The organism is Nostoc sp., assembly GCF_036916975.1.
GTDB lineage: Bacteria > Cyanobacteriota > Cyanobacteriia > Cyanobacteriales > Nostocaceae > Nostoc.
Genome location: NZ_JBALFF010000105.1, coordinates 1 through 57,671 on the forward strand (window position 1 = coordinate 1; position 57,671 = coordinate 57,671).

The window sequence follows — 57,671 nt, forward strand, 5'->3', positions numbered from 1 at the left end:
ACCTATGCCATCAAAGGAGACTGTATCACGGGCGTTGATATTTACACTACCTGCATCTCCTTTGCCATAAGTGCTAGCCTCTAGTCGAGCGCCATTCGTTAAAAAAAGCGATCCAGTTATAATATTGACACCCCCACTCTTACCCACAGCGTACAAATTTACTATGCTGGATGCGCTACTGGGATTTCCATCGTTACCTATGCCATCAAAGGAGACTGTATCACGGGCGTTGATATTTACACTACCTGCATCTCCTTTGCCATAAGTGCTAGCCTCTAGTCGAGCGCCATCGGTTACAGAAAGCGACTCGGCTGTAATATTGACGTTTCCACTTTTGCCTAGAGAATTTAATCCCACCGAATTGGAGATAAAGCTCCCCTCTGCAATGTTGATTCCCCCTGTCGCATTCAGCCTAATATCTCCTGCAACAGTTTCAGATGTCCCCAAACCTTGCCCAATACCAGCACTTAAAATACTTCCTCCTAAAATTTCTAGATTTCTGGCATTGACTGCAATATTACCGCCACCAGCCCCAGTTACATATATATCTGCTTGATTATTGAGAGATACCTCAGATCGCGTAACATTCTCAGGAAATCTCAAGCTGAGATTATCGCCATCTACACCCAGCGCTACACTACCAGGTTCGCCCAATCCTCCTAACTCAACTCGTCCACCACTAGCATTTAATTCTCCCCCATCCATGCTGACATTACCACCCACCAGCAGTAAACTTTTTCCATCTGGTACTCGTAAACCTAATGCCTTAAAGCCTGCTGGATCTTTTCCTGCGGGTGCGATTGAGTTATTTTGAATCGCTGCGTTTTGATTAATCTGATTAAATAGCAATGCTGAAGGATTAATAGTCAACAACGGGGAAGGGATATTTTTATCAGTAGCGCTAAAAAATCCGATATTTCCAAATTGCAGTGCATTCGCTGTACTCGCCACAAAGGAACCACCAACATTTAAGCTGGCATTTGCACCAAAAATAATCCCATTAGGATTAATTAGAAATAGGTTAGCTGTTCCATTAGCACGAATTAACCCATCAATATTAGAAACTGATCCACCCGTTACCCGACTGATGATATTTTGAATATTCGCAGCATTATTAAATATTGCAGTACCGCCAGTGGGGACAGAAAACTGCTGAAAACTATGGAACAAGTTTCTTCCAGCTTGGGTTCCCCCTTCAATGGTACTGATGTTATTCTGTGTTGTTACACGAGAATTATTGGGTAAAGTACTATCGGGGGTAATTTGGGCAAAAGCACAATTAAAAGAGAAAGCGAATGTCTGCAATACAGCTTCACCGATCGCACTACCCATTACCAACCAACTTCCCAGTGCGAATTTCCAGCACCAATGCTGCCTATCTCGCTTCATCCTAGACATTGCACCCCTTAAATAACTAGCAAGTAAACTACAACCTTTTATAAGGATAGATAGAAAACGCACGGTAGAATTGCGAGAAATAATTACGAATAGTTACGCTGCGATGCCTGCGGCGGGCTACGCGATCGCACTACAAATCTGCAATCAACCTCGCCTTCCTCAAAAAGAATTGCATCACAGTCTCTTCTTTAGAAATAATATCAACTGTACCCTCCATTCCCAATTGAATAGCACATTGGTGTTTTTCCCTACCTAGAGAAAGGCTTTCTGGCTCAATTGTTACCTGATAAAACGCACCAACGGCAGCCATCTTTTGGCTGACAGATGTTGTGGCGGTGGCATCAGCAGCATTGCCTTGAGGTGCGATTGTATCGGCGGAAATTGTCTTAACCTTGCCTTTGAGAGTACCATAATCTGGATAAGGACAAGCAGAAACCCGCATTTGTACCGTTTGGCCTTGTTTCAACTTATTTTTATCCTGAAGTGCTACTGCTGCCTTAATCTCCAAGGGGGCATCAGTGGGGATAATTTGGGCAATCTCCTGTCCAGCAGGCACTGTTTGACCGGAGTTTCGCAGGTTTAATTTAGAAATAATTCCGTCTGCTGTGGCAGTAATTCTAGTCTGACTGAGGTCGATATTTACCTGTTGGAGTTCGCTCTTGGCACTCTCTAGCTGTTTTTGGATTTCAATTCGTTGCTGGATTAAAGCAAGGCGTTCTTTATCTAAAGTAGCAATGTTGGCTTGACCGGTAGCTTTTTCTTGGGCAATGCGATTATAAGCGATCGCTACTTGTGCATTAGTTGGATTAAGAGCAGTTTGGACATTTTGCAATTTAGCTTTAGCCGCTAAGAGTCCTTGTTCTTGCTGGCGAACAGCTAGTTGTGCTTCCTCAAATTGATCTTGAGATAAGGCTCCAGCTTTGGCTACAGTCTGATAGCGATTTCGCTTTGACTGGGCAGCTTTGAGACTAGCATCTGCTGCATTTACATTTGCATCCGCTTCTTGGACATCAGTAGCGGTAGTAATAACTTTATCTTGATAGTTGCGGCTGCGATCGCTTAATTCAGCTTCAGCACCAGCAATAACCCGGTTGAGGCGCTCAGTTTCAGCTAAAACCTGGCTATTAATAGCGTTAATCTGGGCGTTGATTTGAAACAGTTGTAAACGACTTTGCCCAATGTTACTTTGCAGTTGGCTCTTTTTGGTTTGTAGCTTCGAGTTGTCAATAGTGGCGATGACATCCCCTTTTTTGACAACTTGATTCTCTGAAACAAAAACCCGCGTTACCTGACCTTCGGTAGCAGCTTGAACCAGCCGCAATTCCCCAGCAGGGCGGACAACAGCTTGTCCTTTAATTGTCACTTTATATTTGGTAACAGAAGCGAGTGGAACGCCTAACCCCACAGCACAGACAAGAACTAGTCCGCCCCAAGTAGTCCAACGACCAAGCGGGGGGAGAAACTCGTTATCTTGAATTGGGGGCAAGTAGTCTGAGTTAGAATGGCTAATCATGCTATTTTATTTACTGATTGTGCTGAATTTCCCATTAGAGTTAGAGGATTTAGGCACTAAACCATTTGTTAATGGCTCAACGCCGTCTAAAAAGTCTAAGTGTTCACCAGGTTGATGGCGTAGAGCCTCTGGAGTGCCTTGAATTTTTAAACGCCCTTCTTCCAGCAATACAATCCAATCAGCCCGCCCAATGACCTTGGGGCGATGGCTAATCATAATTGTGGTTTTGCCCAGTCGATGAGATAGCAGTCTATCTAGGAGTTTGGCTTCACTCACTGGGTCGAGAGCGCCAGTAGATTCATCTAAAATTAATACTGGCGGATCAGTAACTATAGCTCTAGCGATCGCTAATCTTTGTCGTTGTCCACCAGAAAGATTCGCGCCAAATTCGCCTAAAACAGTTTGATACTTATCGGGAAGTTTACTAATAAACTCATCTGCACCAGCAATAGAGCAAGCTTGCACAATTTGTTCAAAGGCTATTTGAGGATAGCTGAAGCGGAAGTTTTCAATAATTGAGCGACTCCAGAAGTGAGGTTCTTGAGGTACTAGCACCACCTGTTGACGCAGACATTCCATTGAGAGGTCTTGCTGATTATAGATGCCATAGCGGATATTGCCAGATTGGAGGAAATATAAACCAGCAAGCAGTTTGGCGAGGGTACTTTTACCACAACCGGATTTACCAATCAGCCCAATAACTTGGCCGCCAGGAATAATCAGCGAAAAATCTTCCAGCAAGTCAACTCTACCTGCGTGGTGGAAATTAAGGTTGGTGCAAGTAATATCTATATTGCCCTTAAGTTCTGCCCAAGGCTTTTTCTCGTCTTTGTCGTCTTCTGGCGTAGCATCAATTACCTCCGTCAGACGTTGGATGACAATCTGGGCAGTGATAAACTCATCAACTAAGCCGATGACTGAACTCAAAAAGCCGAGAAAGTTGCCACTCATCCCACTAAACGCTAGCAACTGACCGATGCTCAAAGTACGATTAATTACTAAATACGAGCCTAACCACAGTAAGGCAATATTAGTGCAAGTAGAAAAAATATTAGTAATTGTGCTGCTGTAAAGCCCCAGCTTCATCGTACTCCAGCCCAAGTTAGCAAGCCGACCATAATTTGCCTGATACTCTTGCCAAGCTTGGGGAGTGGCTTGAGTAGTTTTTAGCACCTGGACACCGTGAAAAGTTTCAACAAGAAAGCCTTGGTTTTCTGTACCCAATACGATCGCACTGCGGGTTTTCTGGCGCAAAGCAGGGAGAAAAAGCAGGTTAACAAGGGTGACAATTATAAAGGCAGCCAGGGAAGCTAAAGTCAGCCCCCAACTGTAAAAGAGCATGAAACCCAACGAAACCAAGGCGATAAAAAAATGGCTGGGTAAACCGAGGACAATTTGGGAAACTAGCTCATTGATGTGATTCACATCGGCAATCCGGCTGACTACTTCTCCACTGCGTCGTCCTTCAAAATACGAGAGGGGCAAACGCAACAGTTGTCGTCCGTATTCTAGAATCAGTCCTAATTGCAGTCGTTGACCGAAGTGACCAATTAGGTGAGATTGTACCAAACCGATCGCACTGCTAAATAGACTCATAGCGATCGCTCCAATTGCCACGACGGTTAGCAGCTGAGTATCTCCTCGCACGAGTACGTCATCGGTCAACAGTTGCATCATTAAGGGAGAGACAAGGGAAAGTAGCCCAATGACGATGTTAATTGCGATCGCTTGAATGAGAATACCGCGATAGGGTAAAACCCGCATCAGATAACGCCCAAAGCCGCCAATTTTATCATCTGATTGCTGATAAAAGCGGCTGTCGTCTGGCGTTAGCAGCAGCATGATGCCATTACCCCACCCTTCTAGCAACTCCTCGCGGGTGAGATAGCGGATGCCTACACCAGGGTCAGCAATTACATATTTTTTCCCCTTTTGACCGTATAAAACGACCCAGTGGTAGCCTTTCCAGTGAATGATGGCGGGTAGAGGGGCTTTATTTAATTGCTCAAGTAGTTGCACCGAGGCTTTGACTTGACGCGTATTAAATCCTAGAGTTTCTGCACCCCGGCTCAACCCCAGCAAGCTGGTTCCCCGCGATCCTGTACCAACTACTTCCCGCATTCGACTAATGGCAAAGGTGCGTCCGTAGTGTTTGGCAATAGTGGCTAGACTTGCGGCACCGCAGTCTTCTTCGCTGTGTTGAAGTACACTTTGGTATTTCATAACTTAAAACTTACGCATAGGAGAAAGTCAGTCGGGGCTTTCACCCCGACCAGAGCTAGTTTTCAAAATGTTAGAGGTGTTGACTCAACTTAAAAATGAGTAAGTTAGGTCAACCTAATTAAATTCGTTGGTGCAAAAGTCGGACAAGATTAACAGCGAAAACCTGACACCATCTTGCTAAAAGGTTGTTCGCCCTGCTATTTTAAACGTAGCAAAGGACGATGGAGAATAAAAGCCTAGCCGGAAAGAGGTTCCATCTTTCACATCCGCCGCCACAGTGATGACACCACGGTAGTTTGCAGGAATAAACCTGTCATAAGTGTTGACCTGACCACCGCTAGGGCGCGGGGCATAAACGTATAAGTCGTAAGGGTTCTTAGTCAGTCGAATTGAAATGTCGTTGAATTGGCGGGTAGTTTTATATACCGCTGGTAATATCCCAGATGCGTAATTAACTGTGCCACTGAAATTCCTTACGGCTCCTCCTGCTACAGAAGCAGACTTGTCATCTGAAATGTCTTCAATCAGAGAGTCTAAAGCAGCAGTATTATTATCAACTTGCTTAACGGCAAGAATTGCATCAATTTGTTTGAAGTATTCTTTGGTCTTTAACATTGTCACTTTCCTTTTCTAGATTGATGTTGATGTGGAATTAGTGATGTATTGTCTAACTGCATTTAAATATTCTGAGATTCATTTTATAAAGTCAAGAGTTTAAAAGTAATTTTATTTGCATAACTAAAGGACTTATGTTTTGATTATTCAAATCTTTTGTATAAAAAATACTTTGATTTTCCAACTTTGTTTTTAAATATAAAAAATTTCATGTAGGAGCGATCGTTTTACGCCCCAACAGGTGTCATGTATATGGTCTTGGCGAGTGTAATACCATTTCTTTGTGAGGCTGCGCTAAATTTTATTGACTTCTTATTTGTTTCTTTCTTTGTGTCCTTTGCGACCTTTGCGGTTCGTTCCTCATATATGGCGCATCTTCATACAGAATTGGTATAAGCAGATTGTTATGCTCAGATTAGAGCTAGTGCTTCATGTCATTAGTTTTGATGGCTTATGAAAGTTCGTATTAAGCGGATCTAGCCCTTGAAAATCAGCGATAAATCGCTCACTACAAACCTCTCAAATTTAATGACATGAACCACTAATGTTCAGCTTTTAACTTAGATTTCTAAGTGTCTGGCTATTCAAGAGGGCTGCCTATGCCGGCTTGATGTACCGCGTCGATACCCACACATTCAGAGAAGAAGCTAATTTACGGAATCCGTTCTTCAGGATAGCTGGTACTTGCAAGTTGTAGAACTGACCAGGATACCAGCGCCCAATACTGGGGTAGTTGGTGCCCGGTCCAGAACGAAAGTTTAGGTAAGTAGAGACATCCTTAGTCGTGTACGTTTTAAAAGAGACTCCTCCCTCCATAGTTTCTGCTTCTTCAGGTTTCAATTCAACAATTAGGTGTTCATTATGAAGATAGTTGAGCGTTTCCATCGTTTTATCCTTTAGTGTTGTTAGAGTTCCTTGTTCCTTGTGTCTGAGCACAAATCTCTAGAACTGTTGTCAGAAGACTAGAGCGTGGAATTAGTAATCAATTGTCTAACTCCATTTACATCTTCTGAGATTAAATCAATAAAATCAACGGTCAAAAACTGATTTTATTCGCATAACTCAAGTACTTATGTTTTCATTATTTAATTTTTTTAAATTTCAAATTGAAAGTATTTTTGTCTTGTAAATTAAAGTGTTTTCACGCTCTGAGATACTCCAAGTCACCCACCTTGATACTGAAGCTATATCTTTGATTTCATCGTCGCTTTTTTATCGCTGCTTTTGACCAGTCACAGCATCAACGCCTGAAAAGCCTAACTTCTGACCATTCATCCGATAATTATAAATTTTTGTAACAAGTTGCAGAATTCATAGACTTTTAATTCCGAGAAGTAAGCAGAGGTTCGCAAAGAAGCTAAACGAACTTCCAAAGAGTGCAAGTTCTACCAAGAGGAATCATTATGGAAAATCCAGGTCTTTGCTTAACACCCTTTCAGCGCAGATACCTACTGAAAAGCTTAGGAAGCGACTTACGTGCAGAATACCGCCGTCGCATTGAAATTATGCTGCTTTTCGATACAGGTGAATCTCAGGCTCAAATCTGTGAAGCTTTGGGATGTTCTCAAGAGACTGCACGCTACTGGATTACGATCGCCCAAACAGGACAAGCTCACAAATGGAGCGATCGCTTAATGGGACGGCCTAAAACTGTGAATGAGCAATACCTCGATCGCTTGAAAGAATTGGTAAGCCATAGTCCGCGCCTTGTTGGCTATTCATTTGAACGCTGGACAGCACAATGCTTAAGCAAACATTTGGCAAAAGAATTGGGAATTAAGGTTAGCAGTTGCCATATTAACCGTTTGCTCAAGGAGATGGGGCTTTCTACCCGACCAAAAGGCAATACAACTAAGCAAAAAACCTTACCCCAAAAGGATTTTGACATCGCCCGTCGAGCCTAGTGGTCTGTCTCATTAATTTTGCGGGGCTGCGAGATCCCCGACTTCTTCAAGAAGTCGGGGATCTGAACACCACGAACCTCTGAAAACTTTTGGCACAGACTACTAGGAGTAGTTCACCCATTTTCGGTAAACTCTGGATATAAGGTCATGCCACCATCTATAAACAGTGTTGTCCCGTTGACATAATCAGACTCATCAGAAGCCAACCAAACTGCTGCTTTGGCGATATCTTCTACATCACCTATTCGTTTTGATGGAATCAATTGTACTAACTTCGCCTCTGCTTCTGGAGTATCCCAAGCTGATTTATTAATTGGAGTTTTGATTGCACCAGGAGCAATGCTATTAATGCGAATTTTGTGGGGTGCAAGTTCTTGGGCAATACTTTTCATCATCATATTGATACCGCCTTTACTAGCAGCATAATTAACATGACCCGCCCAAGGAATTACTTCATGCACTGAACTTATGCAAATAATCTTACCTGCGGCAGATGAAATCTCCGGTTGTACACCTCGACGCAAGAATTCCTTTGCGGCTTCCCTAGCACACAAGAATTGTCCTGTCAGGTTTACCCCAATGACTGTATTCCATTGGTCAAGGCTCATATCTATAAAAGGTGAATCTTTTTGCAGACCAGCATTGTTCACCAAAATGTCAATCGTTCCGAATTGCTCAATTGTCTGGCTAAACATTGCCTTTACTTGGTCTTCTTTGCTGACATCAGCTTGTATGGCGAAAGCTTCACCATTTGCAGCCTTAATATCATCAACAATTTTTTGGGCTGATTCGGCTTCAGAATTATAGTTAATAGCTACTGCTGCACCTGACAAAGCCAAATTGCGAGCTATAGCTTCACCAATGCCAGAACTAGCACCCGTTACAAGTGCTTTTTGACCTTTGAGCAGGTAAGGAGAATAGCTCATAATATTTCCTCAGAATGTAGAGATGGAGTGTCTCTGATAGCAAAAACTTAAGTAAGTGGGCGCAAATAATCATCACTGGCTCGTAGTTGCGCTTTAGCGCTAAAGCGCAACTACGAGCAAAATACAGAAATTTTACTTTTCGTTACATAGTTTGGTTTTATCTTGCCTACCTACTTACAGCAGAATTCAGAAATCATGAGCGATCGCTGATTTTACAGCCTCAATCACAAAACTGCTTGCTAAATCAATTTATCACACGCCTGTATTAAATATTGCCTAACTAATGGTTAATTGTTACGCAAATTTATCAGGTTCTGGGATTACTTTAAGGGTTTGTAGTGGCGATCGCTTCTAACTATTGGAGTAATAGATATATCTAACTAAAGGCTTAGAAAAATTTTCATTATTGAATGAAATCCTTATAAGTAACTGGGTCAAATTAAATATAAAACCTCACCCTCTATCCGGCTTCCCTCTCCAAAATCTCGGAGAGGGATTGAGGGTGAGGTTTGATCTTATATTTAACTTGTTCCGTGGGTTTAAGTCCCCCGGTTCTAAAAACGGCAAGTAATGCGATTGGGGTTAAATCCCCATTACAAAACAAAATTTACGTACAGCCCAAAGGGCTATGAAAACCGCACAGCGTGCCGGAGGCTCTATTACGAATTACGAATTACGAATTACGAATTACGCCTACCTACTTAACATAAACTTAGCAGCACTTATCTTCTAAAAAAACAATAGATTTTATAAAAATTTAAGTTTTTGATATCGGCTTAATTTATACAACAATACGCTTCAGTTAAAGAGAATAGTAGGTTGGGGAGCCACTGCGAAAAAAGCAGTTTCCCGACGAGCCTTGCAAATGGCGTTTGAAGAACGAAACCCAACATTTTTTCACAGGTAATTTTTACAACCAATACGATCAATGTGCTTTTTTAGATAAATCATCCCTAAGATAGTATGTTTTTTTCTAGTTTTTAGATACACTGTTAAATTGTTATTTCCATAACATTTTTCTTAATAAAAATACTTAAAAATTTAACACTGAATTTTATTTTTACTCAGGACTTACGCAAAAAGGTAGTCAAAGCCTTGATTTATCGTAGGGGCAATTCATGAATTGCCCCTACATTTAGTACCTGATGCGTAAATCCTATCACTAACAGAAGTCATCATAGCCCGTAGATACCTTAAGGGAAAAACGATGCTTGGCCTGCCTCTCAATAGTCAAAATCTCCCATATCCAGACCCGATACATCCGATCCTCGTCCACTTTGTAATTGCGATGGTGTTATTTTCGTATATTTGTGACGCGATCGGGTATTTTTCCCACAACGTGCGGTTGTTTGAAGTAAGTTTCTGGAATATGTTTGTTGCTTCAGCAGCGATTTTCTTAGCAGTTATCTTTGGTCAATTTGAAGCAGGTCTAGCAAATAATTACGCATCTGTTGAGCCAACACTGAATTTTCACACAGTCATGGGTTGGTCGCTGGCGGCGCTTGTAGTTGCCATCACGGCTTGGCGCTTTGTAATTCGTAACCGCAACTCAAGGAAAGTACCACCTGCTTACCTTGGGGCAGCAACGTTTTTGATTTGTCTGGTATTCTTACAAGTATATTTAGGAAGCAAGCTGTTTTGGGTATACGGTTTGCATGTCGAGCCTGTGGTTGAAGCCATGAAGCAGGGAGTTTCACAATGAATTCGCAACTGATTGACTCTTTGAGGTTGCGTTTGGGTGCAAACGGACTTCCCTACGAAATTCCCATGCATCCCCAGTTGGTGCATCTGACATTGGGTTTGTTCATCATCGCCATCTTATTTGATATAGCAGGAGCTATTTTTCCTATAGAACGACCAATATTGAAATTTTTGGGTTTGACTGCCATCCGTTCTGGGTTCTTTGATGTTGGCTGGTACAACCTAGTAGGAGCGGCTATTGTGACATTTTTCACTGTCGCATTTGGTTTTTTTGAGCTACTGCTAGCAAACCCAGCAGTGAATCAAAAAAGTGATTGGGGGTTGAGTCCTGGTTGGACAATGCTATTGCATGGTTTAGGCGGTGTTTCGCTGTTGGGGATGATCGTTGCCATGACTGTATGGAGAGGTTTACAACGCTATCGTTGGCGTCAAGATGCTTCCAGACAAGTGCAGTGGAGTTACTTGTTAGCAGGTATTGCAATGATGGGGATATTTTTTGTCCACGGAACTTTAGGGGCGCATCTAGGAGAGCAGTTCGGGATTCATATTACTGCTGCTGAGTTACTCAAAAACGGCAAAGACCCGAATTTACTGCTTAAATAAACAAAATATAATATTATGGTTAGATTTTTAGAATATTTCCTAATAGCTGGTTGTATTGCAGTTTTGCTCGTCTTCAGTCATTGGATTGGGCAGCAAGCGTATTCTTGGATGCCTCTTGAAGCTACAGCAGAAGCACAAAAGGTAGATTATTTGTTTAGCTTTTTAGTCTCAGTGGGAGCATTCGTCTTCCTTGGGCTTGTTGGCATGATGGTGTATTCAATAATTTTTTTCCGGGCATCTCCAAAAGACTACAGTGAAGGACACCCGTCTAGAGGTGATGTCAGGCTAGAAATTTTGTGGACGGTAACCCCAACTCTACTAGTATTGTGGATTGCTTTCCAAGGCTTTAATATTTATCAGCAGTTAGATATCACAGGTTTGCAGCAAATTGTACATTTGCATAGACCTCTAGAAGAACCAGCCTACGCCGAATTAAATGACAACAAACCCAAACCAGCATCTGAAACTATTCGTGTTTTTGTCAAGCAATGGGATTGGTCTTTCCAATATCCAAATAATCTCACTAGTAATGAATTACACCTGCCTGTAAACCTTCCGACTCGTCTAAATATGCACGCCAAAGATGTGCTTCACAGTTTTTACGTCCCAGAATTCCGCTTACAGCAGTATATTGTCCCCGGACGCAATATTGATATTGTGCTAACGCCCATTCGCACAGGTAAATACCATTTAAAAGATTCTCTATTTAGCGGTACTTACTTTGCTTTGATGGATGCAAATGTATACGTTGAATCCCAAGAAGCATATAAGCAGTGGCTCACCCAGACTGCTGCTCAACAACCAACAGCAACAAATCAAGCAGTTGCCGAGCATACACAAACGACGAAGGCATGGTTTAAAACTAGCTGGTACACTGTCACACCAGCGCAACCATCAATAATTACAGGTGAAAGGAAAGTGAATAATGACACATGATTCTACTGCAAATATGGCTGAGGCTAACGAATCTCTAAATAACTGGCGACCCTATTTCAGCTTCAGCACCGATCATAAAGTTATCGGTGTTCAGTACATGGTGACGACCTTCATTTTCTTTCTGATTGGTGGGCTGTTAGCAATGCTCATCCGGGCTGAACTGATTACGCCGGCATTAAATGTAGTAGACCGTCCTCTCTACAACGGCTTGTTTACCATGCACGGGACAATCATGATTTTCCTATGGATTATCCCCTTTAATGCAGGTATTTCTAACTACCTAGTACCGTTGATGATTGGAGCGCGGGATATGGCTTTTCCCCTGCTCAATGCCATCTCTTTCTGGATAATTCCACCTGCTGGTATTTTGCTAGTGTCTAGCTTTTTGCTACCCAATGGCCCAGCACAGTCCGGTTGGTGGTCTTATCCACCAGTTAGTCTGCAAATTCCCCCCGGTCAAGCGATTAATGGTGAATTGATTTGGATTGTCAGTTTGGTACTGTTAGGCATTTCTTCGATCATGGGGGCTGTCAACTTTGTAACTACCATCTTTTGGATGCGGGCGCCGGGGATGACATTTTTCCGAATGCCTGTGTTTGTTTGGTCAGCTTTCAGCGCTCAGTTATTGCAGCTGATTAACTTGCCTTCGTTGACAGGTGCATTGATATTACTGTTATTTGACCTGAATTTTGGTACGCATTTCTTCAAACCGTTAGAAAATGGCGACCCGATAATTTATCAACATCTATTTTGGTTTTACTCTCATCCAGCAGTTTACATCATGGCACTACCAGCCTTCGGGATTTTTGCGGAGGTTCTACCTGCCTTTTCTCGTAATCCCTTGTTTGGCTATCGGTCATTAGCTATTGCTACTTTAGGTATTGCTTTAGTGAGCATCTTTGTTTGGGTACATCACATGTTTACCAGTGCTACCCCAGACTGGATGCGGATGACTTTCATGTTTACATCAATGTTAGTTGCTGTACCCACTGGTGTAAAAGCATTCGGTTGGACTGCTACGATTTGGAAAAGTAAGCTGCATTTAGAAACACCGATGCTGTTTGCGATGGGAGGTGCGGCAATGTTTATTTTCGCTGGTATTACCGGAGTGATGCTAGCCGCAACCCCGTTTGATCTTCACGTCCACAACACTTACTTTGTAGTGGGTCATTTCCACTACGTTGTTTTTAATACCATCACGATGGCCATCTTTGCTGCCATTTATTTCTGGTTTCCCAAGATAACTGGGAAAATGTATGCCGAAGGATGGGGTAAGTTGCATTTCTGGTTAACCTTTATTGGTGCTAACCTCACCTTTTTTCCGATGCACCCATTGGGTTTACAAGGAATGGTGCGCCGCATTGCTTCCTATGAACCACAGTATCAGGGATTGAATATTATAGCTAGCCTTGGGGGTTTCTTGTTGGGAGTATCTACACTGCCCTTTATTGCTAACATTGTCGGTTCCTGGCTATATGGCCCAAGGGCGGTTAACAATCCTTGGCACGCCACAGGACTGGAGTGGACAACCACCTCACCACCACCAGCAAATAACTTTGAGGAAATTCCAATAGTGATAAAACCACCCTACGACTATGGCGATCCCAAATATTCAGTTATCGAAGATTCCGACAACAGTGAATCAGTGTAATAGGGATGAGGGAGAAAGATAGTTACCAATCTCCAATTACGAATTACGAATTACGAATTACGAATTATTATGACTCGTCGCCCCATCCATATAGATGAAAGTCCCATCCGTTTTGAGCGATTGCATCGCCGCCTACCAAATTGGTTACAACGCTTTTTGCCAAATGGTGGTGGAAACTCTGAAGACCATCATGGCAAAGGGATGTTTGGGTTTACCGTGTTTTTGCTGTCAGAAAGCTTAATTTTTTTAAGTTTCATCTTTACATATATTGCTCTGCGGTTGACGCACTCAAAAGATTGGCTTCCACCTGGTATTTCTGGGCCAGAATTGTCTACTTTCGTTATTATTAATACGGTGGTATTGCTTTCTAGCAGTTTGGTAATCCAACTAGCAGAAAATGCTCTCAAGCGTGGCAGGCTCAAAAAATTTCGCTGGATGTGGCTGATGACAATTTGCATGGGAACCTACTTCTTAGTTGGCCAAGCAATTGAGTGGAGTAAACTTGATTTTAAGTTAAGCACAGGACTTGTTGGTTCAACATTTTACTTATTAACGGGTTTCCACGGTCTGCACATTCTTAGTGGTGTGATTCTCCAAATAATTATGCTTGTGCGTTCTTTCATTGCAGGTAACTATAACAAAGGACACTTCGGGGCAAGTACGACAACTTTGTTTTGGCACTTTGTGGATATAATTTGGGTGTTTTTATTCTCATTTCTCTACCTCTGGAAAGCATAAATAATCAGAAAATCAAAGTATTTTAAGGAGTAATTTTATGAAGTTATTAGCGCAAGAATTACCATCTCCAAAAGCAATCCAAGAAACTCCAGCACCTGGTAGTAACCAAGACCCACTGATTGCGCGTGGGTTACAAAAAGAGCAGTATATTGGGATTATCGGGCTAGCGATCGCACTTGTTGCTGCTGTGGGATTTTTTAGCCGCAGAGTTGAATATGCTATAATGTTCGCTATTTTTCTTAGCGCCCTTCTGATTGGTTTCTTCTTATTGGTATAGCTAAGTAACTGGGTCAAATTAAATATAAAACCTCACCCTCAATCCCTCTGCTTATTATTGTCGGGGTCAGCCGGATTGAAAGTGATATATTATATTTAACGAACTATGTTCAGTTTAAGTCAAGAGTCTCTACAGGCCGCGCGAATTGAATGCCTCAGCTAAATCCCCCGAAGTAATGCGAGTCGGAAACCGTCCCCACAAACTTCTCTTCGTGACAAAACGTAATTACGAATTACGAATTACGAATTACGCCTACCTACTTAATTTCTCATTTGTTATTTTGCACTTTGCTCTTAAAGCGCCTTTGCGCGATCAAAAAGAATTCAAACACCTAATAAATTAGCAATTCAAAGGTATTTATGAACAGCCCAGTTTATCAAACGGTGATTATCGGCGGTGGTTTTACCGGTTTATTTACAGCCTTACACCTAGCTCATGAACATTATCCTCGCTCTGTGGTCTTGATTGATAAAAATGAGCGCTTTTGCTTTAAGCCATTACTGTATGAATATTTCGATGGCGAAATGGATAGCTTTCAAGTATTACCGCGTTTTTCGGAATTACTTAAAGGTAGTGGTGTGATCTTTGTTCAAGATGCAGTACAGGCTATAGATTTGCATCAACGGGAAGTTAAATTAGCATCAGGAAACTCTTATAACTACAGTAACTTAGTATTAGCTTTGGGTAGCGTTACTACCTATCATCATGTTGAGGGTGCGAATGTTAATGCTTTTGCTTTCTGGACAGAAGCAGATGCGATCGCTCTTGAGCGTCATTTACGCGACTGTTTACAAAAAGCCATCCAAACCGAAGATGTAGAACAACGCCGAAAACTATTAACAGTAGCTGTAGTTGGTGGTGGTGCAAGTGGTGTAGAAATGGCGGCTACCTTAGCAGATTTGCTTCCACATTGGTATAGCGCTTTGGGAGGAAATTCTGCTGACATCCGTGTAATTATACTCAATCATGGTCAAAAAATCCTTGATGGCGATATTAACGATCCACTACGCCCAATTGCTGAGACAGAATTACAAAAACGCACTATCCCAATTGAAATCCTCACGGGAGCAGAAGCCACTGCTATTCACCCCAATGCAATTGAATATAAGAGCAATAATCAAGTTCACACACTGCCAACATACACCGCTATTTGGACTGCTGGAACTTCCATTCATCCCCTGATTAAAGATTTAGCAATTCCCCAAGAACATCGGGATCATCATAATCGTCCCCTAGTTACTCCTACCATGCAATTGCTCGACTTCCCAGAAGTTTTTGCAGGTGGTGATTGTGCAGGAGTTCAAGATAGTTCGCTACCGCCAACAGCCCAAGTTGCTTATCAACAAGGAGCTAATATTGCTAGGAATTTGAAAGCGATCGCTCTAGAAGAAGAACTCAAACCTGCTAAAGTTAACATCCGGGGAACTTTGTTAAAGTTGGGGATAAATGATGCTGCTGTTAACTTGTTAAATGTTTTTGAAGTTGGAGGCGAACCTGCACATTTAATCCGTCAAGCCACTTATTTAACGCTATTGCCAACACCAATTCATGACTTTAAAGCAGCAACCGAATGGGTAGATGAAGAGATTTTTCATCAGCACCTCGGACCTCAAGATGTAGGTAAAAAAGTGGTGCAAGCAGTTGAATTAGTTGGTGCTGGAGTTGTAGGTGTTTTAGTTGCCAGAAAATTATTAAAAATGTTGGGAGACGAGGAAAAAAGTTAAACACAAGAAAAAACCTCACCCTCAATCCCTCTCCTTATTAAGGAGAGGGAAGCCGGATAGAGGGTGAGGTTTTATATTTAATTTGATCCACTTATATCATGTCCGCATAATTAGTTATGATTCCCACAGTCATTGCACCCCACACGCCAGATGCTCCACTTGGGGAAACCGCAAGTCCGCACTGGCTACCCTTAATCCCCTCTCCTTAATAAGGGGAGGAAAGACAAAGCGTAGCTTTGGCTCTTTGGGGTTCTCCGGGTTTAATAAGTAATCAAGCGAAGCTCCTCTAAGAGGATGTTTATAAAGTCTAATTTCTTACTAGCCGTGGCGATTATAAATCGCGGCTACACGGGCAAAACCCACCTCCGTGGGTTTAAAACTCTTGATTTTATCTTAGTCCACGGAGGTGGACTTCGTTTGTGTAGTAGCGAATTATATTCGCCCAATACTTGTTCATTCATCCTCTAAGAGGAGCCAGTGCAATTTTCTGCCAAGATAACTAAACTGTAGTTGTCAAATTAACTTTGATAATCAGATCATTGAAATCCTTGTCGCCACCACCAGGCAAATCTTCAAAGCCAAAGGTATTACTTGCTAACATGCGAATGTGATCTGATTTATCAGAATTAGCACCCAAGAATGGAAAATAAACCGCCGGATCGTTATTAGAATCCTTATCTAAAAGCGCATCAGGGCTACCGTTAACAATAATAAAAGGAACAAAAATCGCCCCAGGTTGGAAAGTACCACTTAAAGTAGCACTACCTTCGTTACTCACACTCAAATCAATACCAGCAACTCTGCTACGCACAGCAGCCTGAGTATAACCAGCCTGTCCTGTGAGAATATCAGGCTTGCCGTCGCCATTGGTATCAATTCCACCATTTTCATCAGTCACTTGATAGAAGCCGACGTAATTGTTGTAAGATGCCTCTCTGTAAACGTTAAATTTAGCGTTGACTGATTGTTTGACATCTCGCAAATCAATTACTTGCCCTTGAAATTTATCTTGGAGATTTGTACCTAAAGGTAAAGCTTGATCTGTCTGCTTAATTTTTACCACCAGATCGTTAAAATCTGTGGAACTGTTACCAGAAGTATCCTTCCAACCTAGAGAGAAACCATCAGCACCCAAGTTTGTAATTTTTTGGGTTGAGACACTAGAAAACAATAATTTTCCGATGGAGTTAGGATCGTTGCGTACAGCATCAAGCGTACCGTCTTGGACTAATAAGAATCTAAAACTCTGACCAGAATTTAATTCCAGCAGACTGCTGAGATTATTGTAGTCAAAACCGTTAGGGGTATTAGCGATCGCTGATAAAATTACTTCTGACCGTTTTAAAGCTGCTTTGGCATAACCTTCAGCACCAGGGGCAATACCATCAATCGTCCCTTTAGCATCATCAACAGTAAATAAACCCAGTTCATTCACCTTCTTAGCACTGTGTCCAGTGAGTTTGATTTCCAGTTTGACTTTGACATTATTACCTGTAATGTTAAAGACATCATCATCCGGGTTAGTGAGACGGGTGGGTGTTTCAACATTATTATTAACATTAATAGTCAATCCCTTCTCAAAGGTGAGATTACCATCATCAGTAGTGCGGACGCGGATTTTGTAACTAGACTTAGTTTGAAAGTCTGGAGAATTGTTGATTTTGAGGCTATTGCCATCAATGGTGAAGGCATTATTATCAACATCGTCAAGTCCCGAAACTAAGCTATAGGTGAAGGTGTTACTATCTGGGTCGGTGCTGCTGAATGTGCCGATGACGGTATTGGCTGCCACATTTTCATCGACATTTGTTTTACTTAATGCCAAATCTGTAGGTTTGGCATTGACATGATTGATGTTGATGGTTAATGGTTTTTCAAAAGTTAGTCCCCCAGAATCTTTAGTTTCTACACGGATGTTGTAGCTTGATTTTGTTTTAAAGTTGGGAGAAGTATTAATTTTGAGGCTAGTGCCGTTAATTGTGAAGGCATTATTATCAGTATCGCCAGTACCCTTAACTAAGCTATAGGTGAAGGTGTTACTATCTGGGTCGGTGCTGCTGAATGTGCCGATGACGGTGTTGGCTGCCACATTTTCATCGACATTTGTTTTACTTAATGCCAAATCTGTAGGTTTGGCATTGACATTAACAACAAAGGTGCGAGAAGTTATTTGATTGCCATCACTGACATTGAGAGTGATTGTTGCTTGACCATATTTAGTAGTAGCAGGTGTGACAGTGATAGTGCGATCGCTTCCTGTACCGCTAATCAAAATCCCATTTTGGGGAATTAAATTTGCGTTAGATGAAGTTCCTGTCACCGTCAGATTACTAGCAGCCGTTTCAAAGTCACTGATGCTAAAAGGAATTTGGGCTGTGGCGGTATCTTGATCAATAGTTTGGTCGGGAATTTTGCCACTAGGAGTAACTTTGACAAAGGCTAAATTGCTATTTGTACCCGCAGATGGGGTATCGTCTCCAAAGAAGAGGAAATTGGGCTTTTCGTAGACATCAGGTATGGGAGCGGATATTACAGCAGCAGTGTAATCCCTTACTTTACCTGCCAATTTGGCGACACCATCAGCAAATAGGGTGTAATTATCACCTAAAATTGCCAAATCATAGTTGACCAATGTTTTCGTGTCAAATGTCACCCCTTCCGCTTGGGTGAATAGGGTTTTGAATGGATTACCGGAAGTATCAGGTTCCAGAGACGGATCTTTTTGTGTTGTACCGTCATCCTGGGCAAAAATCTGGTCAGTGAGGAACCCTAATTCAATACCCTTTTTGTCTTTATCGAGAGCAATGACGCTAAATCCAGCCCGATCTGTTTTGCCATCATTATTCTTATCGGCAGTTGTAGCTAAAGTTTGAGAATTTACCTTTAACCCAAAAGAGACAACAAACCCAGCATTCCTATCAAGGGTGGGGAAGAGAGGATTTAAAGGGTTGGTGGTTAAAGATGTTCCACTGATACCGTAGTTTGTGTAACCAGCATAGGCTGTATTATTGGTTACTAGATTAGTTGTACTATTTGTAGCAGAGGTGGTCGCAGTACCAGACTGTGCAATAGCTTGATAAACAAACCAAGGTGCATTTGCAGCTGCACCTGAAGAATCAGGTTTCTGACCAGTACTACCGTCATAAAGAAGTAGTGTATTGCCAACACTGGGTGCATCGTTGACAGCAGTCACTTGGACTGTTTTTGTTACAGCTGTACTTTTAGTTCCAGTGTCATCGGTCAAAACTATCTCTACGGTACGGTCAACAGTGGCAGGATTTTGAGAATCGTTAGCAAAGGTAATATTACGTACTAAAGCTTGAGTTGCTGCTACAGTAGCGTCAGCATTCAGGTTAATGACTAAACTCTCAGTACCAATACCGCCACTAAAGTTACCAATTTTGGTGCTGCCGTAATAAATTTCCCTACCATCGAGGTTAATTTCAGTTACCCCGGTGCCTTGATTGCGAATACTCAAGCGATCGTCTGCTGTCCCCCCACTAGCGAAGCGGACTGTGAGATTACCTGTATTGAAGTTGGGCGAGTCAGTATCGCTGACAGTTGCACCTAAATCTAAAACAGTTGCGGCAGAGTTTTCAGTATAGGAAATACTATTACCAGGTAGGGAGATGACTGGGGCAGCAGGTTCGGCAATTGTTAAAGTGGCACTGGGAGCATTAAGTAGCACTGAGACGTTGGTGCTCCTGAAGTTAGCGGCAGCCAAATCCAGCTTGCCGTCGCCGTTGAAGTCTCCCACTGTGACTGAAGTGGGATTACTGCCGACGGTGAAGTTGGTGGCGGTGGCAAAGCCGCCTGTGCCGTCGCCTAGCAGCACTGAGACGGTCTTGCTGCTATAGTTAGCGGTAACCAAGTCCAGCTTGCCGTCGCCGTTGAAGTCTGCCACTGTTACTGACCGAGGACTAGTCCCGAGGGTGAAGTTGTTGGCGGTGGCAAAGCCGCCTGTGCCGTCGCCTAGCAGCACTGAGACGGTCTTGCTGCTATAGTTAGCGGTAGCCAAGTCCAGCTTGCCGTCGCCGTTTAAGTCTGCCACTGTTACTGACCGAGGACTAGTCCCGAGGGTGAAGTTGGTGGCGGTGGCAAAGCCGCCTGTGCCGTCGCCTAGCAGCACTGAGACGGTGTTGCTGTAGGGGTTAGCAACAGCCAAGTCTAGCTTGCCGTCGCCGTTGAAGTCTCCTACTGTTACTGACCGAAGACCAGTCCCGACGGTGAAGTTGGTGGCGGTGGCAAAGCCGCCTGTGCCGTTGCCTAGCAGCACTGAGACGGTCTTGCTAGCGCCGTTAGCAGTAGCCAAGTCCAGCTTGCCGTCGCCGTTGAAGTCTCCCACTGTTACTGAAGCAGGACGACTGCCGACGGTGAAGTTGGTGGCGGTGGCAAAGCCGCCTGTGCCGTCGCCTAGCAGCACGGAGACGGTGTTGCTGCTGCTCTCAAAGTTAGCGGTAGCCAAGTCCAGCTTGCCGTCGCCGTTGAAGTCTCCCACTGTTACTGACCGAGGATGACTGCCGACGGTGAAGTTGGTAGCGGTAGCAAAGCCGCCTGTGCCTAGCCCTAGCAGCACGGAGACGGTGTTGCTGAAATAGTTAGCGGTAGCCAAGTCCAGCTTGCCGTCGCCGTTTAAGTCTCCCACTGTTACTGAATAGGGACCACTGCCGACGGTGAAGTTGGTGGCTGGTTGAAAATTGGCGGTGCTGTTGGCACCAAGGATGTAGTCTGGGCTGGCTTCTAGGTTGACAGTGACGGTTTCGTTGGGGTCAACTATGGCATCAGCGACAGCTGTGACTGTTAAGGTAGCGGTGGTTTGTCCGGCAGCGATCGCAAAAGTATTGGCTGTGAGAGCGGTGATATTTGTACCTGCTGCCAAGGTGTAGTCGGTGGTGGGGGTGGCGGTGCTACCTGTGGTGTTAAAGTTAACTACTAAGCCACCAACTGGGGCGGGAGTGTCGAGGGTGATCTTAAAGCTGCCGACTGTACCGCCTTCTGTGGGGTTAGTGCCTGGGGCGATGCTGATTTTAGGGGTGGTGTTCAACAGCACTGAGACATTATTGCTGTTTCTGTTAGCAGCAGCCAAATCCAGCTTGCCGTCGCCGTTGAAGTCTCCCACTGTGACCGAAAAGGGAAAAGTGCCGACGCTGAAGTTGGTGGCAGTGGCAAAGCTGCCTGTGCCGTCGCCTAGCAGCACTGAGATATTATTGCCATTGATGTTAGCGGTAGTCAAATCCAGCTTGCCGTCGCGGTTGAAGTCTCCCACTGTGACTGAAATGGGACGACTGCCGACGCTGAAGTTGGTGGCAGTGGCAAAGCTGCCTGTGCCGTCGCCTAGCAGCACTGAGATATTATTGCCATTGATGTTAGCAGCAGCCAAATCCAGCTTGCCGTCGCCGTTGAAGTCTCCCACTGTGAATGAAAAGGGACTACTGCCGACGCTGAAGTTGGTGGCAGTGGCAAAGCTGCCTGTGCCGTCGCCTAGCAGCACTGAGACACTATTGCTGTTGGCGTTAGCAGCAGCCAAATCCAGCTTGCCGTCGCCGTTGAAGTCTCTCACTGTGACTGAAGCGGGACCACTGCCGACGGTGAAGTTGCTGGCAGTGGCAAAGCTGCCTGTGCCGTCGCCTAGCAGCACTGAGACATTATTGCTGTTTCTGTTAGCAGCAGCCAAATCCAGCTTGCCGTCGCCGTTGAAGTCTCCCACTGTGACTGACCGGGGACCACTGCCGACGGTGAAGTTGGTGGCAGTGGCAAAGCTGCCTGTGCCGTCGCCTAGCAGCACTGAGACACTATTGCTGTTTCTGTTAGCAGCAGCCAAATCCAGCTTGCCGTCGCCGTTGAAGTCTCCCACTGTGACTGAATTGGGACTACTGCCGACGCTGAAGTTGCTGGCAGTGGCAAAGCTACCTGTACCGTCGCCTAGCAGCACTGAGACATTATTGCCATTGTAGTTAGCAGCAGCCAAATCCAGCTTGCCGTCGCCGTTGAAGTCTCCCACTGTGACTGACCAGGGACTACTGCCGACGCTGAAGTTGGTAGCAGTGGCAAAGGTGGCAAACACTCCAGAGTAGGCTTCCCTAATTTCTGGTTGCAAAGCTAGGGTAGAGGCGATTTGCCCTATGTTCACCTCTAATTCCCAACTTCCCCCTTGTTGGGCGTTGCCAACTTGACCATCTGAAGCGGCGATGTTTGCCCCAGTAAGTTGGTGTAGTTGTTTTATGAAGGTTTTTCCAATTTCTCCTCTGGCGACTTCACACCCATAAATGAGGATTTCGGCAGCAAGCCATTGTTGTAGTTGCTGGCGATAGGTGTGGAGGTTGTCTAAATTTAGTTGACTATTACCTAGTTGCAAACTGCCGGGGCTACCGTGGGCAATTATCTGGATGCTGGCCCCCGGATAGTTGTGGCAGACGGCGCTAATTTGGGCGATGCCGTCAAGGTCTTTGTTGAGGACAGTTACTTTGGCTGTGGGTATGATGCCTTGGACGAGTATTTGATGGTCATCAATTCCGGCGTCGATGATAACTAGAGTGTGCTTTGTGGTAGTTGCAGTGGTCATGATGTTTAAGTATTTCCCTGGTTTGGTATTAGTTTGACCTTGAGTAAAATCACTTGCTGGTCAGATCCCCGTAAGATCCCCGACTTCGTAAAAGTTGTCGGGGATCTGACAGAAGTCGGGGATCTTACACTCAGAAATGTTCTAATAAAATTTACGTAGCTATTGACTTGATTTTTTATGTATGTATAGTTAGAGACTAAACGCCCAACACTCTAGCAATGTTTATCGCTAGTGTCAAAATTTATATATTTTTTTGCCAATGATCCTACAATCCACTGCTAAAGCTGCTCTCCCTGTAGAAATACTCGCCTCGCGTCATTTCATTGACTGGCTGCAATCGCAGCAAATTAGTCTGGCTTTCTCTACCTATCAAAGTTCGCGTCTGATGCTGTTAGGGGTGAACGCCCACGGGCAATTGTCGGGATTTGAGCGGGTTTTTGACCGCGCAATGGGGTTATATGCTACCCCAGAACGAATTTATCTCAGTTCTAGATCCCAACTCTGGCAGTTAGACAATGTGCTGACTCCCGGACAACTTTATGATGGTTATGACAAGCTGTATATTCCCCGAATTGCTTATACTACTGGGGATTTAGATATTCATGATTTGGCGGTGGAAGCTGATAACGATGGCTTTGCCAACGCCAAAGGCGAACGCATTGTATTTATCAGTACCATATTAAATTGTCTGGCAACAGTGAGCGATCGCCATAGTTGCATTCCCCTATGGAAACCTAAGTTTATTTCTAGTTTGGTAAATGAAGATCGCTGTCACCTCAATGGTTTGGCGATGGTAGCCGGTAAACCCCGCTATGTTAGCCTCTGTGGTGAATCTGATGTGGTGGATGGTTGGCGGGACAAGCGAGAAGGCGGGGGTTGTATTATTGATATTCAATCTGATCAGGTGATTGCTAGGGGTTTATCTATGCCCCACGCCCCACGATTTTATCAGGGTAAATTGTGGTTGCTAAATGCTGGCACGGGAGAATTTGGCTATATCGATTCTGATGGAATATTTCAGCCTGTCGCTTTTTGTCCCGGTTTTCTGCGTGGTTTGGCTTTTAGTGGCGATTATGCCATTGTCGGCTTATCTAAACCCCGCGACAAAACTTTTTCTGGTTTAAAACTGGATGAAAATTTAGTCAATAAAAATACTGAACCCCGATGTGGGTTAATGGTGATTGACTTGAAAACAGGTCAAGTTGTCCACTGGCTACGTCTAGAAGGAGAAGTGACGGAACTTTATGATGTGCAGGTGTTACCAGGAGTCCGTCGCCCACAAGCATTAGGATTCCAGACTGAAGAGATTCAGCAGTTGATTACCCTCGATCCACGTTCTCCTCTAATAGCGGGAAATGCGCGAACTGACAAGTCAGCGCCTATACAAGAATTTACTAACAACGCAAATCAAGACAACATAATCTCTGCAATCACGCCTCAGAATCAAGACTGGCCTAATTGTGATTGGTTATGGCCAATTCCCCAGCAGCAATTAAGAGCCGTAGAACAACTTTATCAACAAGCATTAGCTTTACAAACACAACTACAATTCACAGAAGCGATCGCTTTATACGAACAAATTATCGCCCAATATCCCCAATATGCCCCCGCTTGGTATCAATTGGGGGTAATTATGGACAATCAAGGACAAACTAACCAAGCTGTTCTAGCTTACCAACAGGCATTGACAATTAACCCGAAATATGCACAAGCACATAATAATTTGGGTATTGTGGAAGTAGCCGAGAAAAACTTAGAAAAAGCGATCGCTTATTTTCAGTCTGCAATTCTCAGCAACCCGAACTATGCTTTTGCTCACAATAATCTTGGTCTAGTTTGGCAAATGCAAGGTAAGCTATCAGCTGCTGCTGCTAAGTTTCAGGAGGCTTTACATAAAAATCCTGAGTATGCAGAAGCTTATCTGAATTTGGGCATAGTCTTAGAGGCACAAGAAAATTTAGAAGGGGCGATCGCTTGTTATCGTTCTGCTATTCGCCATAACTCAGACTATATTAAAGCATATAACCGCTTAGGTTCAGCACTGTTATCCTTGGCGATCGCTAGCAATGGTCAAGTAGATGAAGCCAAAGTAGCATTTGAAAAGGTTTTACAACTGCAACCAGACTCGGCTGAAGCATTCAATTACTTATTTTACCTCAAAGAAATGAGTTGCGATTGGCGTACTCGTCAGTCTGATTTAACCCGCATCTGGGAACAAACTGTCTCTGAGCTTGAGAAGCAAAAACCGACAACAATCGGTCCCTTTGATAGCTTATACAAACCTTGGGACAAAACTTTTTTGCTCAAAATAGCTCAAACTCATGCACAAAACATTAAAGCACAATGGGCAAGTGAAAAGCAATCTCTGAATTTTACTCATTCCCGGTTTTTGAATGGGCGGCTACGCATCGGCTATTTATCAAATGATTTTCGCAACCATGCTACTAGTCATTTGATGAAAAGCTTATTTAACCTGCACGATCAAGCTAATTTTGAGATATTTGTCTATTCTTTCGGCACAGACGACAATAGCGAATACCGCCAACACATCGCTGTTAACAGCGAACACTTCCGAGATATTACTACTTTATCTATAGAAGAAAGCGCCCGCCAGATTTATAATGATGGTATTCATATATTAATCGATCTCAAAGGTTACACTGCTGGTTCTCGCAGTGCGATTCTGGCTTTGCAACCTGCTCCGATTCAGGTTAGTTATTTGGGCTATCCGGGAACTATGGGTGCTGACTTTATCGACTATATAATTAGCGATCCAGTTGTGACACCACCAGAATTTGCTGATGGTTTTAGCGAGAAGCTAGTCACCTTACCCGACAGTTATCAAGTCAACGATTATCAACAAGCGATCGCTTCTACCCCTGTGACTCGTTCTCAGTATGGTTTACCAGAGTCGGGTTTTGTTTTTTGCTGCTTCAACAACAACTATAAAATAGAACCGCAGATATTCGATGCGTGGATGAGAATTCTCGCCGCAGTTCCGGGTAGTGTGTTGTGGTTAATTGTGAGATTTCCTGCTGCTGAGGATAATCTTAAAAGAGAAGCCCAAGCGCGAGGAATTAATAGCGATCGCTTAATTTTTGCCCAATATCACACCAAAGCAGAACATTTAGCAAGACATCAATTAGCAGACTTATTTCTAGATACCCTTTATTATAATGCTCACACTACAGCTAGTGATGCTTTATGGACAGGTTTACCAGTCGTCACTTGTATAGGAAAAACTTTTGCTTCTCGTGTTGGGGCTAGTTTGCTAACAGCAGTTGGTTTACCCGACTTAATCACTAATAACTTAGAAGAATATGAGCAATTGGCAATACATTTAGGTCATTCCCCTACAGCATTGCAAGAACTCAAACAGAGATTAGCACAAAATCGTACCACTTATCCTCTGTTTGATACACCACGCTTTACCCGCAATCTTGAACAAGCCTACTTTGCTATGTGGCAGATTTATGCTGCCAGAAACCCGCCAAAAACAATAGAGTCAAAATAATTCGTAATTGATAATAAGTAAGTGGGCGCAAATAATCATCACTCGCTCGTAGTTGCGCTTTAGCGCTAAAGCGCAACTACGAGCCAAATACAGAGATTTTACTTTTCGTTACATAGTTTGGTTTTATCTTGCCTACCTACTTAAAGCCTCCGGCACCCTCCGCGTTAAGCCAAGCGTTGCCTATTTGCTTTACGTAATTCGTAATTATTACCCCATGCCAAAAGGGAGCATCCCGTCAGGTGCAAAAACTTTGTGTTTGTCCTCATCCCCTAACCCCTTTCTCTTCATTTGGGATTCGGGGAACTAGAATTATGTCTCCCCTCTCCCATTATTGGGAGAGGGGCTGGGGGTGTATATCTCCCCTCTCCCATTATTGGGAGAGGGGCTGGGGGTGAGGGAAATTTATGTGAGGTACACCCGTAGGGGCTTGTCTTTGCCATGCCCCTACACCTGGCAATATAATGTTGTACCGCATCTGAATGGGAACGGCACCTACTTACAAACCTTTAATTAATTACCCCGTACTACTTACAAGTTCGACTTGCACGATGCTTGGGTTGGACTACGCCGACTCAAAGCCGGATAATTTGGGCAGATTACAGGCGGCGTTATACATTAATAAGTGTATCTGCAATACCGGACTTGTTCTGGCTTAGTCTCAATAGCAAAGGTTTGGAGATGTTTACTTTATCAGAAACTTCTATCCTGGCGGCAATCCTACTGGTAGCTTTAGGCATTTTGGGCTGGGGCTTTTATCGCGCCAGACCTTTTGGTAAGCTGGGAATCTTAGCCTGGTTACAGTCGGTGGTGTTGATGACTCCCTGGCTCCTGTTTTTTGGATTGTTTGCCGCAGGGATTTACATCAATATAGCGGGTATATTGTTCTTAGTGGTAACTTCCGCCGGATTGTACGTCTACTTGGGCAGACAGTTACGCGCAGCTGGGCAAGATGCCATTCTCAAGCAACGCGCCACAGAAAGACTCGCTGCTGATTCCTTACTCGAAGCAAATTCCCCACAACCAAAAGTAGCAGAACTCAAACCCGATATCCCACCAATACCAGAAGAAGACTTGAATGCAGTTAAAGGTATTTTCGGTATCGATACGTTTTTTGCGACAGAAACGATCGCCTACCAAGATGGAGCCATTTTCAAAGGCAATTTGCGGGGAGAACCAGAAGAGACTCACAACCGTCTAACTGCAAGCTTGCAAAAACGCCTTGGCGATAAATATCGCCTATTTTTAGTAGAAAATACAGACAACAAACCAGTGGTAATTGTCCTACCGAGTCGCAATGATCCGCGGCCGATGTTGTTATCGCAAAAAGCTTTTGCAGGTATTCTGTTAATAGCGACCATTGCCACAAGTTTAGAAGCTGGGGGATTACTGCTGAATTTTGATTTATTTGCCAATCCAGGGCGGTTTCAACAAGCTTTGCCCATAGGCGCTGGGATATTTGCGATTTTAGTAGCTCACGAAATCGGTCATTGGGTACTTGCCCAGCGTCACCAAATCCGCCTTAGCTGGCCTTTCTTTCTACCCGCAGTGCAAATTGGTTCTTTTGGTGCAATTACCCGCTTTGAGTCTCTATTGCCCAACCGCAAGGTATTATTTGATATCGCCTTGGCAGGGCCGGCCGCAGGTGGTATTGTCTCTTTGTTAATGCTGCTGACGGGCTTGGTGCTTTCCCACCCAGGTAGTTTATTTCAATTGCCAAATCAGTTTTTCCAAGGGTCGATTTTGGTGGGAAGTTTGGCGCGAGTTGTTCTTGGTTCGGCTTTACAGTCGTCGTTGGTAAGTGTTCATCCTTTAGTGATAATTGGTTGGTTAGGGTTAATTATCACCGCTTTGAACTTAATGCCCGCAGGACAACTAGATGGTGGGCGCATTGTTCAAGCGATTTATGGACGCAAAACCGCAGGACGGGCAACGATCGCAACTTTAATTTTACTGGCGCTAGTGTCTCTCGGTAATACTCTGGCCATGTACTGGGCGATCGTGATTTTCTTTTTGCAACGCGATCAAGAACGCCCCAGCTTGAATGAAGTCACTGAACCCGATGATGCTAGAGCCGCTTTGGGGCTTTTAGCTCTATTTTTGATGATTACCACGCTTTTACCCCTCACTCCTGGCTTGGCTGGGCGTTTGGGAATAGGATAATGCTTATGGAGCCTATACCCAAACAAGCAATATTTCTTGTTTAAGTGGGCGCAAATAATTATCACTGGTTCGTAGTTGCGCTTTAGCGCATCTTTATCCGGATGCGCTAAAGCGCAACTACGAACTAAATACAGAGCTTTTACTTTTCGTTACATAGTTTGGTTTTATCTTGCCTACCTACTTAGAGTAACTTGAAGCCAAGGTGATTGAGAACTTCACGCAAGCGATCGCGTCCTTTCAGTGATTCTACGGTTGCGATCCTTTGGGCTGAGTGTTCTGACCAATCGCCAGGGACATTCATCTCTTGTTCAGTATAAAATTCTTTCATGATCTGGTTGTAATGAGCGATCGCTTCTTCTTGATCTACCAATTTATAGGTTTCACGGTGCAGCACAGCTGATTGTGGCAACCGTGGCTTAATTGCTGCTTCTACCTCTGGATTCGGATAGCCTACACACAGCCCAAATACAGCATACACAGAGGAAGGCAAATTCAATATCTCTGCTACCTCTTGCGGGTGGTTGCGGATTCCACCGATATATACTGTTCCTAAACCGAGTGACTCGGCTGCTACTGTTGCGTTTTGCGCCGCCAAACTTGCATCGATTGTTGCCGTCACAAACATTTCCAAGTATTCTAGCGCATCATGAGATATGCCACGACTCTCAGCAACGTAATTTAGACGCGCCAAGTCTGCTAACCAAACCAAGAATAAAGGAACCTGCTTAATATGTGCTTGGTTCCCCGCTAACTTAGATAACTCTTCTTTGCGTTCTTCATCTTCCACTGCTACCACACTCCAGGTTTGCAAATTAGAAGAAGTAGATGCTGATTGGGCGGCTGCAATTAGTAACTCCAGAGTTCCCGGTGGTAGAGGATGGGATAAATAAGACCGGATTGAACGGTGAGATAGTAGTGCTGTTAGAGAATCATTCCATTCAATTTCGGGATTGAAGGGAATTTCACCGTAGCGCGATCGCAGTAGTTCAGTAGGATTAGTCATAATCAATTCCCAGATTCACATTTCAAAATTTGTCAGCTAGTTTATTCCTAACACTAATTCCATTTTTAGGGGCATATATCTCTATGCCCTGACAGCCGATTTATTGTACTAGTTTAAGTTTTTGGTAACAATGCTGTATATTCTTCTTTTCTTAACATTGCATCCTTCACATTTATCTCCTTAGGAATTAGCTTCAATTTATAATATGTATCCGCAACACCTTGTTGTAGATTTATCAGATTGTCGTCAACTGGTACAAGCCCAAAAGTTCGCCTATTAGTTGCTTTTTTCATCGTCTCTAAATCAATTCCTAACACAGGTGCTAGAGTTTTTGCTACTTCTTCTCGATTCTGTTTAGACCATTCTTCTAGATTCTGAATCTCCTCTAGTATTGCCTTGACAGTTTGAGGATTTTCAGTGACAAATTTGCGACTTATCAAATAATATCCTCCCTGTTTATTAATTCCAGTGCCATCAATCAGGACTCTGGCTTGAGTTGCCTGTTGAGCAGCTGCATAAAATGGGTCTCAAATTACCCACGCATCTACACTACCCTTGACAAATGCAGCGCGGGCATCAGCCGGAGCCAAATACTTAGGTTCAATGTCAGTATATTTCAATCCAGCTTTTTCTAAAGCTTGGACTAACAATAAGTGGGCACTAGATCCTTTTTGAAAGGCAATTTTTTTGCCTTTCAGGTCAGTAACTTTTTGAATTGAGGAATTTTGGGGAACAAGAATTGCTGAACTAGCCGGACTAGCAGCAGTGCCAACAACGTAAGTTAGTGATGCTCCTGCTGCTTGGGCAAATATTGGCGGTGATTCTCCTACAGGACCGATGTCAATACTACTTACATTCATCGCTTCTAGTAGTTGAGGTCTCGCTTGAAATTCAGTCCACTGCACAGTGATACCTTCTGGTGCTAAACGCTTTTCTAAAATACCCTTAGTTCTCAGCAAAACGGTCGTTTTTTGATAGCCAAATCTGACTACTGTTGCTTTACCGGAAGCAGAATTGCCCTGATGTGTGCCACTGGGATTAGAATAATTAACAGTCGATGTTGATGAACAGGCAGCAAATAGCAAGCTCAGAGAAAGACCTGTAACAAAAGCCCCCACTATTGGTAAAGGAGAAGAAAAGAATAACTTATAATACTGGTTGCTAAAGGGAATATTCCTGAATTTTATGAATGATGTCCACTTGGCAATGAAACGGCGAAAGATTAGGTTAATCATCAATATGATTTCTCCGAACTATATGAATACTATAAACTTATAGGTTTACCGGAGTATATGACAATAGGGTTTAGTTAAGCAATACCTTCGCCAATTTACAGACAGAGCGCAGTTTTCATCCAGCAACAACTTCTTTCTGCTTGCTGCCTTTCTTGATAAAATCCTGTATGGTTTTTGTGGAAGGAATTTATACTGTCCTGTTTGTCTAGACTGGGGTTTTAGGTTTGTCTAATGTATTGGGCGATTTCGGCAAAAACTAGATTACCTCTATTTTTATCTGAGGTATTGTTAAAGAATATTTATTAAAAAGATAACCCAAGTTTAACAGTATATCACTAATCTTAATTTTTAGTAGTTCATTCTAGTGATGTCATGTTGAACAAACCTGATAGAAGAAGATGTTTAAACTATACATCTATTGGTGCAGTGATTATGGGGCTGACTGGAGGGCCTATATTCTCCACTCTTGCCCAGGCCGAGGAGATTAGGACCTTCACTCCGATTAAGCACGTCATTGTCATTGTTGGTGAGAACAGAACCTTCGATCATCTCTTTGGTACTTACCAACCGCGATCAGGTCAAACAGTGACTAATCTGTTATCCAAGGGCATTATCAATGCTAATGGAACACCTGGGCCAAACTTTCAAGCAGCAACTCAATACAAAGCTTCCGTCACTAATACCTTCTCGATAAGTCCTGCTAATAAAGAACCCTATACAACGCTACCACCGCCGAAAGCTGGCGGTGGACAAGTTGCAAGTGACACGAATCCGCCTCCTTTTAAGACCTTGACTGCTGCCCAAGCTGCCGAACCTGCACTCCTACGGGAGGATGTCAACCTGCTATTGACAGGTGCAACTGGATTGCCGAGTGGTACTGTGGATACCCGAATCAAGAACGTAAATAACCTACGGAGTGGTCCTTTCCAACTAACTCCTAGTCTGCCTTATGATGCCTACGCGGCCAGCCCTGTACACCGCTTCTATCAGATGTGGCAGCAGACAGATTGCGACATTAGCCATGCCAGTGCAGACAATCCTAGTGGCTGTCTTAAGGATCTTTTCCCTTGGGTCGAGGTGAGTGTTGGCGCAGGAAGCAATGGCAAGCCGTTTTCGACTTTCACCGATAAGGAGGGTGCCACCTCTATGGGCTTCTACAACGTCAGCAAAGGAGACGTGCCATACTTCAAGTCTCTGGCTGATCAGTACGCAATCAGCGATAACTACCATCAACCTGTCATGGGTGGCACTGGGGCAAACTCAGTGATGATTGGTATCGGTGATGCCATTTGGTACAGTAATGGCAAAGGCAATCCAGCCACACCGCCGCAAAATGAAATCGAGAATCCCAACCCGCAGCCTGGAACCAACAACTTCTACACCCAAGATGGCTATTCTGGTGGCACTTACACCAATTGTTCTGACCCCGGTCAGCCAGGGGTGAGACCTGTTTTGAGTTATCTCAATTCCCTCCCTTACAAACCAAAGTCGAACTGTGCAGCGAATACCTACTATCTGCTGAACAACTACGATCCTGGTTATTTTGGTAACGGAACGGTTAACAACGGGGTCACTAACAATGGCTTTGTGATCCCGCCGTCACCTGTTCGCAGCATTGGTGATGCTTTGTTGGAAAAAAATATTTCGTGGCGGTACTACGGTGAAGGTTGGAATAAATACGTTAAAAATCCCACCAGTAACACCAACGTTTATTGCAACATTTGCAATCCCTTCCAGTACGTGACGTCAATTATGACGAACGAGAAAGTAAGAACGGAGCATTTGAAGGACACCACGGATCTGGATAACGATATTAACAACAATTATCTGCCAGCCGTCTCCTTTGTGAAGCCTGGTGGCTTACTTGATGGTCATCCAGGATCATCAAAGTTTAATCTGTTTGAAGCTTTTAGTAAGAAGATTATTAAAGAGGTTCAAAGCAAGCCCGAACTTTGGAAGGACACAGCAATCCTGATCACAGTTGATGAGGGTGGTGGATATTACGATTCTGGCTACATTCAGCCCCTCGACTTCTTCGGCGACGGAACACGGATTCCTTTAATTGTGGTGTCGCCATACTCTCGCGGTGGTCGCGTTGTTCATACGTATTATGACCATGTTTCGATTCTGAAGTTTATCGAGAAGAATTGGGGACTGTCGCCACTCACTAGTCGTAGTCGTGACAATCTACCCAATCCTGAGACCCGCCGCGCAAATCCTTATGTACCAATTAACGGTCCGGCGATCGGTGATTTGATAGATATGTTCGACTTCTCAAGACCTTCGCAAATTTACAAGCATTGGTAGAGAGCGAAAATAAATTCGCAATAGTTCACCTAATGTGCAGCTAACGAGATTCTAATGGAGGCGATCGCAGTTTGAACTAAGCAATTCTGTCATTGACAGTTTGAGGTCATAAACAATTTGTCAATAAGTAATAGTGCTGAAAACAGACGTAGGAAACACAATTTTAGGGCTAGCGATGCCTACGCCTAAGCGTCATTAAAACAAGCGCCATTTATTCTGACCCGAAAAAGCATTTACACAAGTTAATTAAATACCCACACTTCATAGTTGTTTGAAGTAGTTGTGAAAATATCCCCAAAAAGCATTTACACAAGTTAATTAAATACCCGTACACCAGCATTAATTTTTAGCCAAGCACTATTGACAAAAAGAGTTTCGCTTCACCTGTCACGAATAAAGGGGGAAAGTGCGATCGCCCCCGTCAATCTTCAATGGATATCCTCAAATGAATAAATTCAGGGAAGTTTGACATAAAAATAGAGATTAGTGGGGTAAATTAAGACTTTTGCGCTTATTGTCGCAGTGCCAAAAAACATATCACTAATTCAGCAAATCAGGTTCTTCGCGTACAATTCTGTCGTAAAGGGGCTGGAAGCCGAACCACCCACTTGTATGTGACCCCACTTGAGTTTGTGTTAAACGGGCTGTTTCGTGTTTGATAATAGTAGGTCTACCGGCAGCTTCTGCCAGTAGTTGGCCTTGGCACGATCGCTCTAAGCTAATGTACCAAAAGGCAGCTTCATCTACTGTATGTCCCACAGTTAAAATGCTGTGGTTACGCAGGATTATCGCTTTATTTGGCCCCAAAGCTTGCGCCAGTCGCTGACCTTCAGAAATTTCTAAAACCATACCTGTGAAGTCATCAAATAACGCATGGTCTTCATAAAAAGCACAAGAATCTTGAGTCAAGGGGTCAAGAAGACGACCTAAACTAGACCAGGCTTTACCATAAAGTGAATGCGCGTGAGCCGCCGCGATTACATCAGGTCGAAGTTCATGAATTTGAGAATGGATGGCGAAAGCTGCTCGATTCACTTCAGCATCACCTTTAACCACCTCACCTTGTCTGTTAACCAAGATCAGGTCAGAAACTCGGATATGACCGAAGTATGTACCGAATGGATTCACCCAGAAATGGTCTGTAAACTCTGGGTCACGAGCTGTAATATGGCCTGCGATTCCCTCGCTGAAACCAAATTTACCAAACAGGCGAAAGGCAGCAGCTAGGCGTTGTTTGCGGTGCAGACGTTCGTCTTCTACTCGCTCGAATACGGGGGGTTGTGGTCTAGTATAGGGCATGTTCTTTTTCCTCTTCCTCTTGACAAGGAGCGTTGGAATATCCAGAGCGAAAGGATTTGACGCTATGAGATTCTGGGATGAACTGGTGACGCCAGATGCAACCAGTATCATTACCTAGAATATGGATAGATACAGATGCGCTCTGGGATGTAGTTTTGACGGCGTGGATATCACCATCTGGGGGTAACAGGCGGTAGATATCTCCTGTTTGAAGTCTACGCACTTCAGTTATTTGTAATTGTGCGTGTTCTTGGGCATCGCCGTTATCTACACGGCGATAGACTGTTTCTTCTTGATTGCCTTTGTATAAACCAATTAATCCCCAGGCTAAATGGTCGTGGACGGGAGTCGTTGAACCAGGGGGAATCACCAAACTAAAGATTGACACTGACCGGTCTTTGGCGCGATAAAGTAGCCACTGACCAATACCGCCGCCCATCCTGCTTTCGGGATTGACTTGGGCAAACTTTTGGGGTAGCCATTCCTGTTGGACAAGCAGTTCTTGAAAATAGGGTTCTAATCTAGCGAGAGTTTGGGTGCGATCGTCAACAGTGCGATCGCTAATTTCAGACACTTTTGCCACAAACGATCGTAGTTCCTGGCTCTCAATAAACCATTGGTCTTCGCGCAATGGTTCCAAGATAGTGTGGTTTTTCATCTATATTCCTCCGTTTAGGAGGCGACTAATTATTAACTAATTACTCCTAGTGGTCTGTCCCATTAATTTTGCCGGGCTGCGAGATCCCCGACTTCTTCAATAAGTCGGGGATCTGAACACCACGAACCTCTGAAAACTTTTGGGACAGAGCACTAGTTACGAATTACGAATTACGAATTACGAATTACGAATTACGAATTACGAATTACGAATTATTTTAATTACGAATTATTTTAATTACGTCTACCTACTTATAACTCGAAAGTTCAAGCTTGAAAATTAACTCCACCCGTTCAAGTTGAAAAGGTGGAGTTAAAAAGTTGGAGAGTAAGTAAATTCTCCTCTCACAAATGACAAATGACAACCAACTAAATAGACGACTTAACAAATTTCTCCAATCTATCCATTCCCTTTTCAATCGTCGCCATATCTGTGGCGTAGGAAAGGCGAATGTTGTCATCAGCGCCAAAAGCAATTCCGGGGATGACTGCAACTTGATGTTTTTCTAGCAAAGCGTCACAAAATTCTAAAGATTTTAGACCGGTTTTGCTGATATCAGGAAACAGATAAAAAGCCCCATCTGGTTTTGAGGTACTCAATCCGGGAATGGCGTTGAGTCTGTCTAACATTACTTGTCGGCGTTTAGCGAAAGCTTGGCGCATTTCTTCGACACAATCTTGAGGACTTTGTAGCGCCGCGATCGCACCATATTGGGCAAAGGTACACACGTTAGATGTACTATGTCCTTGGATGGTACTCGCGGCTTTAATGATTTCTACAGGCCCTGCTAAATAACCAAGTCTCCACCCAGTCATAGAATAAGCTTTTGCAAACCCATTACTAATCAAAGTCCGGTCAAAAATTTCCTTCCCCAGAGAACCGATGCTGATATGTTCTGCACCGTCGTAGAGAATCTTTTCGTAAATTTCATCAGAGACAACAAAGATATCTGCATCAACTACTACCTGCGCCAGTGCTTTGATTTCATCTGGCGTGTAAACCATCCCTGTGGGATTAGATGGAGAGTTGAGGATAAATAACTTTGTCTTCGGCGTGATGGCTTTACGGAGTTTTTCGGGAGTAATTTTATAACCCGTCGTTGCATCTGTAGAGACAATTACTGAGACTCCACCGACCAAAGTCACCATTTCGGGATAACTTAGCCAGTAGGGTGCAGGGATAATTACCTCATCGCCTGGATCGATTAGCGCCACGATCAAGTTGTAGAGAGAATGCTTACCGCCATTGGTGACGATGACATTTTCTGACTTGTAATCAAGACCGTTATCAATTTTAAGCTTGTGGGCGATCGCTTCCCTTAACTTTGGTTCTCCAGCTGCTGCACCATACTTGGTTTTGCCTTCTGACAAAGCTTTTACTGCTGCGGCTTTAATATGCGCTGGGGTATCAAAATCTGGTTCTCCAGCGCTAAAACTACAAACATCTATTCCTTCTGCCTTCAGTGCCTTAGCCTTGGCTGCGATCGCTAAGGTTAATGAAGGTGTTACCTGACTTACTCTTGCTGCCAGCTTCATTCTTACTATTTTTGGCAAATCTTTCACTGATCTAAGGATATCCCAGAATCTCTACCAAGATTTGTTTTTTCTGAATTCGTTGAGAATTGGCAAGAATTTCTCAGTCTTGACTATTTACTCTTAACCATGTATTCTTTAAAACGTTTTTCGTTTGTATGCAATATACTTTCACCTCTCTTCTATAGAATCTTACTCCCCAACGCTAGCTCTTAAGAGGCTGTTTTTGTTAGGTCTGTATTCGGCTTATTTCTAGGAAAAACCAACTATTTATATGCTGTTGAAGAAACTTCTCATCCCATCTTCTCTGTTAATTACAGGTCTTTTTATCACGAATCCTGCCATTGCTCAAAATCGCGGTACTCCGGGTAAATTTGATTTTTATGTATTGACACTTTCTTGGTCGCCGGATTATTGTGCAGCAAATGGTAGCCGTGACCAGCAACAGTGTGGTTCTGGAAAGAAACTTGGTTTTGTATTACATGGTTTGTGGCCACAATACCAAGCTGGTTATCCTGCTAATTGTTCCACAGAAAAATTACCGTCGGAAGTAAAGCGACAATTTCCCAATTTGTATCCTAGTAATAAACTTTACGATCATGAATGGGAAAAACATGGAACTTGTTCGGGGAAAACTCCAGAGGAATACTTGGCATTGAGTAAAAAGTTAAAAGATGCGATCGCTATTCCCGCAGCTTATAATCGTCCTAACAAACCCTTGCGTACCACAATTACAAATTTTAAAAATTCATTTGTGAGTGCAAATAATCAAATTACTCCTGATGGTATAGCCCCTTTTTGTTCTGGTTCAGGAAGATTTTTGCAAGAAGTCTTCTTTTGTTATTCCAAAGACGGTCAACCTGGTATTTGTAGCGCCGAGATTTTGAAGCGATCGCGAAAAAGTTGTGGTCAACCAGATTTCTTACTGAGAAACATTAGATAAAAATGGGGAATTGGGAATTGGGAATCGGGAATCGGGAAAGAATTGTTATAAGTAAGTCGTCCCAAATAATCATCACTGGTTTGTAGTTGCGCTTTAGCGCTAAAGCGCAACTACGAGCCAAATACAGAGATTTTACTTTTCGTTACATAGTTTGGTTTTTTCTCGCCGACCTACTTAACTCCCAACTCCCAACTCCCAACTCCCAACTCCCAACTCCCAACTCCCAACTCCCAACTCCCAACTCCCAACTCCTAACTCCTAACTCCTAACTCCTAACTCCTAACTCCCCACTCCCTAAGCTATCGTCACATCCGGCGACAAATAAACATCCTGAATCGTATGAAACAGTTTTACACCTTCCTCAAAGGGACGCTGGAAGGTCTTTCGCCCAGAAATTAATCCCGAACCACCAGCGCGTTTGTTAATTACAGCCGTGCGAACTGCTTCTGCGAAGTCATTTTTACCAGTCGCACCACCAGAATTAATCAGCCCCACCCGCCCAGAGTAGCAATTTAGCACCTGGTAACGAGTTAAATCAATTGGGTGGTCAGTTGTCAATTCTGTATAAACCCGCTCATCGGTTTTGCCATAACTCTTACCAGTAGCTTTGGCAATTGCACCGTAACCATTATTATTTTCTGGTAACTTTTGTTTAATAATGTCGGCTTCAATGGTTACACCCAAATGATTCGCCTGTCCGGTGAGGTCAGCCGCAAGGTGGTAATCTTTATCTTGTTTAAAAGCGTTATTCCGCAGATAGCACCAGAGAATTGTCACCATCCCCAGTTCATGGGCGCGTTTAAAAGCTTTGCTGATTTCCTGAATTTGTCTGGTAGACTGGTCTGAACCAAAGTAAATTGTCGCACCTACAGCGGCGGCCCCTAAATTCCAAGCTTGTTCGACATCAGCAAACAATACCTGGTCAAATTGATTGGGGAAAGTCAGTAATTCGTTGTGATTGATTTTGGCAATAAAGGGGATTTTGTGGGCATACTTGCGCGAAACGATACCTAATGTTCCCAAAGTGGTAGCAACCGCATTGCAACCTGCGGCGATCGCTAGCCTAACAATATTTTCTGGGTCAAAGTAAATCGGATTAGGCGCAAAAGACGCACCTGCTGAGTGTTCAATGCCTTGGTCTACCGGTAGAATAGACAGATAACCAGTATATGCCAAACGACCAGTAGAGTAAAGTAACTGGAGATTACGCAATACTTGCGGGTTGCGATCGCTGTTGAGCCAGATCCGATCTACAAAGTCTGGCCCCGGTAAATGTAGTAAATCAGTAGGAACTTTTGCTTTGTAGGTAAGCAGGTCTTCAGCCTCTTTACCTAGCAATGACTCGATAGAATTAGCCTCTATGAGCGCTGTAGTCATAGTTTTTTCCTCAAAAATTGAGCAAATGACCTTTGGCTTTAAGATAGCATTTTTAATATTGCTAACCTAGCTGTGCGGGCATTAACTATAGCGGTTCCCATTCAGATGCGGTACCTCAATTTGCCTATTTGCGCTTTATTCATTACAGGTACAAAATGTAAGTCTATTAAAACCACTTGCGCTAAAGTAGAAAACTTCAATGCTGTACCGCAATTTTCAAACTCAAGCCGAGTTAGATTCTCAGTATAATCTTGGCGAGCTAGGTCTTGATATACCTGCGTATATGAATTTTTATGCCACAAACAGTGCTAAAGTACGTGAAAAACTCCGCTGCCATTTGAGTGTTCCTTTTGGCCCTACCCTAGTCGAACACCTAGATATTTTCCCCGCAGCCCAACCACAAGCACCAATTTTGATATTTATCCACGGTGGCTATTGGATGATGAGTAGCAGTAAAGACTTTAGCTTTGTCGCCCAAGGTCTGGTAGCTGCGAATGTTACAGTCGTACTGGTCAACTATGGCTTGTGTCCCAAAGTTACCATTGAGGAGATTGTTGGCCAAAATCGTTCAGCTATTGCCTGGATTTATCATCATGCCGAAAACTTCGGTGCAGACCCCAATCGGATCTATGTATCTGGCCACTCAGCCGGTGGTCATTTAACTGCTATGCTTATGGCTACAGACTGGGAAAATGACTATGGACTACCAGATGATATCATTAAAGGTGGTTGTGCTATTAGCGGTTTATTTGATTTAATGCCGTTTCCCTACACCTGGTTACAACCCAAGATACAACTTACCTGGGCTGAAGTTCTTCGCAATAGTCCTATCCGTCATATTCCCGAAAAAGCTGGCTCTATACTTGTAACCTATGGCGAGCAAGAAACTTCAGAATTTAAACGACAGTCTCAAGATTTTCTAGCTGTATGGAAGAAAAAAGGATTGGCTGGTGAATACTTACCACAGCCTGATAAAAACCACTTTACGGCAATCAATGGTTTTTTAGATGGTAACAGCCCATTGTGTACAGCAATTTTGAGACAAATTAAAGTTATATGATTCAACACATTGATCGCTAAATGAGAAATCCACAATCACTCAAACACCAAACTAAAGAAGTAAGTAGGTAGACAAGATAAAACCAAACTATGTGACGAAAAGTAAAATCTTTGTATTTGGCTCGTAGTTGCGCTTTAGCGCTAAAACGCAACTACGAACCAGTGATGATTATTTGCGCCCACTTACTTAGAAATTAATCAGGAGTTAGGAATAAATTAGGACTTACGCAAAATGACCAAAAAACGAACCGCAGAGGACGCAGAGAACACAGAGGAATAAGAGTTTGAGAGAGTTTTTGCGTAAGTGCTGATAAATAACTCCTAACTCTTGTACAGACGCGACGAGTAGCGTCTCTACTTTTTACAACGTACAAGTCAACTCGCCGGCTTTTTGACTAAAACGGTGATTCTCGCGGTAGTCTACGGGACAATCTATCACTGCGGGTACATCTTGAGCGAGGGCTTCTTTCAAAGTGGGAATTAAATCTAAAGCCGATTCAACTCGGTAACCTTTTAAACCCATGCTTTCGGCAAATTTAACAAAATCAGGATTGTTAAAATGCACAAAAGATGAGTTTCCTTTGCCAAATTGATTTTCTTGTTTCCACTCAATTAACCCATAGCCACCATCATTGAAAATTATGGTGACAAAGGGTGTACCGACACGCAAGGCTGTTTCTAATTCTTGAGAATTCATCATAAAGCCGCCATCGCCTGTTACAGCAACGACTTTGCGCTTGGGATGAACAAGTTTTGCTGCTAAAGCACCAGGAATGGCAATACCCATAGCCGCGAAGCCGTTGGAAATTATGCAAGTATTGGGGCTATGGCAATGATAATGACGGGCCATCCACATCTTATGTGCGCCAACATCTGAGATGACGATATCATCTGGCCCCATTACTTGCCGTAAGTCATAAATTAACTTTTGCGGCTTAATCGGAAATCCGTCATCATGGGCATACTGTTCGTAATCAGCCCGAATCTCTGATCTTAAGCTAATAGCAAAAGGATCGGGTTTACCTTGTCGGTCTGCTAATTTTAAAATTTCATAGAGGGAATCTGAAATATCTCCCACGACTTCGGCGTTAGGAATATAACTACTATCAATTTCTGCTGGACTTACCCCAATATGCACAATCGGAATTTCACCATTACGATTCCATTTTTTGGGGGAAAACTCAATCAAATCATAGCCGATCGCAATTACTAAATCTGTATTATCAAAACCACAGGTAATAAAGTCTCTTTGCTGTAATCCCACTGACCACAAAGCTAATTGATGTGTATAGGGAATAACGCCTTTACCCATGAAAGTATTAGCAACAGGTATATTTAGTAAGGTGGCAAATTGCGTTACGGCATCACTTGCTTGAGCGCGAATTGCCCCATTTCCGACTAAGATTAATGGGTTAACTGCTTGGCAAATTGCGGCGGCGGCTGCCCGAATGCTAGCAAAAGAGGCATAAGTTTTTTCGCTATTATCCTTACGCAAAGGTTTGCCTTCGACGGGCATAGCAGCAATATTTTCTGGCAAATCGATGTGAACTGCACCAGGTTTTTCTGATTGCGATCGCTTAAATGCTTTCCGTACTACTTCTGGTGTAATACTCGGTCGCACAATCTGCTTATTCCACTTGGTAACAGGTGCAAACATTGCCACCAAATCTAAATATTGATGGGATTCGATGTGCATTCTATCTGTTCCCACTTGACCCGTAATCGCCACTAAAGGCGCACCATCGAGGTTAGCATCTGCTACCCCAGTCATCAAATTGGTTGCCCCAGGCCCAAGAGTAGAAAGACAGACTCCGGCTTTTCCGGTTAAGCGTCCGTAGACATCGGCCATGAAGGCTGCACCCTGTTCATGACGAGTCGTAATAAATTTAATCGAAGAATGTTTTAACGCTTCCAAAACGTGCAGGTTTTCTTCGCCAGGGAGTCCAAAAATATATTGCACTCCTTCATTTTCTAAGCACTGCACCAATAATTCTGCTGTATTCATTTTATTTCCTAACTATTGACTCCTAACTCCTAACTCCTAACTCCTAACTCCTAACTCCTAACTCCTCCCTCCTCCCTCCTAACTCCTAACTCCTAACTCCTAACTCCTAACTCCTCCCTCCTCCCTCCTCCCTCCTAACTTTTGATCATTTAACCCACACTGTTTTAACATTGACAAACTCATGTATACCCTGGATACTCAATTCTCTGCCATATCCAGAACGCTTGATGCCACCAAAGGGCAATCGGGGATCAGATTTGACCATACTGTTGATAAAGACGGCACCTGCTTCGATTTCTTCAACCAAGCGATCGCTCTCTTGGTTGTTGGTTGTCCAAGCACTTGCACCTAAGCCAAAGGGTGAGTCATTAGCGAGTTTAATGGCAGCATCGATATCAGGAACCCGGAATAACAAGGCTACTGGGCCAAAGAATTCTTCTTTGGCAATTGCTGTATCAGGTGGGATATCTATGATAATCGTTGGTGGATAAAAGTTTCCAGGACGATCTGATAAAGAATGTCCACCAGTCAGGACTTTACCACCACTGCTGATAGCATTTTGCACTTGTTGATCTAAATCCTGGAGAATACCAGGAGTTGCAAGTGGGCCTAAATCGGTATCTGGTTGCATGGGATCGCCTACTTTCAACGCCTCAAATTTTTCTAAAAGTAATTTTTCAAATTTGTCTGCGATCGCTTCTGCGATAATAAAACGTTTTGCTGCAATACATGATTGCCCGTTATTCAACATCCGCGCTGTAGTAGCTGTGACAACTGCTGTCTCTAAGTCAGCACTCTCTAAAACAATAAACGGGTCACTTCCTCCTAATTCCAAAACGGTTTTTTTGATTTGTTTGCCGGCGGCGACGGCGAGTGATGCACCTGCTGGTTCGCTTCCGGTCAATGTAGCAGCTTTTACGCGGTCATCAGCCATTAAATCGGCAACTTTAGCAGCGCCTATTAATAGAGTTTGAAACGCACCTTCAGGAAAACCTGCGCGGCGGATAATATCTTCAATTGCCAAGGCGCACTGTGGCACATTGGAAGCGTGTTTGAGTAAGCCGACATTCCCCGCCATTAGCGCTGGTGCAGCAAAACGGAAAACTTGCCAAAAGGGGAAATTCCACGGCATCACGGCGAGAATCGCACCCATTGGTTGATAACGGATAAAACTCTCGCTGGCATCCGTTTTTATACTGACATCAGCTAAAAAATTAGGGGCGTGTTCGGCATAGTAGCGACAAACGACGGCGCATTTTTCGACTTCCGCGATCGCCGCTTTAAATGGCTTACCCATTTCTAGAGTCATTAACTTAGCAAATTCTGCTTTGTCTTGCTCTAAAATATCAGCAGCCTTTTGTAGAGCGTGCGATCGCGTCAAAAAACTAGTCTGACGATACTTTTCAAAAGTCCGATTAGCTAAATCGAGTTTAGCGATAATTTCTGCATCATTGAGTGGCTCAAAGGTTTTGAGCGTTTCCCCAGTGGCGGGATTAATGGTAGCGATCGCCATTATCTGACCTCCCATTAAAAAATAGCTTGAAGTAGGCTTCCTAATGTTATACATATAAAATGAGGAAGCTACTACCCAAATTCTAGTCTTTTAGCTAAGAATTAGCTGCTCAATATTACAATTTTGCAATTTTTTTGAAACAAAATATACCAATCAAGCAGTATTAATATTGATGGATTAAATACAACTAAAGTTGTTATAATTTGCACAATTCAGGAATCAAGCTATGACTCAAGTCTTAGGCAAAGTAGTTACATTCGATGAATTCGTTGCTAAATATCCAGATAACACAGAACAACGTTACGAACTATATGATGGAGTTGTAGTAGAAATGCCCCAACCAACAGGCGACCATGAAGAGATTATTGTATTTTTATCTACAAAAATCACTTTAGAATATAGTCGCCTTGGTCTGCGGTATGGTATACCAAAAACAGTATTAGTTAAACCACTTGAAAACGAATCAGCTTACTCGCCAGATGTGCTGCTCCTAAATCTTACTAATTTAGTTAATGAACCATTGTGGAAAAAAAAATAAACTGTTACTCAAGCAGCATCAATTCCTTTAGTAATTGAGGTAGTGAGTCAGTGCGTTGCGCGGGTTCCCCGCGTTGAAGCAACTGACGAACCCGTAAGGGTGAGTAGAAACTGGCGTGATGATTATCTGAAAAAATACGCTGACTATGAAGAAATGGGAATTCCTGAATACTGGATTGTCGATTATGGTGCATTGGGCGGTAGGGAATTTATTGGCAAACCTAAACAACCAACTATTTTAGTTTGCTGTTTAGAAGAAGGGGAGTATCGCGTTAGTAAATTTCGAGGAGATGAACGTATCGAGTCGCCAACTTTTCCAGAGTTGAATTTGACCGCAGAGCAAATTTTTCAAGCTGGCACAGTTAGGTAATTCGTAATTCGTAATTCGTAATTCGTAATTCCCCATGGCCTTTAAGTAAATATTAAGGGAAGTGGTTTACCTACTCCATAACCTTGAGCGTAATCGACTCCAAGTTCTTTGAGTCGTTGTAAGATAGCATCATTTTCGACAAACTCAGCGATTGTTTTTATCCCCATCACATGCCCGATCCGGTTAATCGCTTCCACCATCGCATTATCCACAGAATTCTCGACAATGTTCTTAATAAATCCGCCATCAATTTTCAAATAGTTGACTGGGAGGGTTTTAAGATAGGCAAAAGAAGACATACCACTGCCAAAATCATCTAAGGCAAAATGGCAGCCCCAGCGCTGAAGTTCGCTAATAAACTGAGTGGCTTTTGTTAAATTTGCGATCGCTACGGTTTCTGTAATTTCAAAGCAAATTGACTGTGGTGGAACTTGATACAATGCAAATTGCTCACGCAAAAAGTTAATAAACTGATCGTCGTTGATACTAGTGCCTGAAAGATTGATGGCATAAATAGTTTTACTATTGTGTTCTGTTAATGGCCAAGACTTAAACAGGGTGTTGATCACCCAACGATCGATTGTCGGCATCAGGTTGTAACGTTCAGCTGCCGGAATAAATGCCATCGGTGCAACTAAATTTCCCTTCTCATCTCTGAGGCGCAGCAAGATTTCATAATGAGTTTCTGGTGTTCCTGTAGGAGCGATCGCTGCAATAGCTTGGGAATATAAGCATAAACGATTTTCTGCTAGCGCCTTGGTAATCCGTGAAACCCACTGCATTTCTCCACGCTGTTGTAAAAGTTCTTCATCGTCAAACTGAAAAACATGAACGCGATTGCGTCCCTTATTTTTAGCAGCATAACAAGCAGCATCTGCATAGCTTAACAGACTGGCTTGGCTCTCACTGTTGGCGTTAATTTCTACTAAGCCAATACTGGCTCCAACCGAAAAAATATTGTCTTGCCAAATAAACCGAAACTCTTGAATAGTTTCGCGCCAACTATTAGCAATTCGCATAGCTTGCTCTAGAGAACATTGGTAAAGCAGTGCGCCAAATTCATCGCCGCCTAGTCTAGCTAATACGTCTGTTTGACGGATATTAATTTGCAATAGTCTTGTGACTTGCCGCAAAAGTTCATCACCGGCTGCATGACCACAAGTATCGTTAACAATCTTGAATTGATCCAAATCTAAATAGCACAAAGCGTGTTCTAGGTTCTGTGTTTTGGCGTTGCTCACCGCTTGCTCTAGACATTGTTCAAATTCGTAGCGATTGACTAGTCCTGTTAAAAAATCGTGGGTTGCTTGCCAAGAAAGTTGACGGGAGAGGCTGCGGTTTTGGCTAACATCATGAAACACCATGACTGCACCGACAATTTGATTGTGGCGATCGCGAATTGGGGCTGCGGAGTCATCAATAGCAATTTCGCGATCGTCACGGGTAATTAAAACTGTGTGATTTGCTAGACCGACGATCTCCCCTGATTTTAAAGCTTTATCTACCGGATTTTCTGCTGGTTCTCGGGTAGTTTCATGGAGAATTCTAAAGATTTCTGCTAGGTGTAAACCTTTTACCTCTTCGTGACTCCAACCTGTGAGCATTTCGGCAACGGGGTTGAAATACTGAATTTTGCCAGTTGCATTTGTAGTGATTACCGCATCGCCAATGGAATGTAACGTAACTTGCGCTAATTCTTTTTCGTAAAAAAGTGCTTCTTCCATCTGTTTACGTTGCAGCAATAAACCCAATTGGGCAGCAATGGCTGCAATATTTTCTACAATCTGCTTATCTTCAGTGGCAATAGCCAACTTAAAAAATACTAGCACTGCCAAAACTTGCTGGTTGGCAATCACAGGAATTCCCAATCCAGCTTTGATATCATTTTTTAAAGCTGTGTCTTGACGGAGGAAAATAGTTTCTGGTTGTTGGGAAACATCTTCATGCCACTCTGGTTGCTGTGAAGCCCAGACTCTTCCAGGTAAACCAACACCCAAAGCAAAGGTAAATGTTTCACTCACCGCCCGAAATTGATCGATTTGGCGTGCATGATTCCCATAGTTATCTTCATTGATGTACCAAGCTGAACTACATTGCAAAACATGATTATTAGCAGAAGGAATCCAGGCTTCGCCATAGTCCCATTCGGTTCTTTGACAGACTAATTGCAAAACTTGTGCTAATGCCGAGTTGAAATCTGGGGACTCGGCGATCGCAAATGCGATTGTTTTGAGAAAGCGGAGTTCTTCTTCTGCTTGTTTGCGTAAGCGAAGCTCGTTGTAGACATCGCTAATATCTCGATGAGTCCCTGTCATTCGCAGTGGGTTACCATCTTCATCGCGTGTGACAACCTTAGCGTAATTGGCAATCCATTTCCATTCGCCGGATTTAGTCAGGACTCGATAATCAAAGTTATAACTCTGCGAACTGTCTTGAAGATGAGCATTTAAGGTTTCCATTACCCAAGGCTGGTCTTCTGGATGGATCAACAGTTCCCAAGTGCTAACATTACTTGGGAGTTCTCCGACGCTGTATCCGAGCATTTCCAGCCAACGGTGGCTAAAATAAACTTCGCCAGTCAGAATTTTCCAATCCCACAAACCATCGCCAGAACCTTCCAGTGCAAGTTGTAGCCTTTCTTCACTTTTTTGGAGAGCGGCTTCTGCCGAAATCCGCTTAGTGATATCCCGAAAGCTGAAAACTCGTCCGTTGGGGCGATCGCTAATCCACTGAGGACGAGTATATAACTCAAAAATTCGCCCATCTTTTAATTCCCAAACATCGTAAGTTTTCTGTTCTGGCTGGTTGAGCATTTGGTTCGTCATCTGCAAAAACGCTTCTGAATCTTGCAGTTGACTGGCAATAAATAACAATATTTGCTGATCCTGTCCCCATCTCATCGCCTTCAGAACTGAGTCTGTAATTTGCCACATCTCAAGAAATTGAGTATTGAAGTTAATTTTTCTTCCCTGAGCATCCAAAACCAAAATGCTATCAGCTGTTGATTCTAGAGTTGCTTGAAGTAATGAGTTAGACTGTAGCAAATCGTAATTTGTCAGTTTCAACTCGGCTGCTTGCTTTTGAGCAAGTTGAGCAAAGTAGAGAACTAGCGTCACGAACAAGGTTAAAAACAGTCCTTCTACCAGCACTAGCTGTGCCACCGGAGATAGCAGCAATTGAACTTTTGGGCTAGTATTTGATAGCTGCTTAACAAGTATATTGTTCCAACTATTTATCGCTTGCCAGAGTAATAGATTTGCAGTCAAAACCCCAAAACCAATACTCAGGGGAAACCATTGTGGTAGGCGATCGACTCGCTCAAAAGCCAAAAGTTGGACGCTAACCCCAATCATCAGCAAGCCCAGTCCTGTGGGAAGTGCTACACCTGTTAGATATCCCCCTTTGTATTTGTAAGCTGTTTCTAGACCGCTAACGTAGCCGAATAATGCTACAAATCCAATAGCGATCGCTGCTGCTGATAACACTCCAGCAACAATTAATAAACGCTTGCTCATCTTGGCTAGAGATAAGCACAGCAATGCTATACCCAATAGAGTAAAAGCTAGTGCTGTATTCAGAGAAGGGCGACCAGGTAAGGGAGTACCAACTTTAATCAGCAATTGGTGGACAGGTTTATTGATCCCCAAGGTTTCGCTAGAAGTAAGATGAGTGCTTGTCAGGTAGTCGTGTATAAAAAGTTGGTCAATACCAAAGTCTACCCCAAAGATATATTGTGCCAAAGTCAAGCCACCAATCAGAGCAACCACTAAGCTCAATCCGGCTGCAAGTCGTCGCCATTTTTTGATCAGAGTCAGCAATGCCCAGCCATTGAAGAAAAAGGCTAGAGCAGTGTTGTAACGCATAGGAGGTGAATTTGGCAGGACTTGAATTATGGCATTTAAGTGAGTATGCCACGCAAGCATCACCATAAATCCCAAAATAATACTGAATACTGCGGTGAATAAGGGGATTATTTGGGATACTTTAGTAATAATTTTTAAAGTGAATAAATCAGCCATACTCATCCTGATTGCACAAATGCAAAATCTAACTCTTTCATTTATACTCAGTATTCCTTAATTCAAACAAAATTAGTCAAGCTGTCACAGAATTTTAGATTTTAAATTTTGGATTTTGGATTGAATAATTCCAAATCTAAAATTTAAAAAGCTCTGAACTCAAGCGAATTTAAACGCGAGAACAAATCTAAAATCCAAAATCCTTGATTGCAAGAGAGCATTTAGGCGACGCAAAACAATCTAAAATTTAAAATCCAAATTTATATTTTGAATCTTCAATCCCAAATTTAAAATCTAAAATTCTGTGAGTTAGAAAATCTAGACATGAAAGCTGTATCCTCAAACTAAAGATTATTGAAGAATAGCTCAATTCATTCTAAATTCTGACGACTAGCGCCTTTATTCTGCTCGATAAATGGATTAATAATTGTTGGCATTGGCTGCAATTTTGTCTGATAAACCTTAACTAATCGCTCAATACCTTTGAAACGATAATCTCCCATTTCCTCAAAGTCTGAGGGGAGTGAAAGCATTTTATGAGTGGCTTTACTAATTACGCATTCACTAGGGGGACAAACTGCTTCCATGCGAGCAGCAAGATTAATCGTCGCGCCTAATGCAGTATAATCTACCCTTTGGGAACTACCGACATCTCCCACGACAGCTTTACCGCTATTAATCGCAATTCGTAATTGCAGGGGTTCGTGCCAAAAACCGTTGGCATTAAGATGTTCTAGACGAGTCAGCATTCCTTTGGCAGCATTCACAGCGCGATCGGCGTGATCTGCTTGCGGTTCTGGAGCGCCAAAAAATGCCATAATACAATCGCCAATATATTTATCTAAAGTTCCGCCCCAAGTAAAGATTTCTTTTAGCATTTCTTCAAATAAATTATTTAATAATTGAGCGATCGCAGTTGGTGTTAACCGTTCAGAAATTGCTGTAAAGCCCACCAAATCTGCAAACAAAATACTGATTTCGCTCTCCGTAGGAGCTAAACGACCACCCGGTAATGCACCGACAGAAATCAACTGCTGCACAACTGCTGGAGAATGATAGCGTTCTAGTCGGTGACGAATCATTTCTTCAGTTTTGAGTTTCTCTACCAGCAGCCAACGCTGGACGCTAGAAGCCACAATGTTTGCTAAAGCTGAAAAAAAGCTGAGTTCTTCTTCGCCTTCATTTGCCCAATGGTAAGAAGAAAAATTGCCATCAGCATACAATACGCCCACAACTTTATTTTCATCCCATAAAGGCACTGCCATCGCGCTGCGAATGCCTTTGACCAAAATACTCTGTTCACTAGCAAACCGTTCATCCTGCTGGGTATCGGCGGTTTGAATGACAACTTTTTCGTCAAATACTTTTTGACATATACTACGACTAATCCAACTTCCATCAGAGGGGAGATGTTTTTGTTGGGAAACATTTCTAGTGGCAGCGTTGACTAATTCTAATTGACCGCAACCATTAAGATCAATTAATAATGCCAAGCGATCGATACTATCAAGGTAACGAAAAACCACTTGCTGTACTTGAGAAAAAATCTCTTCTATAGATGCCGCCGCACAGAGATTTTTAGCTATGTCCACTAAGTCTTTGAGACGGGCAATGGTTTTGTCTTTATTATTGATATTGCCATCTTTGCTATCAGCTGCGATCCATTGCTGTTGTAATTGTTCGACATTATGAAGGATTGTTCTTTGTTCATTAATGTCCGAAGTTCCAGGATACCCTGATGTCGGGTGCGAAACAGGGGTTGTGAGCAGCACTACCAGGGTAACATTGCCCAGCCAAATGATATCGCCGTGATGTAGTTCTTGGGCAAATTTAACAAAATATTTATTTACTTGCGTCCCGTTTTTGCTGCCCACATCCTCAATAGTCCACACACCGTTAGATGTTTTCACCAAGCGGGCATGGTTGCGAGATACTCCAGCAAAAGGTAGGTACAGGTTACATTCCGGCAAACGGCCAATTGTGAATATATCTTGATCAACTGCGATCGTTGTCTCGCTATCTCCCTCTTGTAGGCGTAGTATCAGTTCAGTCATGAGTGTGATCCATCGAAGCTAGAGATGCAAGCAACTCTAAGGTAAGTTATACCCTAAAGGTTAATCTTTACCTTTTCTTTATGACACTGTTAACGACATTCCGACAACTGCGTGTGACGGATCTTACATTGGAAGAGGCAATTTTACTACAGGTTTAGTTCAGAAGGGGGTTTGAGAACAAGGGAATTCAAACGCGAGAATAAATCTAAAATCTAAAATCTAAAATTGATCCACCTTTATTTAATTGGGCGGTAATTCTAAACTAATGTGCTTCTAGCTTGTTTACACAGCCCTTTCATCCTTGCTTTTCAATCACACTACTCAATCGCTACTCAAAAGTACCATCATTTAACCACATTTTTAGCGATCGCTATTCCTCTAATCGCTGAATCAGTGGACAAATGCAAAATATCAGATTTTTCCGGTTGAGCAAAAATATAAGTGAATAATTATTTTACATCGAATATGTATAGCTAAAACTCATGGAAATACCTCAACGCGTATCAGTGCGCTACAAAGACGCGTCTTTCAACACTAATGAAATCCGCTTGAGAACTTTTCGGCTTGGGTTACAAATATGGGAAGAACAAACCAAACCTAGAAAAACAGAGCTTTATCAGTTTATATCGTCTTGCTTGAAACAAGTTGATCGCCAAGATCGTTTTATGTTTTCTCTGCTGTTCATAGAATTAACAGACCTGATACGCAATTCTTCCCTAGAAAGGGGAACGAAAGAGGTTTTGATTAAAACAGCTTTTACGGAGTTTGCTTGTGCAATAACAGACTTTGAAGACGTTCCTAAGTAAGGTTGGTCATGAGGATGCTGGTATTGCGTAGGCGTAGCCTAACCCAGGCATCGCCCTGAAGTCAGCTAATCTAATCAAGTAGGATATTTATAAGTAAGCAGCTTTCCCATCAGATTAGTTTTTTCGCTGAATGCGCGGATGGGTAGGTGTTCGAGAAGGAGTGATTATAGAAATGGCTGAATTGCCTTGTATGCAAGAACTTGAGAACGTTAGCATTTTGAAACCATCCGCGCACCTTATGGGGACAAGTTTTCAGCCATTTGCCTCTAGCCAAATCACAACTCCTCGTGTTATGATTTCTGCATTCGCGCAACCGAACCTTGAAAACCAAATAGAGCAAGACTTTCAGAAGCCAGCGATTGCAATTACCTAAAATCCCTATTAGGGATTGAAACACCAATCACGCCGGGGAATGGGGGCGCGTTAACGGATTGCAATTACCTAAAATCCCTATTAGGGATTGAAACCCAAATTTTGCCGGGAAATGGAGGCGTGGTAACGAATTGCAATTACCTAAAATCCCTATTAGGGATTGAAACGGAGCATTTCGCCGCCGCTACAAAATCCGCAATGGATTGCAATTACCTAAAATCCCTATTAGGGATTGAAACTTAGTTCGCATCACCCTTGAAGGGAGCGGATATATAAATTGCAATTACCTAAAATCCCTATTAGGGATTGAAACAGCAAATCATTACACCTCAACAATACGCCAGCAAATTGCAATTACCTAAAATCCCTATTAGGGATTGAAACATCCCGGACTGTTTGTAACAAAGCAGAAGGCACACAAATTGCAATTACCTAAAATCCCTATTAGGGATTGAAACGCCATGTGAACCGCCTCATGTGAAATGCACTCATTGCAATTACCTAAAATCCCTATTAGGGATTGAAACTTTAGCTGGGCCATTTGATATCGCGCTTCAGCAAATTGCAATTACCTAAAATCCCTATTAGGGATTGAAACAGAAATCGAAATTCTGACTACTCACGAACAAAAATTGCAATTACCTAAAATCCCTATTAGGGATTGAAACTCCCTCATGAGGGTACTTATGGTACAGGTGTCAAAAATTGCAATTACCTAAAATCCCTATTAGGGATTGAAACCCAAGATAGTGCGATCGCACGGTTTTACTAACTGTATTGCAATTACCTAAAATCCCTATTAGGGATTGAAACGCAACAATTCACCAGCAAAATTTTGAGCGCCTCACAATTGCAATTACCTAAAATCCCTATTAGGGATTGAAACATCAAAAAAGGTTGTAGTCTCCCCTGTGGTCTGATTGCAATTACCTAAAATCCCTATTAGGGATTGAAACAACTAACTTTCGGTTGCTGCCATAGGATGAGTTTCAATTCAGAGCAGTAGCAAACCCCATCACTAATTTCTGCTTCGTGGTCAGTTAGCCAATCATAAATTTGTGTAGCTTTTCCTAATGCCACTTTTTCTGAGCGATAAAGCCGAGGAGTAGGGCAGTAGGCTTGGCCATTGATGTGTATAGCTGCAATCTGCCAATAATCGCTTTCTGGTACAATTTCTAAAAACCCGTTACTGTAAGGCTGGATTATTCCTATGTTCATCTACAACCATCAAACTTTAAAATAAAGAGCATAACAAAGTCGATACCAGCCAATTCTTCAGAGTCAATGCTGGAATCACTAGGGAATGCAGTAGCAACCCCTGAAGAATGATTGTGAGTTTATAGTCAATAAAAATCTGAATGATTAGTCACTTTTTGGCTTGATTCCGTTATTGGCAGCAATAATTGCCAGAGAAATAGGCACAAACTGGGGGAGCATCCCGTCAGGTGCAAAAACTTTGTGTTTGCGCTCATCCCCTAACCCCTTCTCCCATATTTGGGATTCGGGGAACTAGAATTATGGCTCTTTTATTTCTGTCGGCAAGGAGGTTATTGCTTATGATTCCCTTCAGATGGGATTCGGGGAACTAGAATTATGGCTCCCCTCTTCCATATTTGGGAGAGGGGCTGGGGGTGAGGGAAAAGATTTAAGCCAAAATTGGGATGCTCCCCAAACTGGGCTAAATTACCGAAAAATTGGGTCTATTGCCTCACCCGCAAGAATTCAAGCGAATCAAAATTGCTATTCTGGCGATCGCTAGTTGATATGCTTAATATTTGGACACTGCATCAATCATCTGGAAACTGCCAATCGCACGATCGTTGTCGATCATCTCAACAACTAGCGATCGCATCGCAGTCTGTGCTATGTCTATTTAAACAATTAGGTATCGAATATGGGCTTGTAGAGAAGGCTAGCGGTTCATCTTTGTGTAGAATCAGCCTGTGGCAATACATCTTAACCAGCGGGGAAACTGGCCGGTTTTGAAACCTAAACTTTTAAACTTTCAATTACCCTGAATGACTCAAGTATGGTTACACTACCGACATACTAATCACTGTTGGTGGAATACCGAGCGATGTATAGAAATGCTAAAAGATTGACTGCTATTTTTCTGTTGGTTTTTTTGTTGATTGTTTCTATCAACTTTGCAGTAATTGCTCAAGATAGTTCAGATGGCCCTTCTGTAAATTTTGCGCCTCAGCTATGTTCAATGCCTCCGGGACTGAAAACTCAACAAGTCATTGCCGATAATGGTGGTAATCAAGTTACAATGGGCGATCGCATCAGGGTAAAAGTTGAAGGATTATCAGCAGCGACCAGAAATGTAACGGCTAATGCCACCAATTCATTTGATCCTCGACAATTAGTATTGTACCTGGATGGCTATGAACTAAATGATGTCCACGGTGAACCAGTCATTGTCAAGGCTCTGGGTAAAGATCAAAGGACAGTTCTTGAGGATGATTGGTTAGCCTTTCGACTTGAACGCACCGACTCGTCTCAAGCTGCATGGAATCAGCTTCTTGGTAGCAGATACAGTATTAACGTGATAGCGGGAGTCGGCTGTCCCAAAAAGATGGCAATTCCGGTGAGCGATGGTTTCCCACCTCCTCAATTAACAATAGTTCTGTTTTCGTGGCGATTTTGGCTGTGTCTGCTTCTACTTGTGGCTGTTGTATTAATGTTCATTAGATATTGCCGAAACACTCTTCGTAGCTCTGGAATAGAAGGGCTTTACTCTCAAAGAGAGGTGATTGCTGGACAGGAATTGTTGCTCACAGAAAAGGCTGAACTTAAAAACGAATATCGTCAAAGCCGAATGGCTCGATTTTTTCTTGGCAGAAAAAAATTGAACAGAAACCCATTCAGTCTATCGATATCTCAACTTGCTTTTTGGACATTTCTAATTTTTGGTGCTTACCTGATTATCTATGGCATAACAGGAGACTATACCAATGTTTTGACTAAACAATCACTAATATTATTGGGAATCAATTCTGTAACTACCGTTGGTACTTCGTTAATTGATGGACAAGGGAATGAGAAGAATAAAAAAGGTAGTCAACGCCTTTCTGAAGGTTTTTTCTACGATATATTATCGGACATTAATGGAGTAAATTTTCATCGCTTCCAAACATTTATTTGGACAGTTGCGCTTGGACTATTCTTTGTTTGGGAAGTCCTTAAAAATCTGTCAATGCCAGAATTTGATGACACTCTTCTTACACTACAAGGAATCAGTGCCGCAACATATCTTGGGCTTAGAGGGCAAGAGCAGCATGGTATGACAAAAGAGCCAGAATCTATATCCACAAAAGATAATTCATCTGAACAACCACTTGCACCAGAACAAGTCAATCCACCACAGAGCGATTCATCGATTCCTGCTCCCTAAATTTTGCGATCGCACTCGCACTAAGTAAGTCAGCCCAAATAATCATCACTGGTTTGTAGTTGCGCTTTAGCGCATCCGGATAAAGATGCGCTAAAGCGCAACTACGAGCCATGTCCGGTTAAAGACTTATCATTAAGACTGATTTGCAATCATAGTTTGTATGCTAGTTCTGCACGCACTTTCAGATTTCATCGACTGCGATTTTGCCATAAGTGGCTCATCTCCTAGTTATTGGTACGAGGGGCGTTGTCTCCAAAGTGGCAATCGCCTAAAATTACCCCGCACCTCAATATCTGAAGCGATCGCTCACGGACTCATGCAACAACTTGCCAAAAATGACTGTTATTCTCTTGAAGGCAAGATGTATGGAATACTATTAGTTGAATTGGCTAATGGCGAACAAAGGGTACTCAAAGCCTTCTCCGGTCTTTTGAATGGTTCGAGTGTAGTTGAGGGCTGGGTTCCACCAATTCCAGGACGAGACGAAGTTGCTTTGGAGGAAGCCCACACATTAGCACAGTTGGACGCGATTAAGCAAGAACTTTTTACCTTAAAGCAACTAACCGAACGCCAGCAGTATGAAACCCTGTTGGATGAATTTGAGCAACAATTGCAAGCAATGAGCGATCGCCATCGCCATTGCAAACATCAACGACAAGAAAAACGTCAGCAAATCTGCAATACACTTACAAAAGAAGCACTCACGATTGCCCTTGAACAACTCGACGAAGAGAGTCGTCAGCAGGGAATTGAGCGACGACAACTTAAACGCCAGCAAAATGCTTTATTACAGCCTCTTCAGGAGTTAATTGCAGCGACGGATGCGCGAATTAACAAACTGAAACAACAGCGTAAAGCACTGTCTTGTCAATTACAAGCTCAGATGCACGCTAGCTACAGCCTGACTAATTTTTCTGGGCGATCGCTATCATTACAGCAATTAATGCCAGGAGGTTCGCCCACTGGTACAGGAGACTGTTGTACTCCAAAACTGCTCCATTATGCGGCAACACATAATCTTCAACCCCTGGCAATGGCAGAATTTTGGTGGGGTGCGGCTTCGCTAAATCAAGATAAAATTCAGGGAAAATTTTATGGAGCATGTGCCGAGCGATGCCAGCCATTGATGGGGTTTTTGCTCTCAGGGTTAAGACCTATTTCAATCCCTAATAAGGATTTTTATATAACAAACCCATTATTAGTAAATACATTAACACATTTACCTAGACCTAATGTTTTTGAGTCCAATGAATTTCCTCCCATGAAGGGAGAGATCCCGATTATTTATGAAGACGAATGGCTGATTGCTGTAAACAAACCGGCTGGATTACTTTCGGTGGCTGGTCGGTATAGCGATCGCCAAGATAGTGTATTGAGTCGCTTACGCCATCTGTTAGCTGATGGGATGGCGCTTGCATCCGTGCATCGCCTAGATCAGGAAACTTCTGGGATTTTGTTGTTGACACGCGATCGTCATACCCATCGGCAAATTAGCCAGCAGTTTCAGCAACGCCAGATTCATAAGGTTTATGAAGCCATACTTTCCGGTGCTGTGACAGTTGATCGGGGTAAAATTGAACTGCCACTGTGGGGAGATCCTGAAAATCGCCCTTATCAAAAAGTCGATTGGCAGCATGGTAAACCCAGCTTGACACACTTCCAGGTAATGGCAACAGAAGGAGGCTACACCCGCCTAGAATTTACACCGCTAACAGGGCGCACTCATCAATTAAGGGTTCATGCGGCCGATCCGCGAGGAATTGGAGTAACTATTTTAGGCGATCGCCTTTATGGATGCAGTGCAGTTACCACTCGCTTACATCTGCACGCTAGAGAACTTCGCTTCCAGCATCCGCAGTTAGAAAAAACCATACATTTACAAGCAATTACGCCCTTTTGACGATTCATGAATTGCCCCTACGATAAATCAAGGCTTTCAGTGCCTTGAAAGCGTAAGTCCTATTAAATATAAAACCTCACCCTGCCTCCGGCTTCCCTCTCCTTAATAACGAGAGGGATTGAGGGTGAGGTTTTATCTTATACTTGATTACGCTTACATATTTCTTACTAAATATACCTAAAAATCTTTAGTCTACTGAAGTAGACTTTAGCTAAAAGCCAAAGAACTTTACTTCCAGCCGGGGGGAGCATCCCAATCTTGCCATAAATACACAGGACTGGTACAAAAACCCTGTACAAATTGGGGATGGGTGTAATGATTGTGGTTAGCGTAACTATTTATGCAAACATGATATCAAGGCGAAAGTTTTGCTATTTCTAGGCTTTTGTTGACACGTATAACAGATGTGCTACCCTACAGAAAATCAATATGTATCAAGATTCTCGTGATATTGTATTGGCCTATTGCTTTTTAAATTTGTATGTGATAGTTTCTGTTTGTAGTATATTGAACGGTTATCCGACCAACTTACCGTAGTTAATAAATTGATATCACAGCTAAGAGACTTCCCAATAAAGAATATTCAATGAAATCCACTTTAAATAACCAACCGCTCTAGGCACAAAGAACACAGAGAGAAAGATTCTAAAACTTGGAATACTCTAAGCATTGTTGACTTGACAGCGACAGAGCATTAGTGCTGATAATGTTGCCAAAATCGAAAAGACTGCTGACTGGATGCTGGAGCAAAAGATTCTACCAAAAAGGATAGTTGCTGCTACTATTTGTCCCATAATACCAAATTATATGAGCAAAGTATTCATTCTCGATGCCAACCAA

General features: G+C 42.9%; 37 protein-coding genes, 2 pseudogenes and 1 CRISPR repeat array (1 of these 40 running past the window's edge). Of the genes and pseudogenes, 19 read left to right on the forward strand and 20 right to left on the reverse strand.

Annotated elements, in window-relative coordinates:
- The 5 genes from V7K73_RS25425 to V7K73_RS25445 form a co-directional block, all read right to left on the reverse strand.
- On the reverse strand, positions 1-1,398 hold a 1,398-nt coding region (locus tag V7K73_RS25425), incomplete at its 3' end, for a two-partner secretion domain-containing protein (RefSeq protein WP_334884176.1).
- Positions 1,399-1,528: 130 nt separating this feature from the next.
- The gene (locus V7K73_RS25430; RefSeq protein WP_334884178.1) at positions 1,529-2,911 is read right to left on the reverse strand and encodes an HlyD family secretion protein; all 1,383 of its coding nucleotides are present in this window, start codon (positions 2,909-2,911) and stop codon (positions 1,529-1,531) included.
- Between the two features lie 6 nt (positions 2,912-2,917).
- Positions 2,918-5,134 (reverse strand): peptidase domain-containing ABC transporter, encoded by a 2,217-nt coding sequence (locus tag V7K73_RS25435; protein ID WP_334884180.1) that lies wholly within the window; start codon positions 5,132-5,134, stop codon positions 2,918-2,920.
- Positions 5,135-5,311: 177 nt separating this feature from the next.
- Positions 5,312-5,749, reverse strand: coding sequence for a hypothetical protein (locus tag V7K73_RS25440; protein WP_334884181.1), 438 nt, complete (start codon positions 5,747-5,749; stop codon positions 5,312-5,314).
- Positions 5,750-6,346: 597 nt separating this feature from the next.
- Positions 6,347-6,634: a hypothetical protein gene (locus V7K73_RS25445; protein WP_334884183.1), complete on the reverse strand. Its 288-nt coding sequence runs from the start codon at positions 6,632-6,634 to the stop codon at positions 6,347-6,349.
- A 518-nt stretch (positions 6,635-7,152) separates the two neighbouring features.
- Between V7K73_RS25445 and V7K73_RS25450 the strand changes: the two genes are divergently transcribed.
- Entirely contained in the window at positions 7,153-7,653 is a 501-nt protein-coding gene (locus tag V7K73_RS25450; RefSeq protein WP_334884185.1) for a helix-turn-helix domain-containing protein, read from the forward strand.
- A gap of 113 nt (positions 7,654-7,766) precedes the next feature.
- On the opposite strand, the gene V7K73_RS25455 is transcribed toward V7K73_RS25450, so the two are convergent.
- On the reverse strand, positions 7,767-8,579 hold the full coding sequence (locus tag V7K73_RS25455; protein WP_334884187.1) for an SDR family oxidoreductase: 813 nt from the start codon (positions 8,577-8,579) through the stop codon (positions 7,767-7,769).
- Between the two features lie 1,207 nt (positions 8,580-9,786).
- On the opposite strand from V7K73_RS25455, the gene V7K73_RS25460 reads away from it, so the two are divergent.
- From V7K73_RS25460 to V7K73_RS25490, 7 genes are all read left to right on the forward strand, one after another.
- Positions 9,787-10,281: a DUF2231 domain-containing protein gene (locus tag V7K73_RS25460; protein ID WP_334884189.1), complete on the forward strand. Its 495-nt coding sequence runs from the start codon at positions 9,787-9,789 to the stop codon at positions 10,279-10,281.
- Positions 10,278-10,883 (forward strand): DUF2231 domain-containing protein, encoded by a 606-nt coding sequence (locus tag V7K73_RS25465; protein WP_334884191.1) that lies wholly within the window; start codon positions 10,278-10,280, stop codon positions 10,881-10,883. The genes V7K73_RS25460 and V7K73_RS25465 overlap by 4 nt, the downstream gene beginning before the upstream one ends.
- Before the next feature lie 15 nt (positions 10,884-10,898).
- Positions 10,899-11,819, forward strand: a complete 921-nt coding sequence (locus V7K73_RS25470; protein ID WP_334884193.1) for a cytochrome c oxidase subunit II — start codon at positions 10,899-10,901, stop codon at positions 11,817-11,819.
- The gene (gene ctaD, locus V7K73_RS25475; protein ID WP_334884195.1) at positions 11,809-13,470 is read left to right on the forward strand and encodes a cytochrome c oxidase subunit I; all 1,662 of its coding nucleotides are present in this window, start codon (positions 11,809-11,811) and stop codon (positions 13,468-13,470) included. The genes V7K73_RS25470 and ctaD overlap by 11 nt, the downstream gene beginning before the upstream one ends.
- A gap of 69 nt (positions 13,471-13,539) precedes the next feature.
- Entirely contained in the window at positions 13,540-14,208 is a 669-nt protein-coding gene (locus V7K73_RS25480; protein WP_334884197.1) for a cytochrome c oxidase subunit 3, read from the forward strand.
- A 37-nt stretch (positions 14,209-14,245) separates the two neighbouring features.
- Positions 14,246-14,485 carry a hypothetical protein gene (locus tag V7K73_RS25485; protein ID WP_334884199.1) on the forward strand — a complete coding sequence of 80 codons (240 nt, stop codon included), beginning with the start codon at positions 14,246-14,248 and terminating at the stop codon, positions 14,483-14,485.
- Positions 14,486-14,844: 359 nt separating this feature from the next.
- Positions 14,845-16,209 (forward strand): NAD(P)/FAD-dependent oxidoreductase, encoded by a 1,365-nt coding sequence (locus tag V7K73_RS25490; RefSeq protein WP_334884201.1) that lies wholly within the window; start codon positions 14,845-14,847, stop codon positions 16,207-16,209.
- A 499-nt stretch (positions 16,210-16,708) separates the two neighbouring features.
- Here V7K73_RS25490 and V7K73_RS25495 read toward each other — a convergent pair whose 3' ends face one another.
- Positions 16,709-22,771 carry an FG-GAP-like repeat-containing protein gene (locus tag V7K73_RS25495; protein ID WP_334884203.1) on the reverse strand — a complete coding sequence of 2,021 codons (6,063 nt, stop codon included), beginning with the start codon at positions 22,769-22,771 and terminating at the stop codon, positions 16,709-16,711.
- Positions 22,772-23,030: 259 nt separating this feature from the next.
- On the opposite strand from V7K73_RS25495, the gene V7K73_RS25500 reads away from it, so the two are divergent.
- Together V7K73_RS25500 and V7K73_RS25505 are read left to right on the forward strand one after the other, a co-directional pair.
- The gene (locus V7K73_RS25500) at positions 23,031-26,285 is read left to right on the forward strand and encodes a TIGR03032 family protein (RefSeq protein ID WP_334884204.1); all 3,255 of its coding nucleotides are present in this window, start codon (positions 23,031-23,033) and stop codon (positions 26,283-26,285) included.
- A 678-nt stretch (positions 26,286-26,963) separates the two neighbouring features.
- Positions 26,964-28,445, forward strand: coding sequence for a site-2 protease family protein (locus tag V7K73_RS25505; RefSeq protein ID WP_334884206.1), 1,482 nt, complete (start codon positions 26,964-26,966; stop codon positions 28,443-28,445).
- 181 nt (positions 28,446-28,626) lie between these two features.
- On the opposite strand, the gene V7K73_RS25510 is transcribed toward V7K73_RS25505, so the two are convergent.
- The 3 genes from V7K73_RS25510 to V7K73_RS25520 all read right to left on the reverse strand — a co-directional run bounded on the left by V7K73_RS25510 (position 28,627) and on the right by V7K73_RS25520 (position 30,683).
- Positions 28,627-29,448, reverse strand: a complete 822-nt coding sequence (locus V7K73_RS25510; protein WP_334884208.1) for an NADPH-dependent oxidoreductase — start codon at positions 29,446-29,448, stop codon at positions 28,627-28,629.
- 113 nt (positions 29,449-29,561) lie between these two features.
- Positions 29,562-29,888: a hypothetical protein gene (locus tag V7K73_RS25515; RefSeq protein WP_334884209.1), complete on the reverse strand. Its 327-nt coding sequence runs from the start codon at positions 29,886-29,888 to the stop codon at positions 29,562-29,564.
- Positions 29,889-29,975: 87 nt separating this feature from the next.
- Positions 29,976-30,683, reverse strand: a complete 708-nt coding sequence (locus V7K73_RS25520) for an ABC transporter substrate-binding protein (RefSeq protein WP_334884211.1) — start codon at positions 30,681-30,683, stop codon at positions 29,976-29,978.
- 372 nt (positions 30,684-31,055) lie between these two features.
- Between V7K73_RS25520 and V7K73_RS25525 the strand changes: the two genes are divergently transcribed.
- Positions 31,056-32,990, forward strand: coding sequence for an alkaline phosphatase family protein (locus V7K73_RS25525; RefSeq protein ID WP_334884213.1), 1,935 nt, complete (start codon positions 31,056-31,058; stop codon positions 32,988-32,990).
- A gap of 540 nt (positions 32,991-33,530) precedes the next feature.
- On the opposite strand, the gene V7K73_RS25530 is transcribed toward V7K73_RS25525, so the two are convergent.
- From V7K73_RS25530 to V7K73_RS25540, 3 genes are all read right to left on the reverse strand, one after another.
- Positions 33,531-34,289, reverse strand: a complete 759-nt coding sequence (locus tag V7K73_RS25530) for a class II aldolase/adducin family protein (protein WP_334884215.1) — start codon at positions 34,287-34,289, stop codon at positions 33,531-33,533.
- The gene (locus tag V7K73_RS25535; RefSeq protein ID WP_334884217.1) at positions 34,276-34,947 is read right to left on the reverse strand and encodes a hypothetical protein; all 672 of its coding nucleotides are present in this window, start codon (positions 34,945-34,947) and stop codon (positions 34,276-34,278) included. Before V7K73_RS25535 ends, V7K73_RS25530 begins: the two co-directional genes overlap by 14 nt.
- A gap of 368 nt (positions 34,948-35,315) precedes the next feature.
- Positions 35,316-36,482 carry a pyridoxal phosphate-dependent aminotransferase gene (locus tag V7K73_RS25540; protein WP_334884219.1) on the reverse strand — a complete coding sequence of 389 codons (1,167 nt, stop codon included), beginning with the start codon at positions 36,480-36,482 and terminating at the stop codon, positions 35,316-35,318.
- Positions 36,483-36,753: 271 nt separating this feature from the next.
- Between V7K73_RS25540 and V7K73_RS25545 the strand changes: the two genes are divergently transcribed.
- Positions 36,754-37,422: a ribonuclease T2 family protein gene (locus V7K73_RS25545; RefSeq protein ID WP_334884221.1), complete on the forward strand. Its 669-nt coding sequence runs from the start codon at positions 36,754-36,756 to the stop codon at positions 37,420-37,422.
- Between the two features lie 294 nt (positions 37,423-37,716).
- Here V7K73_RS25545 and V7K73_RS25550 read toward each other — a convergent pair whose 3' ends face one another.
- Complete coding sequence (locus tag V7K73_RS25550) at positions 37,717-38,799, reverse strand: class I fructose-bisphosphate aldolase (protein ID WP_334884223.1); 1,083 nt, start codon at positions 38,797-38,799, stop codon at positions 37,717-37,719.
- Between the two features lie 199 nt (positions 38,800-38,998).
- On the opposite strand from V7K73_RS25550, the gene V7K73_RS25555 reads away from it, so the two are divergent.
- Positions 38,999-39,859 (forward strand): alpha/beta hydrolase, encoded by an 861-nt coding sequence (locus tag V7K73_RS25555; RefSeq protein WP_334884225.1) that lies wholly within the window; start codon positions 38,999-39,001, stop codon positions 39,857-39,859.
- Positions 39,860-40,219: 360 nt separating this feature from the next.
- Here the strand turns inward: V7K73_RS25555 and V7K73_RS25560 are convergent, their stop codons facing one another.
- Positions 40,220-41,863 (reverse strand): acetolactate synthase large subunit, encoded by a 1,644-nt coding sequence (locus V7K73_RS25560; RefSeq protein ID WP_334884227.1) that lies wholly within the window; start codon positions 41,861-41,863, stop codon positions 40,220-40,222.
- 145 nt (positions 41,864-42,008) lie between these two features.
- Entirely contained in the window at positions 42,009-43,376 is a 1,368-nt protein-coding gene (locus V7K73_RS25565) for an NAD-dependent succinate-semialdehyde dehydrogenase (RefSeq protein WP_334884267.1), read from the reverse strand.
- Between the two features lie 226 nt (positions 43,377-43,602).
- Here V7K73_RS25565 and V7K73_RS25570 point away from each other — a divergent pair.
- Positions 43,603-44,283, forward strand: a pseudogene (locus V7K73_RS25570) (Uma2 family endonuclease).
- A gap of 41 nt (positions 44,284-44,324) precedes the next feature.
- On the opposite strand, the gene V7K73_RS25575 reads toward V7K73_RS25570, so the two are convergent.
- Complete coding sequence (locus tag V7K73_RS25575; RefSeq protein ID WP_334884229.1) at positions 44,325-48,302, reverse strand: EAL domain-containing protein; 3,978 nt, start codon at positions 48,300-48,302, stop codon at positions 44,325-44,327.
- 371 nt (positions 48,303-48,673) lie between these two features.
- Positions 48,674-50,356: an adenylate/guanylate cyclase domain-containing protein gene (locus tag V7K73_RS25580; protein WP_334884231.1), complete on the reverse strand. Its 1,683-nt coding sequence runs from the start codon at positions 50,354-50,356 to the stop codon at positions 48,674-48,676.
- Between the two features lie 482 nt (positions 50,357-50,838).
- Between V7K73_RS25580 and V7K73_RS25585 the strand changes: the two genes are divergently transcribed.
- The gene (locus tag V7K73_RS25585) at positions 50,839-51,162 is read left to right on the forward strand and encodes a hypothetical protein (protein WP_334884233.1); all 324 of its coding nucleotides are present in this window, start codon (positions 50,839-50,841) and stop codon (positions 51,160-51,162) included.
- Positions 51,163-51,520: 358 nt separating this feature from the next.
- Positions 51,521-52,490: direct repeats of the CRISPR family, unit length 37 nt; unit sequence ATTGCAATTACCTAAAATCCCTATTAGGGATTGAAAC.
- A 1-nt stretch (position 52,491) separates the two neighbouring features.
- Here V7K73_RS25585 and V7K73_RS25590 read toward each other — a convergent pair.
- Positions 52,492-52,752: pseudogene (locus V7K73_RS25590) on the reverse strand (hypothetical protein); the annotation flags it as partial.
- Positions 52,753-53,298: 546 nt separating this feature from the next.
- Between V7K73_RS25590 and V7K73_RS25595 the strand changes: the two are divergent.
- Entirely contained in the window at positions 53,299-53,520 is a 222-nt protein-coding gene (locus V7K73_RS25595) for a hypothetical protein (RefSeq protein ID WP_334884235.1), read from the forward strand.
- 91 nt (positions 53,521-53,611) lie between these two features.
- Positions 53,612-54,931, forward strand: coding sequence for a hypothetical protein (locus tag V7K73_RS25600; RefSeq protein ID WP_334884237.1), 1,320 nt, complete (start codon positions 53,612-53,614; stop codon positions 54,929-54,931).
- Here the strand turns inward: V7K73_RS25600 and V7K73_RS25605 are convergent.
- Positions 54,891-55,043: a hypothetical protein gene (locus V7K73_RS25605; RefSeq protein ID WP_334884239.1), complete on the reverse strand. Its 153-nt coding sequence runs from the start codon at positions 55,041-55,043 to the stop codon at positions 54,891-54,893. The two genes, V7K73_RS25600 and V7K73_RS25605, sit on opposite strands and share 41 nt — an antisense overlap.
- 48 nt (positions 55,044-55,091) lie before the next feature.
- Here V7K73_RS25605 and V7K73_RS25610 point away from each other — a divergent pair, with 48 nt between their 5' ends.
- Both V7K73_RS25610 and V7K73_RS25615 read left to right on the forward strand, forming a co-directional pair.
- Positions 55,092-56,831, forward strand: a complete 1,740-nt coding sequence (locus V7K73_RS25610) for an RluA family pseudouridine synthase (RefSeq protein ID WP_334884241.1) — start codon at positions 55,092-55,094, stop codon at positions 56,829-56,831.
- Between the two features lie 807 nt (positions 56,832-57,638).
- Positions 57,639-57,671: the 5' portion of an RRXRR domain-containing protein gene (locus V7K73_RS25615; RefSeq protein WP_334884243.1), read on the forward strand. Its footprint extends 177 nt past the window's final position; only the first 33 of its 210 coding nucleotides appear in the window; its start codon is at positions 57,639-57,641; the stop codon falls past the right edge of the window.

What these genes read in the sequence shown, in the direction of transcription:
- V7K73_RS25430 (WP_334884178.1), bottom strand. Translation starts at nt 2,911, where the DNA reads ATGATTAGCCATTCTAACTCAGACTACTTGCCCCCAATTCAAGATAAC.
- V7K73_RS25435 (WP_334884180.1), bottom strand. Translation starts at nt 5,134, where the DNA reads ATGAAATACCAAAGTGTACTTCAACACAGCGAAGAAGACTGCGGTGCC.
- V7K73_RS25440 (WP_334884181.1), bottom strand. Translation starts at nt 5,749, where the DNA reads ATGTTAAAGACCAAAGAATACTTCAAACAAATTGATGCAATTCTTGCC.
- V7K73_RS25445 (WP_334884183.1), bottom strand. Translation starts at nt 6,634, where the DNA reads ATGGAAACGCTCAACTATCTTCATAATGAACACCTAATTGTTGAATTG.
- V7K73_RS25450 (WP_334884185.1), top strand. Translation starts at nt 7,153, where the DNA reads ATGGAAAATCCAGGTCTTTGCTTAACACCCTTTCAGCGCAGATACCTA.
- V7K73_RS25455 (WP_334884187.1), bottom strand. Translation starts at nt 8,579, where the DNA reads ATGAGCTATTCTCCTTACCTGCTCAAAGGTCAAAAAGCACTTGTAACG.
- V7K73_RS25460 (WP_334884189.1), top strand. Translation starts at nt 9,787, where the DNA reads ATGCTTGGCCTGCCTCTCAATAGTCAAAATCTCCCATATCCAGACCCG.
- V7K73_RS25465 (WP_334884191.1), top strand. Translation starts at nt 10,278, where the DNA reads ATGAATTCGCAACTGATTGACTCTTTGAGGTTGCGTTTGGGTGCAAAC.
- V7K73_RS25470 (WP_334884193.1), top strand. Translation starts at nt 10,899, where the DNA reads ATGGTTAGATTTTTAGAATATTTCCTAATAGCTGGTTGTATTGCAGTT.
- ctaD (WP_334884195.1), top strand. Translation starts at nt 11,809, where the DNA reads ATGACACATGATTCTACTGCAAATATGGCTGAGGCTAACGAATCTCTA.
- V7K73_RS25480 (WP_334884197.1), top strand. Translation starts at nt 13,540, where the DNA reads ATGACTCGTCGCCCCATCCATATAGATGAAAGTCCCATCCGTTTTGAG.
- V7K73_RS25485 (WP_334884199.1), top strand. Translation starts at nt 14,246, where the DNA reads ATGAAGTTATTAGCGCAAGAATTACCATCTCCAAAAGCAATCCAAGAA.
- V7K73_RS25490 (WP_334884201.1), top strand. Translation starts at nt 14,845, where the DNA reads ATGAACAGCCCAGTTTATCAAACGGTGATTATCGGCGGTGGTTTTACC.
- V7K73_RS25495 (WP_334884203.1), bottom strand. Translation starts at nt 22,771, where the DNA reads ATGACCACTGCAACTACCACAAAGCACACTCTAGTTATCATCGACGCC.
- V7K73_RS25500 (WP_334884204.1), top strand. Translation starts at nt 23,031, where the DNA reads ATGATCCTACAATCCACTGCTAAAGCTGCTCTCCCTGTAGAAATACTC.
- V7K73_RS25505 (WP_334884206.1), top strand. Translation starts at nt 26,964, where the DNA reads ATGTTTACTTTATCAGAAACTTCTATCCTGGCGGCAATCCTACTGGTA.
- V7K73_RS25510 (WP_334884208.1), bottom strand. Translation starts at nt 29,448, where the DNA reads ATGACTAATCCTACTGAACTACTGCGATCGCGCTACGGTGAAATTCCC.
- V7K73_RS25520 (WP_334884211.1), bottom strand. Translation starts at nt 30,683, where the DNA reads ATGATTAACCTAATCTTTCGCCGTTTCATTGCCAAGTGGACATCATTC.
- V7K73_RS25525 (WP_334884213.1), top strand. Translation starts at nt 31,056, where the DNA reads ATGTTGAACAAACCTGATAGAAGAAGATGTTTAAACTATACATCTATT.
- V7K73_RS25530 (WP_334884215.1), bottom strand. Translation starts at nt 34,289, where the DNA reads ATGCCCTATACTAGACCACAACCCCCCGTATTCGAGCGAGTAGAAGAC.
- V7K73_RS25535 (WP_334884217.1), bottom strand. Translation starts at nt 34,947, where the DNA reads ATGAAAAACCACACTATCTTGGAACCATTGCGCGAAGACCAATGGTTT.
- V7K73_RS25540 (WP_334884219.1), bottom strand. Translation starts at nt 36,482, where the DNA reads ATGAAGCTGGCAGCAAGAGTAAGTCAGGTAACACCTTCATTAACCTTA.
- V7K73_RS25545 (WP_334884221.1), top strand. Translation starts at nt 36,754, where the DNA reads ATGCTGTTGAAGAAACTTCTCATCCCATCTTCTCTGTTAATTACAGGT.
- V7K73_RS25550 (WP_334884223.1), bottom strand. Translation starts at nt 38,799, where the DNA reads ATGACTACAGCGCTCATAGAGGCTAATTCTATCGAGTCATTGCTAGGT.
- V7K73_RS25555 (WP_334884225.1), top strand. Translation starts at nt 38,999, where the DNA reads ATGCTGTACCGCAATTTTCAAACTCAAGCCGAGTTAGATTCTCAGTAT.
- V7K73_RS25560 (WP_334884227.1), bottom strand. Translation starts at nt 41,863, where the DNA reads ATGAATACAGCAGAATTATTGGTGCAGTGCTTAGAAAATGAAGGAGTG.
- V7K73_RS25565 (WP_334884267.1), bottom strand. Translation starts at nt 43,376, where the DNA reads ATGGCGATCGCTACCATTAATCCCGCCACTGGGGAAACGCTCAAAACC.
- V7K73_RS25575 (WP_334884229.1), bottom strand. Translation starts at nt 48,302, where the DNA reads ATGGCTGATTTATTCACTTTAAAAATTATTACTAAAGTATCCCAAATA.
- V7K73_RS25580 (WP_334884231.1), bottom strand. Translation starts at nt 50,356, where the DNA reads ATGACTGAACTGATACTACGCCTACAAGAGGGAGATAGCGAGACAACG.
- V7K73_RS25585 (WP_334884233.1), top strand. Translation starts at nt 50,839, where the DNA reads ATGGAAATACCTCAACGCGTATCAGTGCGCTACAAAGACGCGTCTTTC.
- V7K73_RS25595 (WP_334884235.1), top strand. Translation starts at nt 53,299, where the DNA reads ATGCTTAATATTTGGACACTGCATCAATCATCTGGAAACTGCCAATCG.
- V7K73_RS25600 (WP_334884237.1), top strand. Translation starts at nt 53,612, where the DNA reads ATGTATAGAAATGCTAAAAGATTGACTGCTATTTTTCTGTTGGTTTTT.
- V7K73_RS25605 (WP_334884239.1), bottom strand. Translation starts at nt 55,043, where the DNA reads ATGGCTCGTAGTTGCGCTTTAGCGCATCTTTATCCGGATGCGCTAAAG.
- V7K73_RS25610 (WP_334884241.1), top strand. Translation starts at nt 55,092, where the DNA reads ATGCTAGTTCTGCACGCACTTTCAGATTTCATCGACTGCGATTTTGCC.